This is a genomic window from Pseudomonas sp. G5001, assembly GCF_013385475.1.
Taxonomy (GTDB): domain Bacteria; phylum Pseudomonadota; class Gammaproteobacteria; order Pseudomonadales; family Pseudomonadaceae; genus Aquipseudomonas.
In genome coordinates this window covers 56,830-103,917 of the sequence record NZ_JACAPZ010000001.1, presented here as the reverse complement: position 1 = coordinate 103,917, position 47,088 = coordinate 56,830, and the positions used below count along the sequence as shown (strand labels likewise).

Sequence of the window (47,088 nt, the reverse complement as noted above, 5' to 3'; positions counted from 1 at the left end):
TGTGGGAGCGGGTTGTCAGTTAGAAGAAGCCCAGCGGGTTGATGTCGTAGCTCACCAGCAGGTTTTTGGTCTGCTGATAGTGATCAAGCATCATCTTGTGAGTCTCACGGCCCACACCGGATTTCTTGTAACCACCGAACGCGGCATGCGCCGGGTACAGGTGGTAGCAGTTGGTCCATACACGCCCGGCCTTGATCGCCCGGCCCATGCGGTACGCGCGGTTGATGTCGCGGGTCCACAGGCCGGCACCCAGGCCGAACTCGGTGTCGTTGGCAATCGCCAGGGCTTCGGCTTCATCCTTGAAGGTAGTGATGCTCACCACCGGGCCAAAGATTTCTTCCTGGAACACCCGCATCTTGTTGGTGCCTTTGAGCAGGGTTGGCTGGATGTAATAGCCGGTGGCCAGATCGCCGGTCAGCTTCTCGACCTTGCCGCCGGTCAGCAGCTCGGCGCCTTCGCCCTTGGCGATTTCGAGGTAGGACAAAATCTTGTCGAACTGCTGCTCGGACGCCTGGGCGCCGACCATGGTGTCGGTGTCCAGCGGGTCGCCACGTTTGATCGACTCGACCTTCTTCATCACCACTTTCATGAAGTCGTCGTAGATCGACTCTTCCACCAGCGCGCGGGAAGGGCAGGTGCACACTTCGCCCTGGTTGAAGAACGCCAGCACCAAACCTTCGGCGGCCTTCTCGATGAATTGCGGTTCGGCTTTCATGATGTCGGCGAAGAAGATGTTCGGCGACTTGCCGCCCAGCTCAACGGTGGACGGAATGATGTTCTCGGCGGCCGCGTGCATGATGTGCGAGCCCACTGGCGTGGAGCCGGTGAAGGCGATCTTGGCGATGCGCTTGCTGGTGGCCAGGGCTTCGCCGGCTTCTTTGCCGTAGCCGTGCACCACGTTCAGCACGCCCGGCGGCAGCAGGTCGCCGATCAGTTCCATCAGCACGTTGATGCCCAGCGGGGTTTGCTCGGCAGGCTTGAGCACCACGCAGTTACCGGCGGCCAGGGCTGGCGCGAGTTTCCAGGCGGCCATCAGCAGCGGGAAGTTCCACGGGATGATCTGGCCGACCACGCCCAGCGGTTCGTGGAAGTGGTAAGCGGCGGTGTGTTCGTTGATCTCGGCGCTGCTGCCTTCCTGGGCGCGGATGCAGCCGGCGAAGTAGCGGAAGTGATCCGCGGCCAGCGGGATGTCGGCGTTCAGGGTTTCGCGCACGGCCTTGCCGTTGTCCCAGGTTTCGGTGATGGCTAGCAGTTCGAGGTTCTGTTCGATGCGGTCGGCGATTTTCAGCAGTACCAGCGAGCGGTCCTGGGCCGAGGTCTTGCCCCAGGCGTCAGCGGCGGCGTGGGCGGCGTCCAGGGCCTTGTCGATATCCTTGGCAGTGGAGCGCGGGAATTCGGCGATGGGCTTGCCGTTGACCGGCGAGGTGTTGGTGAAATAGTTGCCATCGACCGGCGCGACAAACTCACCGCCGATGTAGTTGCCGTACTTGGCCTTGAACGAAACGATCGCGCCTTCAGTACCGGGGTGTGCGTAACGCATGGTGGGTATCTCCTGGCTTTTTGTGTTTATTGGAGGACGCACGGTTGTGCTTGTTAAAGCGTAGAGCAAAGGTCGGGCCAGTGCCTCGTAGAGCCTGTAAATCAAGGGTTTAGAGGTTGTTGCAAACCGTTGCTGTGGCAAGCTTGGTACAGCCTGGGTGACAGTTTGTGCCATAAGCGGTACAGCCTGTGACCGGTGGGTCTGCCCGGGATTGCAATGGTCGGGAGGCTGGAGGATGCTGGGCACTCGCGCGCGGTGTACTTCACGCAGGGAGAATAATAAGAACATGCAAAACGATCATTTCATTCGCCATGCCCAACAAGTCCTGACGGTCACCCGTGGGCAGGACCCGCTGCATGGCCCCGGCAGCGATCCGTCCATCGCCCGCTCCTGGCTGCGTTGTCTTGAGGACTATCACCTCGACCCCGCACTGACCATCGCGCCCACGGTGCTCGAACATGGCCGCCTGCTGGAAAGCCGCGAACGCCTGCAACAAGTGCTGAGCATCGCCGGCAATGAAATGAACAGCCTGCATCAACAGCTCTCCGGCGCCGGCCATGCGGTGCTGCTGACCGACGCCCGTGGGGTGATCCTCAACTGCGTCACCGCCCCCAGCGAGCGCAAGATCTTCGAGGGTGCCGGGCTGTGGCTGGGTGCCGATTGGAGCGAGGCCTGCGAAGGCACCAACGGCATCGGCACCTGCCTGGTGGAGCGCCAGTCCCTGACGATTCATCGCGATGAACACTTTCGTGGCCGACATACCGGCCTGACCTGCTCGGCCAGCCCGGTGTTCGACCCTCATGGCGAACTGCTGGCGGTGCTGGATGTGTCTTCGGCCCGGGAGGCGGTGTCGCGCCAGAGCCAGTTCCACACCATGGCGCTGGTCAATCTTTCGGCGAAGATGATCGAGAGCTGTTACTTCCTGCGCCATTTTGAGCACCACTGGTTGCTGCGCTTTCATTTGCAGGCAGAGTCTGTGGGCCTGTTCAGCGAAGGACTGCTGGCGTTCGATGGTGAAGGGCGCATTTGCGCGGTTAACCAGAGTGCGTTGAACCTGCTCGGGCAAATCCGTGGCGGGTTGTTGGGGCAGCCGGTCGAGGCGTTTTTCGATTGTTCGCTCGATGAGTTGCTCGGGCGTGCCAGCGCGAACGCCAGCGCCAGTTGGCCCCTGCGTACCCGCGATGGCCGTGGCTTGTTCGCGGTGTTGCGCGGCCAGCCACGCAGCGTCCCGGTGCCGGTGGCCCACGCCTTGCCGGAGCGGCCGCGATTGCCGGGCATTTGCCTTGGAGACGCGGCGCTGCAAAACGATTTCCGCAGAGCCTTGCGGGTGTTCGAGCGTGATGTGCCTTTGCTGATCCAGGGGGAAACCGGGTCTGGCAAAGAGGCGTTTGCCAAGGCCGTGCACCATGCAAGCCTGCGCGCAGATAAAGCCTTTGTGGCCCTCAACTGCGCAGCCATCCCGGAAAGCCTCATCGAAAGCGAGCTGTTCGGTTATCGCGGCGGCAGTTTTACCGGCGCCCGCAAGGAAGGCATGCGCGGCAAGCTGCAGCAGGCGGATGGTGGCACGTTGTTTCTGGATGAAATCGGCGATATGCCGCTGGCTTTGCAAACCCGGCTATTAAGGGTGCTTGAAGACCGCTTGGTAGTGCCCATCGGCGGTGAACCGCAAGCGGTGGACGTCAGAATTATCAGCGCTACCCACCGTAATCTGCTTGATCGGGTGCAGGACGGTAGTTTTCGTGAAGACCTGTATTACCGGCTCAATGGCCTGGAAGTGGCCTTGCCGCCGTTGCGCGAGCGCAGTGACAAGTTGCAACTGCTGGACTTCCTGTTGGCCGAAGAAGCGGGAGATCAGGCGGTGCAGCTTGACGGCGAGGCCCGCCAGGCCCTGTTGGCGTTCGCGTGGCCGGGCAACGTGCGGCAGTTGCGCACGGTGTTGCGCACCCTCGCCGCACTGTGTGAGGACGGGCGGGTGAGGCTTGATGACCTGCCTGCACAGATTCGTGCCGTGCAAACCGTGCCGGTGGCGGTGAGTGAACCGGCAAACTCATTGCTGGATGCTGCCGAGCGCCAGGCATTGCTGGCAACATTGGTGCAGCAACGCTGGCATATGACGCACGTGGCGACGGTGCTTGGAGTCAGTAGAAATACGCTTTATAGAAAGTTACGTAAGTATGGTATAGCGCGTCAGGTGTAATGATGACGTTACCTGTTCTGGCTGTGAGTGATCAATCTGTGTTGTGGGCGACTGTGCGTTAAATAATGGCGTCGCACCGTATTAATGTTTTGTCATGTATTTTCGTGTGTGGGTGACTGTCTTCTGGAACGTTCATTATCTGTTTAGTTACTAAGTTGGCGGTTGTCGATTGTCTCGATAACTCGCTAATAGCGCTTATGGGTAAATAGTAACAACAAGTGAGATAATAATCATGAATAGTATTAGAGTTCGGCCCAACACGGTCAATCTACCTCCAGTGAATAAACCACCGGCCCCGCGCAATGGCGGTGTAACGCCTCCGATAGTACGTCCCGGTGGCCAGGGCAGCTCCCCTCCAATAGCTCCCCAACCTAAACCCCGGTTAGGGAAAAATCCGGCCACAGACACCTCCACAACGTTACCCAAGCCCGAGAAACCCAATAATTTTCAAACGCTGACACAACAAAAATTGATGAACCAAGGGCCTGCCAACCGGCCGTTCAAGCCTCAGGCCAGCGCAGATCCTAAAGATTTGGCACAGGTGACTCAAAACCTGATGGTTGCTGATCGGCTGGTCAAGGCCGGGGTGTTCAACACCTCGCCCCAGGCGGCAACGGTAGCCCGCGACGCCTTTGTCAGTGCGGGTATAAGCGGATTGGTCAGCGCTCCCCTGAGTATTGGTACCTACGCAGGCTCGGTTTGGTCTGGCGAGACAATCAAGGCGCAGTTTACAAACAATACGCCACTGCTCCCTCCGGCTCACCAGCCGGCTCCAAGCACGCAGGTGCCTGCCGCGAAAACCGACGGGACAACATCGGTCGTCGCCACGCAGGACACCGACACGGGTGCCACGACCGCGCGCTTGGGCCTGGCCGAGTTGCGCATGGAAGTCATTGCCAACAATATTATGGCAATGCGTCAAGGAACGAATGCTCCGGCACTTAAAATGAGCGACTCCTCGTCGCGTACGCCAAGCGAGCGCCTCGAAACGCTTGAGGCCTTGTATAAAACTGCGGAGGAACAGCTTAAAAAACTGGGGGACGAAAACGACATGGTATTCCGGCCTTACATTGCCACTCCCGCAGACGGCACCGATGACAAAGGCCGTCTGGATGTTATTGATAAAAAATTCGACGCATTAAACAAGTTCATAGGGAAGTTGTTGCACATGGGCACGATGTCATTACCGGCAGAGTCTGCCGAAACAAAAGTCGTGTGACATAACCCCGCGTAAACTTTCGAGTCATGGATGATGCTCAGTCAAACTGGCGATGGGTCCGATGCCATGCATGCATCCTGTGGCACCGGACTTATCGAATATTCCCCTACGCTCTGACAAACAATGGCGGCTACCCCCCAAGGCCTGCGTGCTACAGCTAAAGAGTGCGATTTTCCCTTCCCTGCGCTAACCTGCCTCGATGTTTTACGAGGTCGACTATGCACATTCATATTCTCGGTATTTGCGGCACGTTCATGGGCTCGATGGCGGTGCTCGCCAAAGAACTGGGCCATCATGTTACTGGCTCCGATGCCAACGTTTACCCACCCATGAGCACGCAACTGCAGGCCCAGGGCATTGAGCTGACCCAAGGTTATGACCCGGCGCAATTCGACCCGGTCCCGGACCTTGTCGTGATCGGCAATGCCATGGTGCGCGGTAACCCGGCAGTCGAATATGTACTGAATAAAGGTTTGCCGTACGTGTCTGGCCCGCAATGGCTGGCCGACCATGTGTTGCAAGGCCGTTGGGTACTCGCCGTTGCCGGTACCCATGGCAAGACCACCACCAGCAGCATGCTGGCCTGGGTGCTGGAGCATGCGGGCATGAGCCCGGGCTTCCTGATTGGTGGCGTGCCGCAGAATTTCTCGGTGTCGGCGCGCCTCGGCGACACCCCGTTTTTTGTCATCGAAGCCGATGAGTACGACAGCGCGTTCTTCGACAAACGCTCCAAGTTCGTTCACTACCGCCCGCGTACGGCGATCCTGAACAACCTGGAGTTCGATCACGCGGACATCTTCCCTGATCTGGCGGCCATCGAGCGGCAGTTCCACCACTTGGTGCGCACCATTCCCAGCGAAGGCCTGGTGATTCACCCCACCACCGAACCTGCCCTGCAGCGAGTTATCGAGATGGGCTGCTGGACCCCGGTACAAACCACCGGTGCTGGCGGCCAATGGCAGGTCAAACTGCTGAGCGAAGATGGCTCCAAATTTGAAGTACTGTTCGAAGGCGTCGCCCAAGGCATCGTCGATTGGGACATGACCGGCCAGCACAACGTCGCCAATGCCTTGGTCACCCTGGCGGCTGCGCGGCATGTCGGCGTGGTGCCGTCCATGGGCATTGCGGCCTTGAGCGCGTTCAAAAGCGTCAAGCGCCGGATGGAAAAGGTCGCCGAAGTGAATGGGATTACCATCTATGACGACTTTGCCCACCACCCGACGGCCATCGCCACTACCCTGGATGGCTTGCGCAAGCGTGTGGGTGATGCCCAGGTGATCGCGATTATCGAGCCGCGCTCCAACTCCATGAAGCTGGGCGCCCACCGTGATGGTTTGCCGGAAAGCGTCAACGATGCCGACCAGGTTGTGTGGTACGCGCCGGCCAACCTCGGTTGGGACCTGCCTGCCATCGCCGCGTTGTGCACGGTGCCGTCGATTTGCCGCGACTCACTGGAAGGCATCATCGAGCACGTGAAACACCAGGCCAGGCCCGGCACTCACGTGGTGATCATGAGCAACGGCGGCTTTGGCGGCCTGCATGGCAAACTCGCCGAGGCCCTGAAGTGAGCGGCCCGGAACGCGTCACCCTGGCGATGACCGGTGCGTCCGGCGCGCCCTATGGCTTGCGCCTGCTGGACTGCCTGGTGCGCGAAGACCGCGAGGTGCACTTCCTGATCTCCAAGGCCGCGCAACTGGTGCTGGCCACCGAGACCGATGTGGCGTTGCCGCCCAAAGTGCAGATGATGCAGGCCTTCCTCACCGAGTACACCGGTGCGGCGGCGGGGCAGATCAAGGTCTATGGCAAGGAAGACTGGATGTCACCGGTGGCGTCGGGCTCCGGTGCGCCGGCCGCGATGGTGGTGGTGCCGTGTTCCACCGGGACCCTGTCGGCGATTGCCACGGGCGCCTGCAACAACCTGATCGAGCGCGCGGCGGACGTGACCTTGAAGGAGCGTCGCCAGTTGATTCTGGTGCCGCGCGAAGCGCCGTATTCGAGCATCCATCTGGAGCACATGCTCAAGCTGTCGAACATGGGCGTGACTATCTTGCCGGCGTCGCCGGGCTTCTATCACCAGCCGCAGACCATCGATGACCTGGTGGACTTTGTGGTGGCGCGGATTCTCAACCTGCTGAACATTCCCCAGGACATGCTGCCGCGCTGGGGCGAGCACCATTTGAGCAGTGATGAATAAACTATTGATGGTGCTGCTGGCGCTGCAACTGACCGGGTGTGCGACTGCGCGAACCCTGGACGCCGCCCAGCCCGGCGCGCCGGTGGTGTATGCCGGCACGCGGCTGGACATGTATGCGATTCAGGGCGGGTGCTGCGCGATGGACCGTTTTGGGGCCGAGGCGCCGAGCTATCCCCATGTCGACCTGCCGGCCAGTGCCTTGCTCGACACGCTGCTGTTGCCGCTGTCGGTGCTGACGGTGCTGGGGGTTGGGTTCAATGCGACGGGCGGGCTGTAGTACTTAATCCCATTATTAACAGAAATCCAATGTGGGAGCGGGCTTGCTCGCTCCCACATTTGGATGGTGTCCTGCCTGGAATTACGTGTTATTTGCCGAGCTTGCGCAGCTCGTCCGACTCTATAACCCGCACCCCATCCTGCTCTTCCAGCGCCAGTCGCCACATCGCCCGCGCCAGTTCGCACACTTCAATGCCGTGGTACTTGCCCGGAATCAGCCGCGACAATGGCCCGGCCAGTTGCTCGGCCAGCCGCGGTTCCAATCGCTCACCCAACAACAGCGAAGGTCGGACGATGGTCAACTGCGGCCAATCCTGGGCTTTTAACGCCTGTTCCATCTCGCCCTTGACGCGGTTGTAGAAGATCGAGGATTTCGGGTCAGCACCGATTGCGCTGATCACGATCAGGTGCCGCGCCCCCATTTCCCGGGCGCGCTTGGCAAAGGCCACGACCATGTCCAGGTCGACGGCGCGGAACGCTTCTTCGGAGCCGGCCTGCTTGATGGTGGTGCCCAGGCAGCAGAAGGCGATGTCCACCTGGCCGCTCAGTTGCGGCAGGAATACTGCCGGGTCGCCCACCGGGTTTTCCAGGTGTGGATGCTCGGCCAGAGGCTTGCGGCTGGGTGCCAGCACGCGGGTCACGGTCGGCTCGTTGAGCAGGCGGTCCAGCAGGTGCTCCCCGGTCAGGCCGGAGGCTCCGGCGAGCAAGATATGCTGAGGCGTCAGGTACATGATGTTTCCCCCTTGATACAGATTCAGCTTAGTTGCTCTTGGCTTCCTTGCTATTCATTGAGACGCTTTCGAGCGCCTTTCGTGCCTGCTGTTTGCGTAATAATTGCCAATGGGCGATTACGCCTTTGGGGGCCCAGATCTGCGGTTCGGAGGCTTCGAAGTTGTCCGCCTGTTCGCGTTCGGCCACGTGGGTCTGTGCCAGCTTGAAGGCTTGCTGCAAGTCGTCGGTCTGGTTGAAGGCCTGGGCAAAGAGGGCGTCGCCGAAGTAGGTGAAGTCTGCCTCTTCGGAGCAGCCGAACGACACGCGATCGGCGCGCGAGGCGGTCATGATCAGGGTGTGTTCGTCCTTCAGGGCCGGGATGAACCCGCCGGAGTAGCAGGCCGAAATCACGATGATCTTGTCGCGGTTCTTCAGCGGTGCCAGCACGGCGGCCAGCTCATCGGCCGGCAGGTCGGCCAGCTCCATGCGCGGCTGGTCGAGCACCAGTTCGTGCTCGTGAGTGCCGTGGCTGGTCAGGTAGATAAACACCAGGTCTTGCGGGCCACTGCGTTCGGCCAGGGTCTGGACTGCGCGGCGCAGGCTTTCGCGAGTGGCCATCGGGCGGTCGGCAATATGGTCGCGATGGTTCACCAGGCGGATCTGGCCGTAGGCGCCGAAGCGTGTGGCGAGCATGTTGCTGACGTAGTCGGCTTCGCGCAGGAACACGCTTTGTTTGCCGTCGCCGGCCACCACCAGGGTGTACAGCTCCACCCCCGATTTGGACGCGGGCACGGCGGCGAGGGCGGCATCCAGCAAGTGGCCCTGGGCAAACAGGCCGATTTCCAGCGGGTCAGGCAACAATTTGCCCTCGGCGTCGCGCACGCGCATGCCGTTGACCCAGGTGCCGGCCTGCACGGTGCCGTCGGTGAGCACCAAAGTGCCACGACCTTGATAGCTGTCGCTGTCGAAGCCGCCAATATAGAAGCTGCCGTCGGTGAGGTTCAGGCGGCCTGTGCCTGTGAAGCGCCAGTCGACGAACTGGCCGACGTAGTGGCTGCCATCGACGCCGATCAGTTCGCCCTTGCCGCTGAGGGCGCCTTCCTTGAATTCGCCGATCCATACGTCGCCGTCGGCGTTTTCGTAGCGGCCCTTGCCGTTGAGCTGGTTTTGTTTGAAATGACCGATGTACATGTCGCCGTCGGCGCTGTTGAAGGTGCCGTTGCCCTCCAGTTGGCCATCGACGAAGCGGCCGCTGAACTGGTTGCCGCTGTCGTCGTTGCGCTGGCCTTCGCCGTTGGGCTTGCCGTGGGCGAACTGGCCCTGGTACTGGCTGCCGTCGGCCAGCTCGAGGCGGCCGAGGCCGGAATACTGGTCGTCCTTGAATTCGCCGCGATAGGTCATCTGCCCCTCTTTGAGGGTGCCTTCGCCGTTGCGCTTACCTTGTTTGAAACCGCCGACGTAGCTGTTGGCCGCCGTGGTCAGGCTGCCCTGGCCGTCGAACAGGCCCTGCTGGAACTGGCCTTTATAGACCTCGCCGTTGCTGCCATGCCATTCGCCCTGGCCGTGCCACTGGCCTTTATCGAACTGGCCCGCGTACCAACTGCCATTGGGGTAATCCACCCGGCCCTGGCCTTGCAGCAAGCCATTGACCACATCGCCACGGTAACGACCGCCATCGGGCAGCCGCGCATCGGGCGGCAACAGCGATTCGCCGTCGCCGCACGCGGTGAGCAACAGGACAAGAGCAAGGGGAGCGAGTGGGCGCATAGCGGGATCCGGATAATTGAGCGCCGAGTATGCCGCAGCTGCGAGATCTATACATAAATTTACATGAATTGTGGTGAGCGGACGGGCTCACCACAGCCAGCCTTCAGACGAAGCAGAGTGACAACGATTCTGCAATGTAGGCCGGTTTTTCCTGGCCATCGATTTCCAGGGTGCAGGTGGCTTTAAGCAACCATTGCCCAGGTTTTTTCTCGGTGGCGTCGGTCAGGGTCACGGCCAGGCGCACCCTGGAGTCGACCTTCACGGGCTGGATGAAGCGCACGCTGTCCAGGCCATAGTTGACCGCCATCTTCAGGCCTTCGGGCATGATCAGGATGTCTTCGATCAGCTTGGGTATCAGCGACAGCGACAGGAAACCGTGGGCGATGGTGCCGCCAAACGGGGTCTGGGCGGCTTTCACCGGGTCGACGTGGATGAACTGAAAATCGCCGGTGGCTTCCGCGAACAGGTTGATACGTTCCTGGTCGATGGTGAGCCATGCAGAACGTCCCAGTTCCTTGCCGACATATTCTTTGAGTTGCGCTACGGGTACTGAGGGCATTGCGACTCTCCTTCTTTGCTCGGTTGGCTTCATCGTTTTTGTAGTTTTGGACAGGTCCAGAGAACCAATGTAGATCATCACGGGCACTTGGCCCGGTCAACCCACCATGCTTTTGGCGAATGCCGCTCCATAGAGGCAGCGTGCTTATAATGCCGACACGCTTTTGGGGGGAAGAACGGATGCTGTTACGCGGTCTGACATGGCTGGTGCTGTTTCAATTACTCGGCACGGCGATCAATCATTTGTTTGTCCCGGTGCTGCCGGGGCCGATTATCGGGCTGCTGCTGATGCTGGCCTTCCTGGTATGGCGCGGCGAAGTCGGTGAGCCCCTGAACCTGGCGGCCAGCAGCCTGCTGCGTTATTTGCCATTGCTGCTGGTGCCGCCTGCGGTCGGCGTGATGGTGTATGCCAAGGACATCGCCGCCGACTTCTGGGCCATCGTCGGCGCGCTGGTGTTGTCGCTGGTGATCGCCATGGGCTTTGTCGGCGTGCTGATGCAGAAACTGGTCAAGCGCCAGGCGCAGCGGGAGGACGGCCAATGACACTGGACTGGCAGGGCGCCTGGGCCGCCGTGATTCATCACCCGTTGTTCGGCATCGGCATCACCCTCGGCGCCTATCAGCTGGTGCTGGCCGGTTTCGAGAAAACCCGCTGGATTTTCCTGCAACCGGTGCTGGTGTCGATGCTGTTGGTGATCGGCGTGTTGCTCGGCTGTGGCCTGACGTACGTCGAGTACCGCAAGAGCACCGAGATCATGAGCATCCTGCTGGGCCCTGCGACGGTAGCCCTGGCGGTGCCGCTTTACCTGAATCTGCGACGAATTCGCCAATTGTTCTGGCCGATTTTTACTACGCTGGTGGTGGGAGGCGTATTGGCCACCGGCCTGTGCGTGCTGTTGGGCTGGTGGTTTGGCGCCGAACACATGATGCTGATGACCATGGCACCCAAGTCCGTGACCTCACCGATTGCGATGCTGGTGGCCGAGCAGATCGGCGGCGTGGCGGCACTGGCGGCGGTGTTCGTGCTGATCACCGGGGTGATCGGCGCGATGATCGGTCCGGCGTATCTGTCACGGTTGGGCGTGCACAGCCCCGAAGCGCGCGGTATGGCGCTGGGCATGACCGCCCACGCCGTAGGTACGTCGGTGGCCTTGCAGGAAAGCGAAGAGACCGGCGCCTTTGCGGCGCTGGCCATGAGTCTGATGGGCGTGGCCACGGCGGTGTTCCTGCCGTTGGCCGTGTCGCTGGTTATTTAAGTCGGGTTTAAGGAAACCTTTATGAGTCTGGCGCTTTTCCCGCTCAATACCGTGCTGTTTCCCGGGTGCACCCTCGACCTGCAGCTGTTCGAGGCGCGTTACCTGGACATGATCAGCCGCTGCATGAAAAAGGGCGAAAGCTTTGGCGTGGTGTGCATCCTCGACGGCAAGGAAGTGGGGCTGGCGCCGGATGGCTATGCGTTGATTGGCTGCGAGGCGCTGATCCGCGACTTCAAGCAGCAGGACAATGGCCTGCTGGGGATTCGGGTCGAGGGTGGCCGGCGTTTCCGCGTGCGTGATGCCGGTGTGCAGAAGGACCAGTTGCTGGTGGCAGAGGTGCAATGGCTGCACGAGCATCCCGAGCAACCGCTGGAAGAGGAAGACGCTGACTTGCTGGCGTTGCTTCATGCCCTGGCCGAGCATCCGATGGTGGCGTCTTTGGATATGGGCACCCACGCCGATGGCCAGCAAGCCCTGGGCAATCAGTTGGCCTATCTGCTGCCCTTTACCGAGGCCGACAAGATCGACCTGTTGCAACTCGATGACCCGCAACAGCGCCTGGACGCGATCCAGTTGCTGCTGGATGAGTTGCAGGGCGAGCTGTTCACCTGACCCGCGAGTGTCACTCGGACTTGTCCTTCCCGGTCTTCAGATTTTCCGTGGTTGTCCTGATCCCGTTGCCTGAAATAGTTGGCAGTCACGTAACGATGATCAGGGGGAAAGGATGATTCGGCTTTCGCAATCGGAGCAAGTCGTGTGGGATGCGTTTTTTATGGCCGTCACCACGCAAATTCTTCATATGAACGACGGTCGCGGCGCGGAGTACATCGCCGAACGCGCCGCGGAGATGGCTGACGAAATGCTTCTGGAGCGGCGCGAGCGCAGCGTCGAACGCCGCGCTGCACCCCTGGATTGGCTGGGGCCTGCCTAGTAGGCATACCTCAGCAGCGCGTGGGAAGTGCCGGTAAACGCAATGAACCCGAGCACCGCGCCACACACCGGCAGGATCAGCCACCAGACTCTCGGCGGCATCGGTGGCAACAGGCTGCGGTGCTGGCTTAACGTCAGGCTGAAGGCGCACACCGTCATTGCCAGCAGGGTGCCGGCCAGGATGTCCGTCGGCCAGTGTGCACCCAGGTACACCCGGGAAATCGCGATGGTGGCGGCGGGAATGCAGCCAAGCACCAGCCAGGTCAGGCGCAGTCGTGTCGGTTGACCGCGACCGGCAAGCACTGCCAAGGCCAGGAAGAATGCAAACGAGCCGGACGCATGGCCGCTGGGCATGCTGAAGCTGGTGAGTGGGTCGGTCAGCACTTCGGGGCGCATCCGCGCAAAAAACAGCTTGGTCCCGGTATTGATCAGCGCCGCGCCCAGCAGGGTGGCGCCGACAAAGATTGCCTGGCGCCATTGCCGCGCCACCACCAGCAGGCCGGTCAGCACCGCGCTGGCGACAAACATCTTCTTGAACTCGCCGAGCTGGGTCACCATCACCATTGCCCGGTCGATCGCCGGGCCGCGGTGTTCCTGCACCAGTGCCATCAAGCCCTGGTCAAAGTCGTTGAGGTAGGGATAGCCGATAAACAACGCGATCAACAGTGTGCCGCCGATGCAGCCAATCCATAGGGTGGCGCGCCGATGGCCGCGCAGGCTGCTGTTGAGGCTTACGCCGATCAACACTGCGAGACAGGCGGCGACAATCCCGGCCTCTGGCCAGAAGCCTTCGGGCAATGGCAGGCGGAAGGCCGCGCCGGTGGCCCAGCCCGGCAACAGATACGCCACCGACCAGCCTGCACCGGCCAGCAGGCTCACGGCGGCAAAACGCGGGAAGGGCATGTCGCACATGCCCGCAACCATCGGCAACATCGGCCGCAGCGGGCCAATGAAGCGGCCTACCAACAGGCTGGCGATGCCGTACTTCTGGAAGTAAGCCTCGGCGCCGCTCATCCATTCCGGGTGATGCCGCAGGCCGGGAAGGCGCCGGATGTTCTGGTGGAAATGGCGACCGAGGAAGTAGGAAACAACATCGCCCAACACGCCGCCGAGGAAGCCCAGCAACAGGGTTTCTCCCAGTGACAGTGCGCCGCTGCCGGCCAGGGCGGCGATGGCAAACAGCAATACCGTGCCAGGTACGATCAGGCCGGCAATGGCCAGGCACTCCACGCACGCCACGATAAACACCGCCACGGCCAGCCATTGCGGGTTCAGGGTCAGCCAGCCGGTAATGCTATCGAGCCATGGGCCCATACAATCAACTCCCTTTTGTAGATCGTCCTTGTGGGAGCCTGGCTTGCCGGCGATGGCGTCCTTGAGTCCGCTATCGCCGGGCAAGCCGGGCTCCTACAGGTTTATGTATGTTTTCAAATCAAAAAATAGTCGCGGCCTTCGACCTGGCCCCGGCGCAGCGGGTTCCGTGTGCAATACGGCGCATAACCGGCATCGACGAAGCGGTACATCAGGTGTTCATCGCGCCCACCGGGAATGCCCAGGCGGGTGGTCTGGATGATCTGCGCTGGCGCCAGCCCTACGTCTTCCACGTAGAGCAGTTCCTGGTCAAAGCGCTTGGCGTCCCACATCGGCACCTTCAAACCCAGCGCCTTGCACAGCAAGGTCTGGCCGGCGCACAGCTTTTGCGAGGGCCGTGGCCTGCCGCTGGCGTCCGGGTTATTCAGCAGCATCTGCGCCAGGCTGGCCGGGCCGGAGACTTCGTCGACCCACGGATAGGCTGATTTGATCAGCACCGCATTGCCCGGACCGTGGGCGCTGAAGTTCAGCGAATCACCGCCACGGGCGTAGTACATATAGATGTGCCCGCCATCCAGAAACAAAGCCTTACGCTTTTCTGTGTAGCCCAAGGACGCGTGGCTGCCTTTTTCGGCGAGGTAATACGCTTCGGTTTCGATAATTCGTGCCGACAGCCACAAATCACCAACACGATGGCGAATGACTTTTCCGAGCAATTCGCGCGCGAGCAGTTGCGCGTCACGGTCGAAAAAGCCGTCGGGCAGGGCGTTGGCGGGGATCAGCGGCGAGAAACTGGACATGGCGATCAAAGGTAATACGGCTAAATGTGACAGGATGATAACAACTCCAGCCTTAATTCCCGCTGAACGTCGGGTTTTTACAGTTCATTTCGACCATCCGCCCCTCACCGCTGTCCGTAGGACGGCGTCACAGCTATAATCTGCCGCTTTCCTCTTTGCCAAGACCCCACCAGACCATGACTGAGTCCGTTCTTGACTACATGACCCGCCTGGGTCGCGCTGCCCGTCAGGCCTCGCGGTTGATCGCCCGTGCGAGCACTGCGCAGAAGAACCGCGCCTTGCTGGCGGCCGCCGACGCTCTGGATGCTTCGCGCTCCGAGCTGAGCGCCGCCAATGAACAGGATTTGGCCAACGGTCGCGCCAATGGCCTGGAGCCTGCATTGCTGGATCGCCTGGCGCTGACGCCGGCGCGGATCGACGACATGATCGAAGGCTTGCGTCAGGTGGCCAAGCTGCCTGACCCCATCGGTGAAATCCGCGACATGCGCTACCTGCCCTCCGGCATTCAAGTCGGCAAGATGCGCGTGCCCCTGGGCGTGATCGGCATCATCTATGAGTCACGCCCGAACGTGACCATCGACGCCGCGAGCCTGTGCCTCAAGTCGGGCAACGCCACCATCCTGCGGGGCGGTTCCGAGGCCATCAATTCCAACCGTGCCATCGCTGCGTGCATTCAGCAGGGCCTGGCCGTGGCCGAGCTGCCCGCCGAAGTGGTGCAGGTGGTCGAGACCACTGACCGCGCCGCCGTTGGCGCACTGATCACCATGCCTGAATTCGTCGACGTGATCGTGCCACGGGGTGGCAAGAGCCTGATCGAACGCGTGAGCCGTGATGCCAAGGTGCCAGTTATCAAGCACCTGGACGGCGTCTGCCACGTGTTCATCGACATCGCCGCCGACCTCGACAAGGCGATCCGCATTGCCGACAACGCCAAGACTCACCGCTACGCCCCGTGCAACACCATGGAAACCCTGCTGGTGCACGTCGGCATTGCCGATCGCGTGCTGCCGCCGCTGGCTGCCATCTACCGCGACAAGGGCGTTGAACTGCGTGGTTGCGAGCGTACCCGGGCGATCCTCGGCAGCGACGTGATCGAGGCCACCGAGCAGGACTGGTACACCGAATACACGGCGCCGATCCTGTCGATCCGCATCGTCGACGACCTGGACCAGGCCATCGAACACATCAATCAATACGGCTCCAAGCACACCGACGCCATTGTCACCGAGCATTTCAGTGATGCCCGGCGTTTCCTCAACGAAGTGGATTCCGCTTCGGTGATGGTCAACGCCTCGACGCGCTTTGCCGACGGCTTCGAGTACGGCCTGGGGGCGGAGATCGGTATCTCCACCGACAAGCTCCACGCACGCGGCCCGGTTGGCCTGGAAGGGCTGACCAGCGAGAAGTACGTGGTGTTCGGTGACGGTCATGTGCGCACTTGATGGGTAAACGCATCGGGCTGCTCGGCGGCACCTTCGACCCCGTGCACATCGGCCATTTGCGCAGTGCACTGGAAGTCGCGGACGCCCTCGGGCTGGATGAACTGCGCCTGGCACCGAATGCCCGGCCGCCGCATCGCGATACGCCGCAGGTGTCTGCGCAGCAGCGCCTGGAGATGGTCCGCCTTGCTGTGGCCGGCATTGCACCGCTGGTGGTGGACGACCGCGAACTCAAGCGCGACAAACCGTCCTACACTGTCGACACCCTGGAACTGATGCGGGCCGAGTTGGCCGCGGATGACCAGTTATTTCTACTTTTGGGCTGGGACGCGTTTTGCGGCCTGCCCACTTGGCATCGCTGGGAAGAGTTGCTCCAGCATTGCCACATCCTGGTGCTGCAACGCCCGGATGCCGACGCAGAATCGCCGGATGCCTTGCGCAACCTGCTGGCGGCGCGGTCGGTAAGTGACCCTTTGGCCCTGACCGGGCCGAGCGGGAATATTGCATTCGTCTGGCAAACCCCGCTTGCGGTGTCTGCCACCCAGATCCGTCAACTGCTGGCCAGCGGGAAGTCGGTACGTTTCCTGGTGCCTGACGCGGTCCTGGCCTACATCGATGCGCACGGGCTTTACCGTGCGTCGAACTGAAAAGGCGCGCTTGAACGCACGAACAGTCGTGCAGCGAGCGCCCGAACATACGAGCAAAACGAGTTTTATATGACGAACAAAGACGTAAGCAAAGTTAAGCGCAAAGGCACGTTCAAGAGCGCTCCTCTGCCAGTAGAAGCCCACACCGGCCCTGAGCTGGCCGGCGAAGAGCTGGTGAAGGTTGCCGTGGCTGCCCTGGAAGACGTGAAGGCCCAGGACATCCAGGTCCTGGACGTGCGCGACAAGCAGAGCATCACCGACTTCATGATCATCGCCACCGGTACCTCCAACCGCCAGATCGGCGCGATGCTGGACAAGGTTCGCGAAGCGGTCAAAGCCCAGGGCGTCAAGCCATTGGGTGAAGAAGGCAAGGGCGACAGCGACTGGGTACTGCTGGACATGGACGACGTGATCGTTCACATGATGACCAGCAACGCCCGTCAGTTCTACGACCTGGAGCGTCTGTGGAAAGGCGCCGAGCAGAGCCGTGCCGCCGATGGCAAGCACCACAGCCCTGAAGTCGGCCACGCGCACTTCGACAAGCTCAACAAAGACCAGGAATAAGGAACGGCTGTGCGCCTGCGTCTGATCGCTGTCGGTTCACGCATGCCCAAGTGGGTGGAAGAAGGCTGGCATGAATATGCCAAGCGCCTGCCATCCGAATTGGCGCTGGAACTGGTGGAAATACCGCTCAATACCCGGGGCAAGAATGCCGACGTGGCCCGCTTTATCCGTCAGGAAGGCGAAGCCATGCTGGCCAAGGTCGGGCCCAACGAGCGGATCGTGACCCTCGAAGTGCACGGCAAGCCCTGGAGCACCGAGCAGTTGGCGGTGGAACTGGATCGCTGGCGCCTGGATTCGCGCACGGTCAACTTCATGGTCGGCGGCCCCGAGGGGCTGGCGCCGGAAGTGTGCGCGCGGGCGGACCAGCGCTGGTCGCTGTCGCCCCTGACACTGCCGCACCCGCTGGTAAGAATTCTGATCGGTGAACAGCTGTATCGCGCCTGGACAGTTCTGTCCGGGCACCCTTACCACAAATAATCTGCGCCCTGCCTGATGACCCAGCCGATCCGCATCAAGGACCACGAGAAAGACGCACGTCTTGTACGCGCGCGGGTGGTCTTTGGCGCGATTTTGGTGGTGGCATTGCTGGGGGTGCTGATTGCGCGCCTGTATTTCCTGCAGGTGATCCAGTACGACTATCACTCCACATTGTCGGAAAACAACCGGGTGCACGTGCAGCCGATTCCGCCGACCCGTGGGCTGATTTTCGACCGCAATGGCGTGGTGGTAGCGGATAACCGGCCCAGCTTCAGCCTGAGCATGACCCGCGAACGCTCCGGTGACTGGCAGCAGATCCTCGATGTGATCGTCGAGGTGCTGCAACTGACGCCGGAAGACCGGGTGATTTTCGAAAAGCGCATGAAACAGGGGCGCCGGCCGTTTGAGCCGGTGCCGATCCTGTTCGAGCTGACCGAAGAGCAGATCGCCCGGATCGCGGTGAACCAGTTCCGTCTGCCGGGTGTGGAAGTGGTGGCGCAGTTGGTTCGCCACTACCCGCAAGGGGCGCACTTTGCGCATTCGGTCGGCTACATGGGCCGGATCAACGAGAAAGAGCTCAAGACCCTCGACCCGGTCAACTACAGCGGCACCCACCATATCGGCAAGACCGGCATCGAGCGTTTCTACGAGCCGGAACTGCACGGCCAGGTGGGGTACGAGGAAGTCGAGACCAACGCCCGTGGCCGCGTGCTGCGGGTGCTCAAACGTACCGACCCGGTGCCCGGCAAGGACATCGTGCTGAGCCTGGACATCAAGTTGCAGGAAGCGGCGGAGATGGCCCTGGGCGGGCGTCGGGGTGCCGTGGTGGCACTGGATCCGAGCACTGGCGAAGTGCTGGCGATGGTTAGCCAGCCAAGTTTTGACCCCAACCTGTTTGTCACCGGGATCAGCTTCAAGGCCTACGCCGAGCTGCGTGATTCCATCGACCGGCCGCTGTTCAACCGCGTATTGCGCGGCCTGTATCCGCCGGGCTCGACCATCAAGCCGGCGGTAGCGATTGCCGGCCTGGACTCGGGCGTGGTCACGGCATCGAGCCGGGTGTTCGACCCCGGCTACTACATGCTGCCCAACTACGATCACAAATACCGTAACTGGAACCGCACCGGCGACGGCTATGTGGACCTGGATACGGCGATCATGCGTTCCAACGACACCTACTTCTATGACCTGGCCCACAAGCTGGGGATTGATCGGCTGTCGGCCTACATGGGCAAGTTCGGCCTCGGCCAGAAAGTCTCCCTGGACATGTTCGAAGAATCCCCTGGCCTGATGCCGTCCCGCGAGTGGAAGCGTGCGACCCGGCGCCAGGCGTGGTTCCCGGGCGAAACCCTGATCCTGGGGATCGGCCAGGGCTACATGCAGGCCACGCCGCTGCAGCTGGCCCAGGCCACCGCGCTGGTGGCCAACAAGGGGGTGTGGAACCGTCCGCACCTGGCCAAGACCATCGAGGGTGAACGCCCGGTGGACGAAAACCCGATTCCCGACATTGTGCTGCGCGACCCGTCCGACTGGACCAAGGTCAACCACGGCATGCAGCAAGTGATGCACGGCGCCCGGGGTACCGCTCGTAAAGCGGCAGCCGGTGCGCAATACCGGATTGCCGGCAAGAGCGGTACGGCCCAGGTGGTCGCGATCAAGCAGGGCGAGAAATACGACCGCTCCAAGGTTCAGGAACGCCACCGTGACCACGCCTTGTTCGTCGGCTTTGCTCCGGCCGACAACCCGAAGATCGTCGTGGCGGTGATGGTCGAGAACGGTGAATCCGGTTCCGGCGTAGCAGCGCCCGTGGTGCGTCAGATCATGGATGCCTGGCTGTTGACCGAAGACGGCAAGCTCAAGCCCGAATATGGCGGCACCCCATCCAGTGTGGAGGCTACGGCCCTTGAAGAGTAATTTTGACCGCATCCTCTCCAGCGAGGATGTGATGCGCCGCCGCGCCACTTTGCTGCAGCGCATGCACATTGATGGCCCGTTGCTGATCCTGCTGCTGACCCTGGCCGCCGGCAGCCTGTTCGTGTTGTATTCGGCCAGTGGCAAGAACTGGGACTTGCTGATCAAACAGGCGTCGTCGTTTGGCCTGGGCCTGTTGTCGATGGTGGTGATCGCCCAGCTGGAGCCGCGCTTCATGGCGCGCTGGGTGCCGCTGGGGTATGTCGCCGGCGTGTTGCTGCTGGTGGTGGTGGATGTCATGGGGCACAACGCCATGGGCGCGACGCGCTGGATCAACATCCCGGGGGTGATTCGCTTCCAGCCGTCGGAATTCATGAAGATTTTGATGCCTGCGACCATCGCCTGGTACCTGTCAAAACGCACACTGCCGCCCCAGCTCAAGCACGTGGGCATCAGCCTGATATTGATCGGCGTGCCGTTTATCCTGATCGTGCGCCAGCCCGACCTCGGCACCTCGCTGCTGATCCTGGCGGGCGGCGCGTTCGTGCTGTTCATGGGTGGGCTGCGCTGGCGCTGGATCCTCAGCGTGCTGGCCGCCGCCGTGCCGGTGGCCGTGGCCATGTGGTTCTTTTTCATGCACGACTATCAGAAGCAGCGAATCCTCACGTTCCTCGACCCGGAGAGCGATCCGCTGGGCACCGGCTGGAACATCATCCAGTCCAAGGCGGCCATCGGTTCCGGCGGCGTATTCGGCAAGGGCTGGCTGCTGGGCACCCAGTCGCACCTGGACTTTTTGCCGGAAAGCCACACCGACTTCATTATCGCGGTGATGGGCGAGGAGTTCGGCCTGGTGGGCATCTGCGCACTGTTGCTGATTTACTTGCTGCTGATCGGGCGCGGCCTGGTGATTACTGCCCAGGCGCAAACCCTGTTTGGCAAATTGCTCGCCGGCAGCCTCACCATGACGTTTTTTGTTTACGTTTTCGTCAACATCGGTATGGTCAGTGGCCTGTTGCCGGTGGTTGGGGTGCCGTTGCCGTTCATTAGCTACGGCGGAACTTCGCTGGTGACATTGCTGTCAGCGTTTGGGGTTTTGATGTCGATCCATACCCATCGTAAGTGGATCGCACAGGTTTGAATAAGGTGAAGATGTCAATGCAAGTAATGCGCGGCTGGGCTGCCCGGCACGTGTCCTGGATGGGCCTGTTGGGCCTGCTGGGAGCCGCTGTGCAGGAAGCGCAGGCCGGCGACTACGACGGTTCGCCCCAGGTCGCCGAGTTTGTCGGTGAGATGACCCGTGACTATGGTTTCGCCGGTGAACAGCTGATGGGCGTGTTCCGCGAGGCCCAGCGCAAGCAGGCGATCCTCGACGCCATCTCCCGGCCCGCCGAGCGCGTGAAGCAGTGGAAGGAATATCGCCCGATGTTCCTGACCGACGCCCGCGTGGCGCGGGGCGTGGACTTCTGGCGCCAGCACGAAGCGGTGCTGGCCCGCGCCGAGCAGGAATACGGCGTACCGGCCCAGGTGATCGTGGCAATCATCGGCATCGAAACCTTCTACGGCCGCAACACCGGCAGCTACCGGGTGATCGACGCCTTGTCGACCCTGGGCTTTGACTACCCGCCACGCGCCGAATTCTTCCGCAAAGAGCTGCGCGAGTTCCTGTTGTTGGCCCGTGAAGAGCAGGTCGACCCGTTGACCCTCAAGGGCTCCTACGCCGGGGCCATGGGCTTGCCGCAGTTCATGCCGAGCAGCTTTCGCGCCTACGCCGTGGATTTCGACGGCGACGGCCATATCAATATCTGGAGCAACCCCGATGACGCCATCGGCAGCGTCGCCAGCTACTTCAAGCGCCACGGCTGGGTAGCCGGCGAGCCGGTGGTGATTCGCGCCGATGTGACCGGTGAGCGCGCCGATGAAGGCCTGACCCAGGGTATCGAGCCGGTCAAGACGGTCGGGGAGTTGCGGGCGCTGGGCTGGTCGAGTCAGAATGCGCCACGCGATGATATGCCGGTGACGGCGTTCCGCCTCGAAGGCGAAAATGGCCCCGAATACTGGATGGGCCTGAAGAATTTCTACGCAATCACGCGTTATAACCGCAGCGTGATGTACGCCATGGCCGTGCATCAACTGTCAGACATGCTGGTCCAAGCACGGGGCGTCAAGTAATGCCGGTATCACCGATGTACAAACCCCTGAAGCTGTTGGCGTACGCCGCATTGTCGTTATTGGTGGTCAGTTGCTCCACCAGTCGTGCACCGGTGCAAAAAACCGCTGGCACGGCGATCCGCTCCCAGCCGGGGCTGGATATCAACCGCGCCCACAAAGACGGCGCGCCGTGGTGGGATGTGGATGTTTCGAAGATCCCGGATGCCACGCCGACCCTGCACACCGGCCCTTACAAGGCCAACCCCTATACCGTGCTGGGCAAAAACTACTTCCCGCTGCAAGACTCCAAGACCTACGTGCAATCAGGTACGGCGTCCTGGTACGGGACCAAGTTCCACGGCCAGAACACCGCCAACGGCGAAGTCTATGACCTGTACGGCATGAGCGCGGCGCACAAGACCCTGCCGCTGCCCAGCTATGTACGCGTGACCAACCTGGACAACAACCGCTCGGTAATCCTGCGGGTCAATGACCGTGGGCCGTTCTATTCGGACCGGATCATCGACTTGTCCTACGCCGCCGCCAAGAAACTCGGGTATGCCGAAATCGGCACCGCCCGGGTGAAGGTCGAAGGTATCGACCCGGCCCAGTACTGGGCCCAGCGCGGCAAGCCGGCACCGTTGATGCTCAACGAACCGCAAACCCCGCAACCGCAAGTCACGGCCTCGGCCGGCAAGATCGAACAGTGGACCCCGCCGCCGGCGCAGCACGCCCCGGACACGGTGGTCATTCCGCATGCAGCACCGGGAGCCTCTACCGTGGGCGGCCAGTACCTGCAAGTCGGCGCTTTCGCCAACCCGGACGCGGCAGAGCTGCTAAGGTCCAAGCTCAGCGGGATGGTCAGCGCGCCAGTCTTTATCAGCTCTATTGTGCGTAACCAGCAGACCCTGCACCGTGTGCGCATGGGGCCGATCGGCTCGCCGAGTGAAGTTGCGCAAGTGCAGAACAGCGTGCGCCTGGCCAACCTGGGGCAACCCAGCGTGGTCACCGCCGAGTAAGCAGTACAAAGGATTGATGGCTCAGGCTCGCATGCGGGTTTGAGCCCTGGTTGTTGGCTCGTTGAACAATAAAAACCCAGGGGCAAGGGGTGGGCATGCAACCGAACACGCGACAGTCTGGCGACGGGCTGTCTGAATAGTTTTGCCCGCGAGGGCAAGTTTCCATAAGCAATTTCGAGAGACGGATGAACATCACCACCTTAGCCAAACGCACGTGCCTGCTTCTTTCGCTGATCATCACCCCGGCCGCCTGGGCGGTTGAAATGGTGCCAGCTTCCCCGCAACTGGCTGCCAAGGCCTGGGTCCTGATGGACGCCGCCAGCGGCAACGTGCTGGTGGAGAACAACGGTGACCAGCGCCTGCCCCCAGCCAGCCTGACCAAGCTGATGACCGCCTACATCGCGACCCTGGAAATCCGTCGCGGCCAGATCGGCGAAAACGATCCGGTGACCGTCAGCGAAAACGCCTGGCGCACCGGCGGTTCGCGGATGTTCATCAAGGTCGGCTCGCAAGTGACCGTCAGCGACCTGCTGCACGGCATCATCATCCAGTCGGGTAACGACGCCAGCGTAGCCCTGTCCGAGCACATCGCCGGCAGCGAAGATGCGTTCGCCGACATGATGAACAAAACCGTGGCCGACCTGGGCATGACCAACAGCCACTTCATGAACCCGACCGGCCTGCCGAACCCTGAGCACTACTCGTCGGCTCACGACATGGCGATCCTGGCTCGCGCGATCATTCGTGTCGACCCGGTGCACTACGCGATCTACTCCCAGAAAGAGTTCTTCTGGAACAACATCAAGCAGCCTAACCGCAACCTGTTGCTGTGGCGTGACAAGACTGTCGATGGCCTGAAAACCGGCCACACCGAAGAAGCCGGCTACTGCATGGTGTCGTCCGCTGTCCGTGACGGCCAGCGCCTGATTGCCGTGGTATTCGGTACCAACAGCGAGCAGGCCCGTGCGGCCGAGACGCAAAAGCTGCTGACCTATGGCTTCCGTTTCTTCGAAACCCAGACCTTCTACCAGAAAGGCACCGAGCTGGCTCAGGCCCCTGTGTGGAAAGGCGCGACCCATCAAGTCAAGGCCGGCCTGGCTGAAGACCTGACCCTGACCATGCCTAAAGGCCAGCTCAAGAAGCTGGTTGCCAGCATGACCATGAACCCGCAACTGGTCGCACCGATCGCCAAGGGCGATGTGATTGGTAAAGTCGAAGTGAAGCTGGACGACAAGGTGGTGCACAGCGCCGATCTGATCGCTCTGGACGCCGTCGACGAAGGTGGTATCTTCCGACGCGTGTGGGATAGCATCCGTCTATTCTTCTACAGCTTGTTCAACTGATAGTGTGCACCTGCATGACCCCGCGCTGATCCGGCGCGGGGTTATGCCCGTCGCCACGGCTTACGCTTACGAGGCCGTTACGCCATGACCGATACCGAAGTAAAGGCGCCAAAGATCGAATTCCCAAACGTGGACTATCCCGTCAAGGTGATCAGCGATACGGGCGTGGGCAACAAGGACAAGATCATCGAGATCGTCAAGAAACACGCAACGATCAACCATGACCGTGTGGATGAGCGTCAAAGCACCAACGGCAAGTACACCACTATTCAGTTGCACATCGTGGCGACTGACCAGGACCAGCTCTACAACATCAACAGCGAACTGCGGGCTACCGGCTTCGTGCACATGGTGTTGTGATGTCACAGACCCTGGGCTTTCGCGAGCTCGGCCAAATGGCTTACGAACCGGTGTGGCACGCCATGCAGCGGTTCACCAACGAGCGCGGCACCGAAGCCCCGGATGAAATCTGGCTGGTGGAGCACCCGCCGGTTTTCACCCAGGGCCAGGCCGGCAAGGCCGAGCATTTGCTGCTGCCGGGAGAAATCCCGGTGGTGCAGGTCGACCGCGGCGGGCAGGTGACTTACCATGGCCCAGGTCAATTGGTGGCTTATCTGTTGCTGGACGTGCGCAGGCTGGGTTTTGGCGTACGTGAGCTGGTCAGTCGCATGGAGTCATGCCTGATCGAGCTGCTGGCCAGCTACGGTGTGACCGCCGCGGCCAAGCCGGATGCACCGGGGGTTTATGTTGATGGCGCGAAAATCGCCTCCCTGGGCTTGCGGATTCGCCACGGTTGTTCCTTTCATGGCCTGGCCTTGAATGTGGACATGGACCTGGCGCCGTTTCGACGGATCAATCCCTGCGGCTACGCCGGTTTGGCGATGACCCAGTTGAGCGATCACGCAACACCACTAGAATTTGCCGAGGTAAGTGCCCGGCTGCGCGCGCAGCTCGTCAAACACCTCGACTATGCTGAGCAGACGACCCTAACGGGCGGAATCGACTGATTATGACTACTGATGCAGTGCAAACCATGATCCCGACGCTGGATGTTACCGAGCGTCCGGCCCCGCGTGCCAAGGTAGAAGCCGGCGTCAAGCTGCGCGGCGCCGAGAAGGTTGCACGCATCCCGGTGAAGATCATTCCGACCACCGAACTGCCGAAAAAGCCTGACTGGATTCGCGTGCGTATCCCGGTTTCGCCGGAAGTCGACCGCATCAAGGCCCTGCTGCGCAAACACAAGCTGCACAGCGTGTGCGAAGAGGCGTCCTGCCCGAACCTGGGCGAGTGCTTCTCCGGTGGCACCGCGACCTTCATGATCATGGGTGACATCTGCACCCGTCGTTGCCCGTTCTGCGACGTTGGCCACGGCCGGCCGAAGCCACTGGACGTCAACGAGCCGGAAAGCCTGGCCATCGCCATCGCCGACCTGAAACTCAAGTATGTCGTGATTACCTCGGTAGACCGCGACGACCTGCGTGACGGCGGTGCCCAGCACTTTGCCGACTGTATCCGCGAGATCCGCAAGCTGTCGCCGAACGTGATGCTCGAGACCCTGGTGCCGGACTACCGTGGCCGTATGGACGTGGCGCTGGAAATCACTGCCGCCGAGCCGCCGGATGTGTTCAACCACAACCTGGAAACCGTACCGCGCCTGTACAAGGCTGCGCGTCCGGGTTCGGACTACCAGTGGTCGCTGACCCTGCTGCAGAAATTCAAGCAGATGATGCCGCACATTCCGACCAAATCCGGCCTGATGCTGGGCCTGGGCGAAACCGACGAAGAAGTCATCGAAGTCATGAAGCGCATGCGCGAACACGACATCGACATGCTGACCCTCGGCCAGTACCTGCAGCCGTCCCGCAGCCACTTGCCGGTACAGCGTTTCGTGCACCCGGATGTGTTCGCCTGGTTTGCCGAAGAAGGCTACAAGATGGGCTTCAAGAACGTCGCTTCCGGCCCGCTGGTACGTTCCTCGTACCACGCCGACGAGCAGGCGAAACTGGTCAAGGCCAGCCTGGTGTCCTGATACGCGGAACGCCGGACACTGCAGGACCCATGTGGGAGCCGGCTTGAGTGGGAGCGGGCTTGTTCGCGAATGCGTTGGATCAGTTGACCTGTCCGGTGACTGACTGACCGTCTTCGCGAGCAAGCCCGCTCCCCCCCAGGCCCGCTCCCACATTTGCTACTGACTCTTCCTCTTCTGTTTGCAACCATTGCTGTTTAGAGTGCCTTGGGCAATCCACACGAGGAGAACCATGGATGACGACTCAATTGACCACTTGTGCGGTACCTGCGCTGCGCGCCGAAGGCGTGATCGGGCTGATTGCCCCTGCCGGGCCGGCCGAGCTGGATATCGACACGGCCACGCAATGGATGCGCGCCCGGGGCTACACACTGCGGATCTTTCCGGGCGTGAGCCAGCGTGATGGCTATCTGGCCGGCAGTGATGAGGTACGCCTTGATGACCTGCACGCGGCGTTCGCCGATTCGACCATCGACGCGATTTTCTGCCTGCGCGGCGGCTACGGCACGCCACGCCTGCTGGACCGCCTGGACTTTGACCTGCTGCGGGCCAACCCCAAGCCATTCGTAGGCTACAGCGATATCACCGCCCTGCACCTGGCGATCAACCGGTATGCCGGTTTCGTCACCTTCCATGGTCCGATGTTCAACGCTGACCTGTTAGGTGAAAAGCAACAGCCTACCGAGTCGTCGCTGTTCAGCATGCTGCGTGGGCAAGTGAAAGCCGGTAGCCAGCTGGCTCACCCTGTGGCCTACCCGCTGACCACCGTCGAGCCAGGCATCGCCTGTGGGCGGCTGCTGGGCGGCAATCTATCGATGATCGCAGCAGTGATGGGCACGGCTTACGAGATTGATGCCGAGGGCATCATTCTGTTTATCGAAGATGTGAACGAGCCGTTGTACCGCATTGACCGGTTGCTCACCCATTTGCGCCTGGCGGGCAAGCTGGCCCAGGTGGCGGGCGTGGTGGTGGGGGATGTGGCTGGGGTTGATAGCCTTGCGCTTGAGCGCTTGCTGAAGCAGACCTTCGAGCCGTTGTGCATTCCTGTGCTGTCCGGCTGGCGCAGCGGGCACTGCAACCCGAACCTGACCTTGCCGTTGGGCGCCAGGGTGCGGCTGGATGCGGGGGAGAAGCGGTTGGTGTTGGAACAGGATGTGGTGTTTAAGGCCTGAACTTTGTAGCGCCGATAAAGGCCTCTTCGCGAGCAAGCCCGCTCCCACATTTCGATCGCGTTCCTTCAGGAAGTGCACGGTCAAAATGTGGGAGCGGGCTTGCTCGCGAATGCGGTAGCAGCCATACGCCGATCTATCGGCTTTGCAGCGACTCCAGCAACTTCACCGTCGGATACCCATCCGCCGGCCAGCCCAGGGACTGCTGCGCGGCACGAATCGCCTTGCGGGTATTCGCACCGATGATCCCGTCCGGGTTGCCCGCGTCGTAACCATTGGCACTGAGCACCGTCTGCAAGTCAATTCGCTGCGAGCGAGTCAACGGCAGCTCATCTTTCGGCCAGCTCCCACGAATCAAGCCACCGCCCCCGAAGCGTTCCGACAACAAGCCAACTGCCAACGCGTAGGACGACGAGTTGTTGTACTTGAGGATCGCGCGGAAGTTATCCAGCACCAGGAACGCCGGGCCACGATAGCCGGCCGGAAGCAACAGGGCGGCGGAAAGCTGGTCGACGTTGGCCGGCACGCTGGCGCCCGGCGGCACCTGGATTCCCAGTTTCAGCCACTCGCCAACGGTCTTGCGTACGCTGCCATCGGCCAGGGCGTAATCAAAATTCAACGGCAGTTGCTGCACCTCGAAGCCCCAGGGCTGGCCTTTCTGCCAGCCGGAGCTTTGCAGGTAGTGCGCGGTGGAGGCGAGGGCGTCGGCCGGGCTGTTCCAGATATCGCGGCGGCCGTCACCGTCGAAGTCTACGGCGTGGGTGTTATAGGTGGTCGGGATGAACTGGGTCTGGCCCATGGCCCCGGCCCAGGAGCCTTTCATCTGGTCGGCGGCGATATCGCCATGCTGGATGATTTGCAGCGCCGCCAGCAGCTGCGCCTGGGCGAAGGCCGGGCGACGGCCTTCATAGGCCAGGGTCGCCAGTGAGCGGATCACCGAGTTGTTGCCTTGGAACTGGCCGAAGTTACTCTCCATGCCCCACACCGAGACCAGCGCCTGGCGGTCGACGCCGTAACGGTCCTCAATGCGTTGCAGAATGTCGGCGTACTTCACCAGCAGCGACTGGCCATTGCGCACCCGCAGCGGCGACAGCGCGCCATCGAGGTATTCCCATACCGGGCGGGAGAACTCCGGCTGGCTGCGGTCGGCGCGGATCACCGCCATGTCGGGTACGACATTGGCAAAGGCCGTGTCGAAAACCTGTGGCGTGATACCGGCCTTCAAGGCTTCCACGCGAAACCCCGCCTGCCATTCGGCAAAGGTCTGGGTCGGCTGGATATCAAGATTGTCTGCCACCAGTGGCGCAACGACGGCAGGCGCAGCTACCGGTGCAGTCTGGAGCGGGGGCAGGGGTTGGGCATCGGCAGCGGTGGGTTTTTCCGCGCAGGCGACTAACAGAATGAGGCTGGAGGCAGCGATCAGTTGGCGAAGGTGCCAACGACGGGAAAGACTAGAGGGCATGCACAGGTCCAGGGAATACGAATCAGGTACAGACCTTATCATGCCGGAGGGGCGCTTGCCTTCAGGCAGCCAGAAAGTAAGAAGCCTCCCAGCTATTAGACTGGAAGGCTTCGCGGCGGTAGCTGCCTTTGCCTTTGCCGGCTCGTTCCTTGCGACTGCGGAACAACGGCTGGGCGATGATGGATTTGGCCTTGTTGGGGCCATGCTTGGATGGCTTTTTGCTCATGATGGGTACTCTCTGGCAGGTTGATGATGCGGTGCGAATCATCTGCCGAAGTTTGGATTCTGTCCAGCCCAGCGATACGTAGGACTACTCAGCAGGCAACGCCAAGCGCTGTCCTGACATCAAAAGTGACAAACGACTCAGGCTCATCCACGGCGATCCAGCCGCCTGGCCCTTGATCTGCGCGTCAATGCGCTGGGCCTCCAGCAGCAATTGCGCCCAGCGTTGCGCCGAGTGCCGTTGCAGGGCTTTGCTGATCAGTGGTTTGCGCTTGTCCCATACCGGTGGCCGCGCCTGGCTGAAGGCCTTGTCCAGTGGGATGCCCTGGCTGTACTGCAGGGCAATATTGGCCAGCAGCCGTAATTCTCGCGCCAGGGCCCAGAGAATCACCGGCGGCTCGACGCCTTCGCCGCGCAGCCCTTCAAGCATGCGCAGGGCGTGGGCGGGTTCGCCGTTGAGGATCGCATCCACCAGGCCAAATACGTCAAAGCGCGCGCTGTCCGCCACGGCACCTTGTACGGTTTCGACGGTGATCTGTCCACCCTCGGCCATCAGCTTGAGCTTTTCGATTTCCTGGGCGGCGGCCAACAGGTTGCCTTCCACCCGCGCCGCGATCAGCTCCACCGCATCCTGGCTGGCACTCAGCCCGGATTGCGACAGGCGCTGACGAATCCACTGCGGCAGTTGGCTGCTGTCCACCGGCCAGATCTGTATGAACTGAGTCTGGCCACCTTCCACCAGCGCCTTGCCCCACTTGGTTTTCTGCGCACTGCCATCAAGCTTGGGCAGGCTGATCAGCAGCAGCGTGTCTTCGGCAGGGCGTGCGCAGTATTCCATCAAAGCCGCCGCGCCTTTGTCGCCGGGCTTGCCCGAAGGCAGGCGCAGTTCCAGCAGGCGTTTTTCGGCGAACAGCGACATGCTCGCCCCGGCTTGCAGCAGCGTACCCCAGTCGAAACTGGCGTCGGCGCTGAATACCTGGCGTTCATCGAAGCCCTGTTGGCGGGCGGCGGTGCGAATTGCGTCCGCAGCCTCCTGGCACAGCAGCGGGTCATCACCGCTGACGATGTAGACGGGCGCAAGGCTGCCTTGCAGGTGCTTGGCGAGTTGGGCGGGGGCGAGTTTCATAGGCAGGGCGAACGGGGCGCCTGGGGCGCCCCGTCTGGCTTACTCGACAGGAACTTCGACAGGCGACTGTTTAGGTTGGCTGTCTTCATACTCTTGCGCCGCTTTCAGCGCATCGGCATCTGCCTTGGCCTTGGCATCCGCGGTTTGCTGCAGCTTATCCAGTTGCTCCGGCGTGATCAGTTGCAGGCGCAGGACCATGCGCTGCACCAGTTCGCGACGCATTTCCTTGCGCACCTGGATGGTTTCGGAGTCCGAACCCACCAGGTTGTTGCCGTCGTGGCTCACGACTTTCTGTATCTGGATCTTGTCGCCCATCAGCGGCAGGTGGTCATGGCCCTGGATTTCGAAGAAGAGCGTGGTGCTCAGCTCAATGTCCGAAGCACGCCCGGCGCTGGCGTAGCTGAGGCTGCGCTGCTCTTCTTTTTCATCCACCAGGTTCAGTTTGTAAGCCGCGCCTGAATAGACTTTGACGCCACTGTTTTCCAGGACCTGGCGCAGCTGTTGCACGGTCTCGCCGTAGGAGTTGCGGGCGGTGACGTCCAGTTCCTTGATCGCCAGTTCGGTGGTGCCGGTGCCGCGCAGCTGGAAGCCGCAAGCGCTCAGCAGCACGGCAAGGCCCATAACCAGCAGATTGCGTTTGATCATTTTGATGCTCCCCTTGAAACCATGTGGGCCTTATCGAGGCCCTGGAGGTTTTGTTCGGCGCCAGGGTTATTCCCTCGGCGCCCGATCCGATTAGCTAGCGACGATATTGACCAGTTTGCCGGGCACCACGATCACTTTGCGGATCGTCAGGCCTTCGGTGAAGCGCAGCACGTTCTCATTGATACGGGCGGCGGCTTCGACGTCTTCACGGCTGGCGCTGGCCGGCATGTCGATCTGGCCACGCAGCTTGCCGTTGACCTGAATCACCAGTTGCAGCGTGTCCTGTACCAGGGCGCTGTCATCCTGTACCGGCCAGCCGGCATCGATGACGGCACCGCTGTGGCCCAACTGGTTCCACAGTTCGTGGCTGATGTGTGGCGTGATCGGCGCCAGCAGCAGGGTGACCGTTTCCAGGCCTTCCTGTACCAGTGCGCGGTCCTGTTCGGTGGCCTGCGGCGCTTTCTCCAGCACGTTCATCAGCGTCATCACCTGGGCGATGGCGGTGTTGAATTTGTGGTGCTGGCCCACGTCCTGGCTGGCGTGCTTGATGGCCAGGTGAGTGCTGCGGCGAATGACTTTTTGCTCATCGCTCAGGGCCGCCACGTCCAGCTTGCCCGGCAAGCCTTGGCTGACATGGGCGTGCGCCAGGCGCCAGACGCGCTTGAGGAAGCGATGCGAACCTTCGACGCCGGAGTCCGACCATTCCGCGCTCATGTCAGGCGGCGAGGCGAACATCATGAACAGGCGGCAGGTGTCCGCGCCGAACTGGTCGATCATCGACTGTGGGTCGACGCCGTTGTTCTTCGACTTGGCCATCTTCTCGGTGCCGCCGATTTCCACCGGCAGGCCGTCGGATTTCAGCTTGGCGCTGATCACCTTGGCCTTGCTGTCACGCTCCAGCTCGACATCTGCCGGGTTGAACCAGGTGTAGGCGCCATTGGCTTCGCGGCGGTAATAAGTCTCGGCAATCACCATGCCCTGGGTCAGCAGGTTCTTGAACGGCTCGTCGGAACTCACCAGGCCTTCATCACGCATCAGCTTGTGGAAGAAGCGCGCGTACAGCAGGTGAAGGATGGCGTGTTCGATACCGCCGATGTACTGGTCTACCGGCAGCCAGTGGTCGGCCGCGGATTTTTCCACCAGGCCGCCTTCATAGTGCGGCGAGGCGTAGCGGGCGTAGTACCACGAAGACTCCACGAAGGTGTCCATGGTGTCGGTTTCGCGTTTGGCCGGGGCACCGCAGTTCGGGCAGGTGCACTCGTAGAATTCGGGCATGCGCGCCAATGGCGAGCCAGCACCGTCTGGCACCACGTCTTCGGGCAATACGACCGGCAGTTGGTCTTCCGGTACCGGCACGTCACCGCAGGTTTCGCAGTGGATGATCGGGATCGGGCAGCCCCAGTAGCGCTGGCGGCTGATGCCCCAGTCACGCAGGCGGAACTGGGTGCGCGAGGCACCGAGGTTTTTCTTGATCAGCGCGACTTCGATGGCGTCGAAGGCGCCTTCGAAATCCAGGCCGTCGAACTCGCCGGAATTGATCAGTGTGCCGTGTTCGTTGTACGCGTCCTGCCACGGAGCCGGGTTGGTGTCGCCCGAACTGGTGCGCACCACGGACTTGATCGGCAGGTTGTACTTGACGGCGAATTCGAAATCGCGCTCGTCGTGGGCCGGCACAGCCATTACTGCGCCATCACCGTAGTGCATCAGCACGTAGTTGGCGACCCACACCGGCAGCTTCTCGCCGGTCAATGGGTGCTCGACGAACAACGAGGTCGGCAGGCCTTTTTTCTCCTGGGTGGCGACGTCGGCTTCGGCGACGCTGCCGCCCTTGCATTCGGCGATGAACGCCTGCAGCTCAGGGTTGTTCTGTGCAGCCTGGGTGGCCAGCGGGTGTTCGGCGGCCACGGCGACGTAGGTCGCGCCCATCAGGGTGTCCGGACGGGTGGTGAAGACTTTCAATACACCTTCTGCGCCGATGGAGTCGACGTTGTAGGGGAACTGCACTTCCATGCCACGGGACTTGCCGATCCAGTTGCGTTGCATGGTCTTGACCTGCTCGGGCCAGCCCGGCAAATCATCGAGGCTCGACAAGAGTTCATCCGCGTAGGCGGTGATCTTGAAGTAGTACATCGGGATTTCGCGCTTTTCGATCAGCGCGCCGGAACGCCAGCCGCGGCCGTCGATCACTTGTTCGTTGGCCAGTACGGTCTGGTCCACCGGGTCCCAGTTCACGGTGCCGCTCTTCTTGTAGATCACGCCTTTTTCGAACAGGCGAGTGAACAGCCATTGTTCCCAGCGGTAGTAATCAGGCTTGCAGGTGGTCACCTCGCGGGACCAGTCCACCGCCAGGCCCAGGCTGCGCAGCTGGGTCTTCATGTAGGCGATGTTTTCGTAGGTCCACTTGGCGGGCGCTACGTTGTTCTTCATCGCGGCGTTTTCCGCCGGCATGCCGAAGGCGTCCCAACCCATGGGTTGCAGGACGTTCTTGCCCAGCATGCGCTGGTAGCGGGAGATGACGTCGCCGATGGTGTAGTTGCGCACATGCCCCATGTGTAGCTTGCCGCTGGGGTAAGGGAACATCGATAGGCAATAGAAAGTCTCCTTGCCTGGCTGTTCACTGACTTCAAAGGACTTTTGCTCATCCCAGAACGACTGGGCGGCATTTTCTATTTCACGGGGCTGATATTGTTCGTGCATGGCTACTTTTGAACTGAATAGGGGTGGCCTAATCCTCTTCGGTGCAACGTTCAGGTTGATCGACACCAAAAAGCGGCGCGTCCGTGCCCAAACCCTGCGGGAAGTGGAGTTACAGGAAGCGCCGTAGCATACATGACCCCACTCTATCGAGGGAAACCCTGATTGCGCCGCCGAGGCCGTTGGTCGCGGCGCCAGGCAGGCAGGGCAAGCAGGACTACGCTGTTTAGTGGGGAGTGAGTCTTATCTTCAATGAGGTGAGGGATGGTTGATTCGCAGCGAACTTTAACGAAACCGCAGGTGTACGAAGGACTGATCGACCGTTTGGGTCGAGCACTGGATGCAGCAAAAACCGCAGGCCGATTGTGTGATGAACGGCCTCTGGAGTTGGAACTGCGTGGCTTGAGCCAGGCAGAGCTGGACGTGATCAGGGTGTATCTGGAATTGAATGAGCATCGCGCGTCCCATGGCATGGCCTCCCCGCCAGCCCAGGAGTTTTCGCGATCGGCCAAGGTGGTATGGCTCAAGGATTTTTCGGCCGGTCGCAGCCCGGAAAAACTCCGGTCCGTGCGTTTCAAGTGAAGTACCGCGTTAGTGATCTGTAGCCTTCTCAGCGTCTGTTCCTGTAAAGATTGTCGCTTAACCCCGTTACACCTTAGGCTTCGGGCATCTTTGGAGATGCCCGATGCCTATTCGCTATTTCATTAAACAATTGTTGTTGCCGCCCGGCATCCTGTTGCTGTTGCTGGCCCTTGCCTGGTGGTTTCGTCGCAGCCGACCGCGGCTGGCGGCCGTGTGCTTTGCCCTGGGGTTTGGCGGGATGTTGCTGATGAGCCTGCCGGTGGCGGTTCAATGGGGCGCAAAGGCCCTGGAGACCGAGCCGCCTCTGGCCCGTGATGAATGGGCGACCCTGGCGCAGCGGGCTGATGCCATCGTGGTGTTGGGCTCGGGGCGTGAGCGCGGGGATCCGGCGTGGGGCTCCGATCAGCCGACGGGTATCGGCCTTGAGCGCCAGCGCTATGCAGCCCGCCTGGCCAAGGCTTCGGGCTTGCCGGTGCTGACCACCGGCGGCTTGCACTACGGCACACCGCCCAGCGAGGCGGAGTTGATGGCGGTATCGATGCAGGATGACTTTGGCGTGAGCGTGCGCTGGAAGGAAGAGCGCAGCCGTACCACGTGGGAAAACGCGCAGATGAGTGCCGAGATTCTGCTGCCGCAGGGGATCAAGCGTGTGGTGGTCGTGACTCAGGCCTGGCATATGCCGCGCTCGCGCTGGAGCTTCGAAAAGGCCGGGTTCACGGTTGTTCCGGCGCCAGTGGGGTTTCTTGGTTTGGACAATGCCCGGCCATTGGGGGGCTGGATGCCGGAGTTCAAGTCGGTATGGCAGAGCGGGCAGTTGCTGAATGAAGCGGTGGGGCAGGTGGGTTACCGGATGTTTTACAGGTAATACCGCAGGTCAAATGTGGGAGCGGGCTTGCTCGCGAATACAGTGTGTCAGTCACTGGTGCTTTAACTGACAGATCGCATTCGCGAGCAAGCCCGCTCCCACATTGTCGTCCGAGTATTTCTTTTAAACCGTTTTCGACATCCGGCCCGCCAACAGCGCCCAGCCAAACAGGCCAAGGCACAGGATGATCAACGGCCACGAACGCCATTCCAGGTACGGGGTGAGGTTGTGCATCGGCACGACCTCGCCGTAGAGAATCCCGCGTTCAAACTGCGGGATCTGCACGGTGATCTGCCCGTACGGGTTGATCAGGCCAGTGACGCCGTTGTTGGTGGCGCGGATCATCCAGCGCCCGGCTTCCAGGGCGCGCATCTGGGCCATCTGCAAATGTTGCAGCGGGCCGATGGAGCGGCCGAACCAGGTGTCGTTGCTGATGGTCAGCAACAAATCGCTGCGGGCCGACAGGCCGGCGGCGAACTCCGGGTACACCACTTCATAGCAAATGAACGGCGCAATCTGATAGCCCTTGGCTTGCAGCAAAGCCTGGTCGGACGGCCCGCGGGCGAAGTCCGACATCGGCAGGTCAAAGAACGCGATCAAGCCGCGCAACATGTCCTGCAGCGGCACGTACTCGCCAAACGGCACCAGCTTCTGCTTCAGGTAGGTGCCGTCGCCTTCGCCCACCACCGTGATGCCGTTGAAGAAGCGCTTGTGGTGATGCACTTCCTGGCGGATCGGTACACCGGTGATCAGCGCAGTGTGCCGGTCAGCGGCGAACTTGCCCATCATGCCCAGGTAACCCTCCACGGATTCCTTGAGCACCGGCACGGCGGTTTCCGGCCATACCAGCAGGTCGACAGGCTTGGAGCTGAAGCTCATGTCGCGGTACAGCGCGAGCTGCGCATTGAGCTGCTCCGGGTCCCACTTCATGCTTTGTTCGACGTTGCCCTGGACGGCTGCCACGGTCAGCGGTGCGCCGGCGGGGGTGGTCCATGCATGATGCTTGAGTGCCAGGCCGATGGCCCATGGCGCCACCAACAACAGCAAGCCGGCACCGATGAACAGGTTGCGCTTAGCCGCCAGCAGACGCGGCAGGTTGCAGATCAGTGCGGCGGTCAGCGCCAGGGCAAAGGATATCAGCCACATCCCGCCCAGCGGCGCGAGGCCGGTGAGAGGGCCGTCGAGCTGGCTGTAACCGGAATAGAGCCAGGGAAAACCGGTGAGGAACCAGCCGCGAAACGCTTCCTGGCCAACCCACAAGGCCGCGAAGGCCAGGGCATCGGCCAGTGGCGCTTCGTTGCGGCGCAGCCAGCGCGCCCACAGCCAGGCGGGCAGGGCAAAGAACCAGGCAATGGCCGCCGTAAACGCCAGCATCAGCATGCCCGCCAGCAACACCGAAGCGCCGCCGAAGTGGTGAATGCTGTAGTAGATCCAGCTGGTACCGGCGCCAAACAGGCCGAAACCGAAACACCAGCCGCGCCACAAGGCCTGGCGCGGTGTCAGTTCACGCAATCCCGCATAAAAGAACCCGGCCGCCACCAGCGCAAACGGCCAGAGGTCGAACGGCGCCAGCGCCAGGGTGGTGATGGCGCCGGCCACCACGGCCAGCAAGTTACCGGGCCAGCCGGGTGCAATCATACGGCGCATGTCAGTCCTTAGCGGGCAATAGGTGTCAAACGGATCAAGTGAATACGGCGGCTGTCGGCATTCAGGATGCGGAAGCGATAGGCACCGATCTCGGTGGTCTCGTTACGCTTGGGCAGATGCCCGAACGCACTCATCACCAGGCCGCCAACCGTGTCGAATTCATCGTCGGAGAATTCGCTGTCGAAGAACTCGTTGAAGTTCTCGATCGGCGTCAGGGCCTTGACCAGGAAGTCACCGCTGGGCAGCGGCTTGATGTAGCTGTCTTCTTCGACGTCGTGCTCGTCTTCGATGTCGCCGACGATCTGTTCCAGCACGTCTTCGATGGTCACCAAACCCGCTACACCGCCGTACTCGTCAATCACGATGGCCATGTGATTGTGGTTCGCACGAAATTCGCGCAGCAGCACATTCAGGCGCTTGGATTCGGGGACGAAAGTGGCAGGACGCAGCAGGTCCTTGATGTTGAAGCTGTCGCCGTTCTCCTTGAGGATCAGCGGCAGCAGGTCCTTGGCCAGCAGGACGCCCATGACGTCGTCATGGCTTTCGCCGATCACCGGGTAGCGCGAGTGCGCCGAATCGATGACGGCCGGGAGGAATTCCCGAGGGGTCTGGGTCGCCTTGATGCTGACCATCTGCGAGCGCGGAACCATGATGTCCCGTACTTGCAGGTCAGCTACCTGGATGGCGCCTTCGACGATAGCCAGCGCTTCGCTGTCCAGCAACTTGTTCTGATGCGCCTCGCGCAGCAGCTCCAGCAGCTCCTGGCGGTTTTTCGGCTCGTGGGCAAAGGCCTGGGTGAGTTTCCCCAGCCATGACTTTTGCCCGTTGCTCGATCGGTCTTCGCTCATAGCGATTACTCTAAATCCTTTATTGTTTCAGTTAGGTGTAGTTGCAATTTCGTCGTCTGCATACGGGTCACGATGACCCAGTTCTGCAAGCAACGTTCGTTCCAGTGCTTCCATTTCTTCGGCTTCGTCATCGTCTATATGGTCGTAACCCAAGAGATGCAAGCAGCCGTGGATGACTAGATGGGCCCAATGGGCCTCAAGTTCCTTGCCCTGTTCCTTTGCTTCACGCTCGACCACTTCGACGCAGATCACCAGGTCGCCCAGCAACGGGATATCCAGCAGCTCATCGGGTACGTCGGCGGGAAACGACAGCACGTTGGTCGCGTAGTCTTTTTGTCGCCAGGTGTGATTCAGTTCACGGCCTTCGGGCTCGTCCACCAGGCGAATGGTCAGCTCCGAGTCGGCGGTGCGCTGGCGCAGGGCCAGGGTGCACCACTGGCGGAACTGTTCTTCGCTGGGGGCGGGCGCTTCGGTGGCCAGCTGCAGGTCAAGCTCAAGCATCGCGGCGAGTGTCCTTGGCCGGTTGGTCGTCGCGGTGTTCGAAGCGCTCGTAGGCTTCGACAATGCGCTGCACCAACGGGTGACGTACCACGTCTTTGGGCATGAAGTGCGTGAAGCTGATCCCCGGCACGTCCTTGAGTACGTCGATCACCTGGGCCAGGCCCGACTTGGTGCCTTTGGGCAGGTCGACCTGGGTGACGTCGCCGGTGATCACGGCGGTGGAGCCGAAACCGATCCGGGTCAGGAACATCTTCATCTGCTCAACGGTGGTGTTCTGGCTTTCGTCGAGAATGATGAAGCTGTTGTTCAGCGTACGGCCACGCATGTAGGCCAGCGGGGCGATCTCGATCACCTGGCGCTCGATCAGCTTGGCCACGTATTCGAAGCCGAGCATCTCGTAGAGCGCATCGTAGAGCGGGCGCAGGTACGGGTCGATCTTCTGGGCCAGGTCGCCGGGCAAAAAGCCCAGCTTCTCGCCGGCTTCCACCGCCGGACGCACCAGCAGGATGCGTCGCACCTGCTCGCGCTCCAGGGCGTCGACCGCGCAGGCCACGGCCAGGTAGGTCTTGCCGGTACCGGCAGGGCCGATGCCGAAGTTGATGTCGTTGCCCAGGATCTCTTTGACGTAGCGCTGCTGGTTCAAGCCGCGAGGGCGAATCATTCCTTTCTTGGTGCGCAACGCGACGCTGGCTTCGGCTACCGGGTTATTGGCCAGGTCCTCCACGGCGGATTCCTGCAGGTACAGGTGCACCGTTTCCGGCGACAGCTCGCTACCTTTGGTTTCCCGGTAGAGGCGGCGCAGAAGGTTTTCTGCCGAGGTGGTGTGCTGGGGTTCACCAATCAGCTCGAATTGATTGCCGCGGTTGCGGATCTCGATGCTCAGGCGTTGTTCGATCAGGCGCAGGTGCTCGTCGAACTGTCCGCACAGATTGGCGAAACGGCGAGCCTCAAAGGGCTCGAGGAGAAAACGATGTGGTTCTATGGGTGCGTTCAAGGTCGTTTTTAGCCGCCCTGGGGCAATTAAGATGAAATCAAGGATAACGCCAGCAGGCTGCGTGCGAAAGCACTTATATATCCCGAAGCTGGCACCGTTCTAATGTGGGAGCGGGCTTGCTCGCGAATGCGATGGGGCAGTCAGCCTGTTCGTTGCCTGATACACCGCCTTCGCGAGCAAGCCCGCTCCCACATTGGTTCCCGGTGGCCGAATTATTGTTACACCAGCGAACCGCGCAGCGAGTGCGGTTGTGCCGCGTCGATGTGCACGTCGGCGAACTGCCCGATCAGCGTCGGATTATCACAGCGGAAGTTGACGATCCGGTTGTTCTCGGTCCGGCCCTGCAATTCGCCAGGGTCTTTTTTCGAGTAGTCGGTCACCAGGATGCGCTGGGTCGAGCCCACCATCTGTCGGCTGATCTCGAAACCCTGCTGGTTGAGGCGGTGTTGCAGGGCGTTCAAACGCTCCTTCTTCAACGCTTCCGGGGTTTCGTCGAGCAAGTCAGCCGCCGGGGTGCCCGGGCGCTGGCTGTAGACGAAGGAGTAGGAGAAGTCGAAGCCTACGTCTTCGATCAACTTCATGGTCTGCTGGAAATCTTTCTCGGTTTCCCCTGGGAAGCCGACGATAAAGTCCGAGCTGATGCAGATCCCCGGCACCGCCGCACGCAATTTGCGCAATTTGGATTTGTATTCCAGGGCGGTGTGGTTGCGCTTCATCGCCGAGAGAATGCGGTCCGAGCCCGATTGCACCGGCAAGTGCAGGTGCTTGACCAGCTCCGGCACTTCGGCGTGGGCCTGGATCAGGCTGTCGGAGAACTCCAGCGGGTGCGAAGTGGTATAGCGAATTCGCTCGATCCCGTCGACGGCGGCCACTACCCGGATCAACTCCGCGAGGTCCGCCAGGCGCCCGTCGTGGGTCTGGCCACGGTAGCCGTTGACGTTTTGTCCCAGCAGGGTCACTTCACGCACGCCGTTCTCGGCCAGGTGAATGATCTCTGCCAGCACGTCGTCGAACGGGCGGCTGACTTCTTCGCCGCGGGTGTATGGCACCACGCAGAAGGTGCAGTACTTGCTGCAGCCTTCCATTACCGACACATAAGCGCTTGGGCCGTCGATGCGCGGCTCGGGCAAATGGTCGAATTTTTCGATTTCCGGGAACGAGACGTCGACTTGCGGCAGCTTGGTGATGCGCGCGGCGTCGATCATTTCCGGCAGGCGGTGCAGGGTCTGCGGGCCGAATACCACGTCGACGTACGGTGCTCGGTCGCGAATGGCGGCGCCTTCCTGGCTGGCCACGCAACCGCCGACGGCGATCACCATGTCCGGGTTGGCCAGTTTCAGTTCACGCCAGCGGCCCAGCTGCGAGTAGACCCGGTCCTGGGCCCGCTCGCGGATCGAGCAGGTATTGAGCAGGATCACATCGGCGTCTTCAGCGCGAGCGGTGACTTCCAGGGCCTGATGTTCACCCAGCAGATCGACCATGCGCGAGCTGTCGTACTCGTTCATCTGGCAACCGTGGGTTTCGATGTAAAGCTTCTTGGCCATGGGGATCGTCAACTGGTGGTAAAGAACCGCGCATTATAGGGGGCATGCCGATAGGTTCCTAGCACTGTGCATCGGACGCCATGCTATAGTTCGCGCCCTCTTTTAAATCCCCCGATGTGTTACCCGCCCACCATGACCAAACGTGAAGCTCCAATCTACAAGGTGATTTTCCTTAACCAGGGCCAGGTGTTCGAAATGTACGCCAAGCAGATCTATCAAAGTGATCTGTGGGGCTTCCTGGAAGTGGAAGAGTTCGTCTTTGGCGAGCGCACGCAGCTGGTCGTCGACCCGGGCGAGGAAAAACTCAAGGCTCAGTTCGAAGGCGTGGTGCGCAGTTTTGTGCCGATGCATTCGATCGTGCGCATCGACGAAGTCGAGCGCCTGGGCACGCCGAAAATCAGCGAGGCCCGGGGCATGAGCAATGTCATGCCGTTTCCGATGCCGATGCCTGAGAAGTGACGTTCAACTATTTTGTAGGGTATTTCTGATTCTTGCCTCTCGTGCATGGACATTCTGTTTAAAAAACAGCAGATTTTGTTTATGCAGAGAGGGCGCCATGAATACATCAATAATAAAAAGCCTGTTTCAATGGGACGTGAGTTCCACTTTTTTAATTAACTCTCCATCAAAAAGGCTCTGCCCTGGAATACAAGGGTATTAGCGTTTTATCGCCTGGCATTAGTTAACACCGAATTTCTTATGACGCAGTCATCAACGGACTTATCTGTTCGGGAGTAGCCCTGTGCGCGATCCTCGTTATGACATTTTGTTTGAGCCGGTACAAATAGGCCCGGTTCGCACCCGTAACCGCTTTTATCAAGTTCCCCACTGCAATGGCATGGGCCATGTGCATCCTTCCGCCATGGCACGCATGCGCGGGATAAAAGCCGAAGGTGGGTGGGGCGTAGTCTGCACTGAAGAATGTGAGATCAGCCCGCTGAGCGAGTTCTCTCCCTACATAGAGGCGCGCTTGTGGGATGAACGCGACATCCCGGCGCTCGCGCGAATGTGTGAGGCCGTCCACCAGCACGGGTCACTGGCCGGCGTAGAGTTGGCATTCAATGGTTACTCGGCCCCCAACCGCTACAGTCGTGAGATTCCCTGGGCGCCCTCCAATACGCCGGTGCGTGGTTATGACCCGGTACAGGCCCGGGCCATGAGTCGTGCCGATATCCAGCAACTGCGCGCCATGCACCGTGCCGCCGCACTGCGGGCGCGGGACGCGGGGTTTGACATCATCTATGTCTATGCCGGGCATGACCTCGGCGTGCCGTTCCATTTCCTCACGCCACGCAACAACCGCCGTACTGATGAGTATGGCGGTGTGCTGGAAAACCGCGTGCGGCTGTTGCGCGAGTTGATTGAAGACACCCGCGATGCGGTGGGTGATCGGTGTGCCGTGGCGGTACGCCTGGCGGTAGACGAGCAGAGGGTCGACGGCCTGTCTCGCGATGGAGAGGGCGCTGAAATATTCTCGATGCTGGCGGACTTGCCGGATTTGTGGGACGTCAACGTCGCCGATTGGTCCAACGACAGTGTAACGGCGCGCTTTGCCTCGGAGGGTTATCAAGAGACCTTCCTGTCGGGTCTGAAGGCTCTGACCCGCAAGCCGGTGGTGGGCGTCGGGCGGTTCACCTCGCCAGACACCATGGTCTCGCTGGTCCGCCGTGGCGTCCTGGACTTGATTGGCGCGGCCCGCCCCTCGATTGCTGACCCGTTCTTGCCGAAGAAGATTGAAGAGGGTCGAGCGGACGAGATTCGTGAGTGCATTGGCTGCAATGTCTGTGTCAGTGGCGACCACACGAGCACGCCGTTGCGCTGCACGCAAAATCCGACCATGGGCGAGGAGTGGCGGCGCGGCTGGCACCCCGAGTCGGTCAATCGTGCGTATCACCCTGGGCGGGCGCTGGTGGTCGGCGCAGGGCCCGCAGGGCTGGAGTGCGCGCGGATACTGGGCGTTCGGGGCATGGAGGTGGCGCTGGTGGACAGCTTGCGCACCCTTGGCGGACGGGTGGCGCTGGAGTCCCGGCTTCCAGGATTGGCGAGCTGGGGGCGGGTAATCGACTATCGGTTGGACGCCTTGAGTCGCCTGGCGTCGGTTGAGATTTATCGGGAGAGTCGATTGCAGGCCCAGGACATCCTGGACTTCGCCGCAGATCATGTATTTATCGCCACCGGCTCCCGCTGGCGGCGGGATGGGTTGGGACGGGCCCTGCGTCGCCCGTTACCGGGCCTGGAAAGCCTGCCCGTCATCACGCCGGATGATCTGATGGCCGGTGTCCTGCCGGCTTCACCGGTGCTGCTGTTCGATGACGATCACTATTACATGGGCAGCGTATTGGCTGAGCACCTGGTGGCGCGGGGCGTGCAAGTGATATTCGTCACCCCGGCGGCGGATGTGGCGGCCTGGACCCACAACACCCTTGAGCAACACCGCATCCAGCGCCGCCTGCTGGAGCTGAACGTTACGATCGTCCCGTCCCATACGTTGGTCAGGTGTATGCCTGAAGGCCTTGTCGCAGGGTGCGTCTACACCGAGCGGACACGCTTCATTCCCGCCGCTTCCTTGCTGTTGGTCACTTCCCGCGAACCCGAGCAGGCGTTGTATCAGGCGTTGAACAGCGCACCCGAACAGGTGCGCGCGGCCGGGATCGGCACGCTGACGTTGATCGGCGATTGCGTGGCGCCCGGCACGATTGCTGCTGCGGTGTATTCGGGGCATCGAATGGCACGGGAGTTTGATGCACCCGTTGATTCTTTATTGGTCCGGCGAGAGATTCCGCTTATCGAGGTGTAGTCAGTCTCGCTGTTTATTTAATAACGAGGAATACAATAATGAAAAAACAATCCTGATGTTATTCGCTGTTCTTTTATTAAACACCCCACTGTTTGCCAATGACTATGCCGTCATCCGTTTTGGTGTTGATCCCAATTACGCGCCTTTTGCCTATAAAGATAACAAAGGCACGTTGACGGGGTTCGAAGTTGATATCGGTAACGCCCTCTGCACTCAGTTGCGTGTTCGCTGCCAATGGGTTGAAAGTGATTTTGACGGGCTGATTCCCAGTCTGAATGCCGGCAAGATCGACGCCATCCTCGCCTCAGTGACGGTCACCGCCGCACGAGAAAAAGTGATTGATTTCTCCTCGGAGGTATTTTCCAGCCCCACCGCCATGGTGCTCCGCCCCGGCGCTGAGCTGGCCAAGGGTACGGCTGTTGGCTATCTGCAAGGCAGTACCCAGGAAGTCTATGCCCGCCAAGTGCTCGCCGGGCAGGGCATAAAGATCGTGGCTTATGCCGATCAGGAACAGGTGTATGCCGATCTCGTGGCAGGGCGGCTGCAAGCCTCATTGCAGGATGCACAGCAAGCGCAAAGCGGATTTATGCGCACAGCCCAGGGTGCGGGGTTCGTCCTCGGGCCGCCGATCGAAAGTGCATTGATGCCCTCCAAAAGCGCCATCGGCATCGCCAAGGGCAATCATGCCCTGAAAGCCCTGCTTGATAAGGGCCTCGCGGCACTGCACGCCGAGGGTACCTACGCTCGGCTGCAAGACCAGTATTTTCCGGGTGTGAACATGTTCAGCGGTCAATGACCGTCCTTCAATGGCGAGCGAGAGCGCAAACATGTTGCCCACCTTCACTCAATTCACCTCGACCCTGGACAGTTTTGCGCCACTCTTGTTGGGCGGTGTCTGGGTCACGCTGCAACTGGCGCTACTGTCACTGCTGCTGGGGCTGGCGTTCGGCCTGCTCGGTGCTGGCGCCAAGTTGTCCAGGGTCAGGGCCTGGCGCCTCTGCGCACAGCTCTACACCACTCTGATTCGCGGGGTGCCCGACCTGCTGTTGATGCTGTTGATTTTCTATGGGGTGCAAACCGGTTTGAGTCGTCTGACGCAGGAACTGGGCATGGCCTACATCGAAATCGACCCATTCAGCGCAGGCGTACTCACCTTGGGGTTTATCTACGGCGCCTATTTCACCGAAACCTTTCGTGGTGCCCTGCTGGCTGTACCTCGCGGCCAGTTCCAGGCCGCCAAGGCCTTGGGCATGACCTTCAGTCAGGGCTTCGTACACGTGATATTCCCGCAAATGATGCGGTTCGCCCTTCCGGGGCTGGGCAATAACTGGATGGTTTTACTCAAGGCGACTGCGCTGGTGTCGATCATTGGCTTGGCGGATTTGGTCAAGGTCGCCCAGGTAGCGGGCAAAAGTAGCCAGCAGTTATTGGCCTTTTTGCTGATGGCCGCATTGATCTACCTGTTGCTCAGCAGCGTTTCAAACCTTGCCTTGCGCTGGCTGGCGCGTCGTTACGGCGTCGGTGCGCAGGAGTCGTCACCATGATCGAGTTGATCCAGGAATACTGGCGGCCGTTCATCTATTCCGACGGTCAACAACTTACCGGCCTGGCCATGACCCTATGGCTGACCAGTGCCTCGCTGTGTCTTGGCCTACTGCTGGCACTGCCCTTGTCCATCGCCAGGGTGTCATCCAGATGCTGGCTGCGTTGGCCGGTGCAATGCTTCACCTACCTGTTTCGCGGCACGCCGCTGTATATCCAGTTGCTGATCTTTTATACCGGGATCTACAGCATTGCCGCCGTGCGTGAACAGCCCGTGCTGGATGCGTTTTTCCGTGAGGCGCTGAACTGTACGCTGTTGGCATTTGCCCTGAATACCGGCGCCTACACCACGGAAATTCTCGCGGGCGCCATTCGGGCGATGCCTCGTGGTGAAGTCGAAGCCGCCCGATCCCTGGGGTTCGGCGGCTGGAAGCTGTATGTCCACCTGATCATGCCGTCCGCATTGCGCCGCTCATTGCCCTACTACAGCAATGAGGTGATTTTCATGTTGCATTCCACCACGTTGGCGTTCACCGCCACGGTGCCGGATATCCTGAAAGTGGCACGGGATGCCAACGCCGCAACCTTCCTGACCTTTGAATCATTCGGCTTCGCAGCGGCCCTTTACCTGTGCATTACCTTTGCCTTGGTAGGTTTGTTTCGCCTGGCTGAACGGCGCTGGCTGCGTTTTCTGGATGCGGCCCGATAGGAGATCGAAATGCAGACCCACGTGCATGAGTTGTTGGAGGTCGTACCGGGGACGACGCGACAGATTCGCAGTTTTCATTACGGCCCGGCCAGTGCAGCCGGCAAGGTTTATATCCAGGCGTCCCTGCACGCCGATGAACTGCCGGGCATGCTGGTCTTATGGCATCTGAAGCAGCGGCTGGCGCACCTGGAGGCAGCAGGGTTGATGCGTTGGTCGGTTGTGGTGGTGCCGGTGGCCAATCCGCTGGGGTTGGAGCAAGTGTTGATGGATGTGCCCCAGGGGCGCTTCGATAACGACAGTCGGGAAAACTTCAATCGTTTCTTCCTCGACGTCAGCCAGCAGGTCGGTGATCGCGTCGAAGCCCTGTTGGCGGATGAACCGGGCGCCAATCTGCAACTGATCCGTGGCGCCTTGCTGCAAACACTGACCAGCCAGGAGCCGGCGACACAGTTGCAATCCATGCGCTTGACCCTGCAAACGCTGGCCTGCGATGCCGATATTGTGCTGGACCTTCATTGCGATTTCGAGGCCGTGCAGCATTTGTATTTGTCGCCGGATTTCTGGTTGCACGTGGAGCCTTTGGCCCGTTACCTGGGAGCCAGGGCGTGTTTTTTGGCCAAAGAGGCCGGCGGGCAATCGTTCGATGAGTGTTTTACGTTGTTCTGGGCGCACATGCAGGCGCGTTTTCCCGGGCGCTTTTCGGCACCGGGGTTTGCTGTGACTGTAGAGCTGCGGGGTGTTGCCGATGTGGATCACGGACTGGCGCGTCAGGATTGCCAGGCGTTGATCGACTACTTGATTCAACGGGGAGCCATTGACGGCCAGGCACCACCGCTACCGCCATTACTGAATGCGCCAACGCCGTTGGCGGGAGTAGAGCCGGTGGTGAGCCCAGTGGGAGGCTTGATTGTGTTTTGCGCGAAGGTGGGGGATTACCTGGCGGCCGGGCAAATCCTCGCCGAAGTCATCGATCCGATCACTGATCGGGTGACACCGGTTGCTTGCACCCGAGAAGGGCTTTTGTATGTTCGATCAGTGCGGCGAATGGCGAGTGCCGGTATGACGATTGCCCATGTGGCTGGCCCGAAGGCGCATCGACAGGGTTATCTGTTATCACCTTGAAGGATCCGGCAGCGGCGAAAACGGCGAGCTGCCATCTGCGCTCTGCAGTTCCTGCAGGTAGTTGCGGAAAATCTGTCCCAGCACTTGGGTAGCCACTTCCAGTTCGTCGCGCTGCATGTGTTCGGCCACTTCGTCGGCCGTGTCCAGTGCATCTTCGGCGCCGTTCACCGCTGCCATTTTCAGCACGATGTACGCCTGGACGTTATTGGCCGGTACGCCTTCGCCGTGGAAAAACATGGTGCCCAGCTGGAATTGCGCCTGGGCGTGGCCCTGCAACGAGGCTTTC

At 61.0% G+C, this 47,088-nt stretch carries 47 protein-coding genes (1 of these 47 only partly in view); 30 read left to right on the top strand and 17 right to left on the bottom strand.

The features are described 5' to 3' along the window. Positions 1-19: 19 nt before the first annotated feature. The gene (locus HX805_RS00485; RefSeq protein WP_003219398.1) at positions 20-1,540 is read right to left on the bottom strand and encodes an aldehyde dehydrogenase family protein; all 1,521 of its coding nucleotides are present in this window, start codon (positions 1,538-1,540) and stop codon (positions 20-22) included. A 286-nt stretch (positions 1,541-1,826) separates the two neighbouring features. Here HX805_RS00485 and HX805_RS00480 point away from each other — a divergent pair, with 286 nt between their 5' ends. From HX805_RS00480 to HX805_RS00460, 5 genes are all read left to right on the top strand, one after another. Then, positions 1,827-3,737: a sigma-54-dependent Fis family transcriptional regulator gene (locus tag HX805_RS00480; RefSeq protein WP_177116500.1), complete on the top strand. Its 1,911-nt coding sequence runs from the start codon at positions 1,827-1,829 to the stop codon at positions 3,735-3,737. 232 nt (positions 3,738-3,969) lie between these two features. Further along, on the top strand, positions 3,970-4,956 hold the full coding sequence (locus HX805_RS00475) for a hypothetical protein (protein WP_256348063.1): 987 nt from the start codon (positions 3,970-3,972) through the stop codon (positions 4,954-4,956). A 218-nt stretch (positions 4,957-5,174) separates the two neighbouring features. Beyond that, the gene (mpl, locus tag HX805_RS00470; protein WP_003219401.1) at positions 5,175-6,524 is read left to right on the top strand and encodes a UDP-N-acetylmuramate:L-alanyl-gamma-D-glutamyl-meso-diaminopimelate ligase; all 1,350 of its coding nucleotides are present in this window, start codon (positions 5,175-5,177) and stop codon (positions 6,522-6,524) included. Next, on the top strand, positions 6,521-7,150 hold the full coding sequence (gene ubiX, locus HX805_RS00465; RefSeq protein WP_003219402.1) for a flavin prenyltransferase UbiX: 630 nt from the start codon (positions 6,521-6,523) through the stop codon (positions 7,148-7,150). The genes mpl and ubiX overlap by 4 nt, the downstream gene beginning before the upstream one ends. Beyond that, positions 7,143-7,427, top strand: coding sequence for a YceK/YidQ family lipoprotein (locus tag HX805_RS00460; RefSeq protein WP_023659172.1), 285 nt, complete (start codon positions 7,143-7,145; stop codon positions 7,425-7,427). Before ubiX ends, HX805_RS00460 begins: the two co-directional genes overlap by 8 nt. A gap of 88 nt (positions 7,428-7,515) precedes the next feature. On the opposite strand, the gene HX805_RS00455 is transcribed toward HX805_RS00460, so the two are convergent. The 3 genes from HX805_RS00455 to HX805_RS00445 form a co-directional block, all read right to left on the bottom strand. Continuing rightward, entirely contained in the window at positions 7,516-8,157 is a 642-nt protein-coding gene (locus HX805_RS00455; protein ID WP_003215421.1) for an oxidoreductase, read from the bottom strand. Positions 8,158-8,185: 28 nt separating this feature from the next. After that, positions 8,186-9,904: a C13 family peptidase gene (locus tag HX805_RS00450; RefSeq protein WP_177045742.1), complete on the bottom strand. Its 1,719-nt coding sequence runs from the start codon at positions 9,902-9,904 to the stop codon at positions 8,186-8,188. Between the two features lie 103 nt (positions 9,905-10,007). Then, on the bottom strand, positions 10,008-10,463 hold the full coding sequence (locus tag HX805_RS00445) for a MaoC family dehydratase (RefSeq protein ID WP_003215423.1): 456 nt from the start codon (positions 10,461-10,463) through the stop codon (positions 10,008-10,010). Between the two features lie 179 nt (positions 10,464-10,642). Here HX805_RS00445 and HX805_RS00440 point away from each other — a divergent pair, with 179 nt between their 5' ends. From HX805_RS00440 to HX805_RS00425, 4 genes are all read left to right on the top strand, one after another. Next, a complete protein-coding gene (locus HX805_RS00440; protein ID WP_008436537.1) occupies positions 10,643-11,005 on the top strand; it encodes a CidA/LrgA family protein in 363 nt (120 codons plus the stop codon). Further along, entirely contained in the window at positions 11,002-11,718 is a 717-nt protein-coding gene (locus HX805_RS00435) for an LrgB family protein (protein ID WP_003215425.1), read from the top strand. Before HX805_RS00440 ends, HX805_RS00435 begins: the two co-directional genes overlap by 4 nt. Before the next feature lie 21 nt (positions 11,719-11,739). Next, positions 11,740-12,330: an LON peptidase substrate-binding domain-containing protein gene (locus HX805_RS00430; protein WP_003215426.1), complete on the top strand. Its 591-nt coding sequence runs from the start codon at positions 11,740-11,742 to the stop codon at positions 12,328-12,330. 112 nt (positions 12,331-12,442) lie between these two features. Beyond that, positions 12,443-12,649: a hypothetical protein gene (locus HX805_RS00425; protein WP_003215427.1), complete on the top strand. Its 207-nt coding sequence runs from the start codon at positions 12,443-12,445 to the stop codon at positions 12,647-12,649. Here the strand turns inward: HX805_RS00425 and HX805_RS00420 are convergent. Both HX805_RS00420 and HX805_RS00415 read right to left on the bottom strand, forming a co-directional pair. Continuing rightward, entirely contained in the window at positions 12,646-13,962 is a 1,317-nt protein-coding gene (locus HX805_RS00420) for a bifunctional DedA family/phosphatase PAP2 family protein (protein ID WP_003215428.1), read from the bottom strand. The two genes, HX805_RS00425 and HX805_RS00420, sit on opposite strands and share 4 nt — an antisense overlap. Positions 13,963-14,075: 113 nt before the next feature. Further along, the gene (locus HX805_RS00415; protein WP_102369965.1) at positions 14,076-14,759 is read right to left on the bottom strand and encodes a DNA-3-methyladenine glycosylase; all 684 of its coding nucleotides are present in this window, start codon (positions 14,757-14,759) and stop codon (positions 14,076-14,078) included. 176 nt (positions 14,760-14,935) lie between these two features. On the opposite strand from HX805_RS00415, the gene HX805_RS00410 reads away from it, so the two are divergent. The 13 genes from HX805_RS00410 (at position 14,936) to HX805_RS00350 (ending at position 27,505) form a co-directional block, all read left to right on the top strand. Further along, complete coding sequence (locus HX805_RS00410) at positions 14,936-16,201, top strand: glutamate-5-semialdehyde dehydrogenase (RefSeq protein ID WP_003215430.1); 1,266 nt, start codon at positions 14,936-14,938, stop codon at positions 16,199-16,201. Continuing rightward, on the top strand, positions 16,201-16,845 hold the full coding sequence (nadD, locus tag HX805_RS00405) for a nicotinate-nucleotide adenylyltransferase (RefSeq protein WP_003215431.1): 645 nt from the start codon (positions 16,201-16,203) through the stop codon (positions 16,843-16,845). The genes HX805_RS00410 and nadD overlap by 1 nt, the downstream gene beginning before the upstream one ends. A gap of 69 nt (positions 16,846-16,914) precedes the next feature. Further along, a complete protein-coding gene (gene rsfS / locus HX805_RS00400; RefSeq protein ID WP_003215432.1) occupies positions 16,915-17,409 on the top strand; it encodes a ribosome silencing factor in 495 nt (164 codons plus the stop codon). 9 nt (positions 17,410-17,418) lie between these two features. Continuing rightward, entirely contained in the window at positions 17,419-17,886 is a 468-nt protein-coding gene (gene rlmH, locus HX805_RS00395; RefSeq protein ID WP_003185785.1) for a 23S rRNA (pseudouridine(1915)-N(3))-methyltransferase RlmH, read from the top strand. Between the two features lie 15 nt (positions 17,887-17,901). Beyond that, positions 17,902-19,800 carry a penicillin-binding protein 2 gene (gene mrdA, locus HX805_RS00390; protein WP_003215433.1) on the top strand — a complete coding sequence of 633 codons (1,899 nt, stop codon included), beginning with the start codon at positions 17,902-17,904 and terminating at the stop codon, positions 19,798-19,800. A 31-nt stretch (positions 19,801-19,831) separates the two neighbouring features. Beyond that, a complete protein-coding gene (rodA, locus tag HX805_RS00385; protein ID WP_050442794.1) occupies positions 19,832-20,935 on the top strand; it encodes a rod shape-determining protein RodA in 1,104 nt (367 codons plus the stop codon). 17 nt (positions 20,936-20,952) lie between these two features. After that, the gene (gene mltB, locus HX805_RS00380) at positions 20,953-21,966 is read left to right on the top strand and encodes a lytic murein transglycosylase B (RefSeq protein WP_003215435.1); all 1,014 of its coding nucleotides are present in this window, start codon (positions 20,953-20,955) and stop codon (positions 21,964-21,966) included. Then, entirely contained in the window at positions 21,966-22,964 is a 999-nt protein-coding gene (locus tag HX805_RS00375; RefSeq protein ID WP_003215436.1) for a septal ring lytic transglycosylase RlpA family protein, read from the top strand. The genes mltB and HX805_RS00375 overlap by 1 nt, the downstream gene beginning before the upstream one ends. Positions 22,965-23,149: 185 nt before the next feature. Then, positions 23,150-24,307 (top strand): D-alanyl-D-alanine carboxypeptidase family protein, encoded by a 1,158-nt coding sequence (locus tag HX805_RS00370; protein WP_003215437.1) that lies wholly within the window; start codon positions 23,150-23,152, stop codon positions 24,305-24,307. 84 nt (positions 24,308-24,391) lie between these two features. Continuing rightward, complete coding sequence (locus HX805_RS00365) at positions 24,392-24,667, top strand: DUF493 domain-containing protein (RefSeq protein ID WP_003215438.1); 276 nt, start codon at positions 24,392-24,394, stop codon at positions 24,665-24,667. Beyond that, positions 24,667-25,314 (top strand): lipoyl(octanoyl) transferase LipB, encoded by a 648-nt coding sequence (gene lipB, locus HX805_RS00360; RefSeq protein WP_003215439.1) that lies wholly within the window; start codon positions 24,667-24,669, stop codon positions 25,312-25,314. The genes HX805_RS00365 and lipB overlap by 1 nt, the downstream gene beginning before the upstream one ends. Before the next feature lie 2 nt (positions 25,315-25,316). After that, positions 25,317-26,336 (top strand): lipoyl synthase, encoded by a 1,020-nt coding sequence (gene lipA, locus HX805_RS00355; protein ID WP_003215441.1) that lies wholly within the window; start codon positions 25,317-25,319, stop codon positions 26,334-26,336. 233 nt (positions 26,337-26,569) lie between these two features. After that, positions 26,570-27,505 carry an LD-carboxypeptidase gene (locus HX805_RS00350; RefSeq protein WP_008436546.1) on the top strand — a complete coding sequence of 312 codons (936 nt, stop codon included), beginning with the start codon at positions 26,570-26,572 and terminating at the stop codon, positions 27,503-27,505. 133 nt (positions 27,506-27,638) lie between these two features. Here the strand turns inward: HX805_RS00350 and HX805_RS00345 are convergent, their stop codons facing one another. The 5 genes from HX805_RS00345 to leuS form a co-directional block, all read right to left on the bottom strand. Next, on the bottom strand, positions 27,639-28,964 hold the full coding sequence (locus tag HX805_RS00345) for a lytic murein transglycosylase (RefSeq protein WP_003215443.1): 1,326 nt from the start codon (positions 28,962-28,964) through the stop codon (positions 27,639-27,641). A 61-nt stretch (positions 28,965-29,025) separates the two neighbouring features. Next, on the bottom strand, positions 29,026-29,190 hold the full coding sequence (arfA, locus tag HX805_RS00340; RefSeq protein WP_102369962.1) for an alternative ribosome rescue factor ArfA: 165 nt from the start codon (positions 29,188-29,190) through the stop codon (positions 29,026-29,028). A gap of 84 nt (positions 29,191-29,274) precedes the next feature. After that, positions 29,275-30,312, bottom strand: coding sequence for a DNA polymerase III subunit delta (gene holA / locus HX805_RS00335; RefSeq protein ID WP_008436560.1), 1,038 nt, complete (start codon positions 30,310-30,312; stop codon positions 29,275-29,277). Positions 30,313-30,351: 39 nt separating this feature from the next. After that, a complete protein-coding gene (gene lptE, locus HX805_RS00330) occupies positions 30,352-30,957 on the bottom strand; it encodes an LPS assembly lipoprotein LptE (RefSeq protein WP_008436571.1) in 606 nt (201 codons plus the stop codon). 90 nt (positions 30,958-31,047) lie between these two features. Next, on the bottom strand, positions 31,048-33,654 hold the full coding sequence (gene leuS / locus HX805_RS00325) for a leucine--tRNA ligase (protein WP_087694446.1): 2,607 nt from the start codon (positions 33,652-33,654) through the stop codon (positions 31,048-31,050). A 261-nt stretch (positions 33,655-33,915) separates the two neighbouring features. Between leuS and HX805_RS00320 the strand changes: the two genes are divergently transcribed. Both HX805_RS00320 and HX805_RS00315 read left to right on the top strand, forming a co-directional pair. Then, positions 33,916-34,233 carry a hypothetical protein gene (locus tag HX805_RS00320; protein WP_008436575.1) on the top strand — a complete coding sequence of 106 codons (318 nt, stop codon included), beginning with the start codon at positions 33,916-33,918 and terminating at the stop codon, positions 34,231-34,233. Positions 34,234-34,336: 103 nt separating this feature from the next. Next, complete coding sequence (locus HX805_RS00315; RefSeq protein WP_102369961.1) at positions 34,337-35,098, top strand: YdcF family protein; 762 nt, start codon at positions 34,337-34,339, stop codon at positions 35,096-35,098. 123 nt (positions 35,099-35,221) lie between these two features. Here the strand turns inward: HX805_RS00315 and lnt are convergent, their stop codons facing one another. The 5 genes from lnt to miaB all read right to left on the bottom strand — a co-directional run bounded on the left by lnt (position 35,222) and on the right by miaB (position 40,632). After that, on the bottom strand, positions 35,222-36,745 hold the full coding sequence (lnt, locus tag HX805_RS00310; protein WP_003215450.1) for an apolipoprotein N-acyltransferase: 1,524 nt from the start codon (positions 36,743-36,745) through the stop codon (positions 35,222-35,224). A gap of 8 nt (positions 36,746-36,753) precedes the next feature. Next, on the bottom strand, positions 36,754-37,593 hold the full coding sequence (locus HX805_RS00305) for an HlyC/CorC family transporter (protein WP_003215451.1): 840 nt from the start codon (positions 37,591-37,593) through the stop codon (positions 36,754-36,756). Positions 37,594-37,620: 27 nt separating this feature from the next. Beyond that, positions 37,621-38,094 carry an rRNA maturation RNase YbeY gene (gene ybeY / locus HX805_RS00300; RefSeq protein ID WP_003215452.1) on the bottom strand — a complete coding sequence of 158 codons (474 nt, stop codon included), beginning with the start codon at positions 38,092-38,094 and terminating at the stop codon, positions 37,621-37,623. Next, a complete protein-coding gene (locus tag HX805_RS00295) occupies positions 38,087-39,088 on the bottom strand; it encodes a PhoH family protein (protein ID WP_003215453.1) in 1,002 nt (333 codons plus the stop codon). Before HX805_RS00295 ends, ybeY begins: the two co-directional genes overlap by 8 nt. Before the next feature lie 218 nt (positions 39,089-39,306). After that, positions 39,307-40,632: a tRNA (N6-isopentenyl adenosine(37)-C2)-methylthiotransferase MiaB gene (gene miaB / locus HX805_RS00290; protein WP_102369960.1), complete on the bottom strand. Its 1,326-nt coding sequence runs from the start codon at positions 40,630-40,632 to the stop codon at positions 39,307-39,309. A 132-nt stretch (positions 40,633-40,764) separates the two neighbouring features. Between miaB and HX805_RS00285 the strand changes: the two genes are divergently transcribed. The 6 genes from HX805_RS00285 (at position 40,765) to HX805_RS00260 (ending at position 46,802) form a co-directional block, all read left to right on the top strand. Then, a complete protein-coding gene (locus tag HX805_RS00285; protein ID WP_003215457.1) occupies positions 40,765-41,091 on the top strand; it encodes a DUF1820 family protein in 327 nt (108 codons plus the stop codon). A 283-nt stretch (positions 41,092-41,374) separates the two neighbouring features. Continuing rightward, positions 41,375-43,429 (top strand): FAD-dependent oxidoreductase, encoded by a 2,055-nt coding sequence (locus tag HX805_RS00280; protein ID WP_177116499.1) that lies wholly within the window; start codon positions 41,375-41,377, stop codon positions 43,427-43,429. Between the two features lie 55 nt (positions 43,430-43,484). Then, positions 43,485-44,225 (top strand): transporter substrate-binding domain-containing protein, encoded by a 741-nt coding sequence (locus HX805_RS00275; protein WP_177116515.1) that lies wholly within the window; start codon positions 43,485-43,487, stop codon positions 44,223-44,225. Between the two features lie 31 nt (positions 44,226-44,256). Next, complete coding sequence (locus HX805_RS00270) at positions 44,257-44,973, top strand: ABC transporter permease (RefSeq protein ID WP_003215463.1); 717 nt, start codon at positions 44,257-44,259, stop codon at positions 44,971-44,973. Continuing rightward, complete coding sequence (locus tag HX805_RS00265) at positions 44,970-45,680, top strand: ABC transporter permease (protein ID WP_177116498.1); 711 nt, start codon at positions 44,970-44,972, stop codon at positions 45,678-45,680. Before HX805_RS00270 ends, HX805_RS00265 begins: the two co-directional genes overlap by 4 nt. Before the next feature lie 9 nt (positions 45,681-45,689). Then, entirely contained in the window at positions 45,690-46,802 is a 1,113-nt protein-coding gene (locus HX805_RS00260; RefSeq protein ID WP_177021495.1) for a succinylglutamate desuccinylase/aspartoacylase family protein, read from the top strand. On the opposite strand, the gene HX805_RS00255 is transcribed toward HX805_RS00260, so the two are convergent. Continuing rightward, positions 46,794-47,088, bottom strand: the 3' portion of a protein-coding gene (locus tag HX805_RS00255) for a tetratricopeptide repeat protein (protein ID WP_177008851.1). 272 nt of this gene lie beyond the right edge of the window; only the last 295 of its 567 coding nucleotides appear in the window; its start codon lies beyond the right edge, outside the window — the gene reads right to left on this strand; it ends in the stop codon at positions 46,794-46,796. The genes HX805_RS00260 and HX805_RS00255 overlap by 9 nt on opposite strands.

What these genes read in the sequence shown, in the direction of transcription:
- HX805_RS00440 (WP_008436537.1), top strand. Translation starts at nt 10,643, where the DNA reads ATGCTGTTACGCGGTCTGACATGGCTGGTGCTGTTTCAATTACTCGGC.
- HX805_RS00365 (WP_003215438.1), top strand. Translation starts at nt 24,392, where the DNA reads ATGACCGATACCGAAGTAAAGGCGCCAAAGATCGAATTCCCAAACGTG.
- HX805_RS00320 (WP_008436575.1), top strand. Translation starts at nt 33,916, where the DNA reads ATGGTTGATTCGCAGCGAACTTTAACGAAACCGCAGGTGTACGAAGGA.
- HX805_RS00430 (WP_003215426.1), top strand. Translation starts at nt 11,740, where the DNA reads ATGAGTCTGGCGCTTTTCCCGCTCAATACCGTGCTGTTTCCCGGGTGC.
- holA (WP_008436560.1), bottom strand. Translation starts at nt 30,312, where the DNA reads ATGAAACTCGCCCCCGCCCAACTCGCCAAGCACCTGCAAGGCAGCCTT.
- HX805_RS00315 (WP_102369961.1), top strand. Translation starts at nt 34,337, where the DNA reads ATGCCTATTCGCTATTTCATTAAACAATTGTTGTTGCCGCCCGGCATC.
- HX805_RS00285 (WP_003215457.1), top strand. Translation starts at nt 40,765, where the DNA reads ATGACCAAACGTGAAGCTCCAATCTACAAGGTGATTTTCCTTAACCAG.
- HX805_RS00425 (WP_003215427.1), top strand. Translation starts at nt 12,443, where the DNA reads ATGATTCGGCTTTCGCAATCGGAGCAAGTCGTGTGGGATGCGTTTTTT.
- HX805_RS00485 (WP_003219398.1), bottom strand. Translation starts at nt 1,540, where the DNA reads ATGCGTTACGCACACCCCGGTACTGAAGGCGCGATCGTTTCGTTCAAG.
- HX805_RS00275 (WP_177116515.1), top strand. Translation starts at nt 43,485, where the DNA reads ATGTTATTCGCTGTTCTTTTATTAAACACCCCACTGTTTGCCAATGAC.
- HX805_RS00450 (WP_177045742.1), bottom strand. Translation starts at nt 9,904, where the DNA reads ATGCGCCCACTCGCTCCCCTTGCTCTTGTCCTGTTGCTCACCGCGTGC.
- HX805_RS00410 (WP_003215430.1), top strand. Translation starts at nt 14,936, where the DNA reads ATGACTGAGTCCGTTCTTGACTACATGACCCGCCTGGGTCGCGCTGCC.
- mrdA (WP_003215433.1), top strand. Translation starts at nt 17,902, where the DNA reads ATGACCCAGCCGATCCGCATCAAGGACCACGAGAAAGACGCACGTCTT.
- lipB (WP_003215439.1), top strand. Translation starts at nt 24,667, where the DNA reads ATGTCACAGACCCTGGGCTTTCGCGAGCTCGGCCAAATGGCTTACGAA.
- lnt (WP_003215450.1), bottom strand. Translation starts at nt 36,745, where the DNA reads ATGCGCCGTATGATTGCACCCGGCTGGCCCGGTAACTTGCTGGCCGTG.
- HX805_RS00480 (WP_177116500.1), top strand. Translation starts at nt 1,827, where the DNA reads ATGCAAAACGATCATTTCATTCGCCATGCCCAACAAGTCCTGACGGTC.
- miaB (WP_102369960.1), bottom strand. Translation starts at nt 40,632, where the DNA reads ATGGCCAAGAAGCTTTACATCGAAACCCACGGTTGCCAGATGAACGAG.
- HX805_RS00420 (WP_003215428.1), bottom strand. Translation starts at nt 13,962, where the DNA reads ATGGGCCCATGGCTCGATAGCATTACCGGCTGGCTGACCCTGAACCCG.
- leuS (WP_087694446.1), bottom strand. Translation starts at nt 33,654, where the DNA reads ATGCACGAACAATATCAGCCCCGTGAAATAGAAAATGCCGCCCAGTCG.
- HX805_RS00375 (WP_003215436.1), top strand. Translation starts at nt 21,966, where the DNA reads ATGCCGGTATCACCGATGTACAAACCCCTGAAGCTGTTGGCGTACGCC.
- HX805_RS00415 (WP_102369965.1), bottom strand. Translation starts at nt 14,759, where the DNA reads ATGTCCAGTTTCTCGCCGCTGATCCCCGCCAACGCCCTGCCCGACGGC.
- nadD (WP_003215431.1), top strand. Translation starts at nt 16,201, where the DNA reads ATGGGTAAACGCATCGGGCTGCTCGGCGGCACCTTCGACCCCGTGCAC.
- HX805_RS00345 (WP_003215443.1), bottom strand. Translation starts at nt 28,964, where the DNA reads ATGCCCTCTAGTCTTTCCCGTCGTTGGCACCTTCGCCAACTGATCGCT.
- HX805_RS00270 (WP_003215463.1), top strand. Translation starts at nt 44,257, where the DNA reads ATGTTGCCCACCTTCACTCAATTCACCTCGACCCTGGACAGTTTTGCG.
- rsfS (WP_003215432.1), top strand. Translation starts at nt 16,915, where the DNA reads ATGACGAACAAAGACGTAAGCAAAGTTAAGCGCAAAGGCACGTTCAAG.
- lipA (WP_003215441.1), top strand. Translation starts at nt 25,317, where the DNA reads ATGACTACTGATGCAGTGCAAACCATGATCCCGACGCTGGATGTTACC.
- HX805_RS00460 (WP_023659172.1), top strand. Translation starts at nt 7,143, where the DNA reads ATGAATAAACTATTGATGGTGCTGCTGGCGCTGCAACTGACCGGGTGT.
- HX805_RS00350 (WP_008436546.1), top strand. Translation starts at nt 26,570, where the DNA reads ATGACGACTCAATTGACCACTTGTGCGGTACCTGCGCTGCGCGCCGAA.
- mltB (WP_003215435.1), top strand. Translation starts at nt 20,953, where the DNA reads ATGCAAGTAATGCGCGGCTGGGCTGCCCGGCACGTGTCCTGGATGGGC.
- HX805_RS00305 (WP_003215451.1), bottom strand. Translation starts at nt 37,593, where the DNA reads ATGAGCGAAGACCGATCGAGCAACGGGCAAAAGTCATGGCTGGGGAAA.
- ybeY (WP_003215452.1), bottom strand. Translation starts at nt 38,094, where the DNA reads ATGCTTGAGCTTGACCTGCAGCTGGCCACCGAAGCGCCCGCCCCCAGC.
- mpl (WP_003219401.1), top strand. Translation starts at nt 5,175, where the DNA reads ATGCACATTCATATTCTCGGTATTTGCGGCACGTTCATGGGCTCGATG.
- HX805_RS00475 (WP_256348063.1), top strand. Translation starts at nt 3,970, where the DNA reads ATGAATAGTATTAGAGTTCGGCCCAACACGGTCAATCTACCTCCAGTG.
- HX805_RS00435 (WP_003215425.1), top strand. Translation starts at nt 11,002, where the DNA reads ATGACACTGGACTGGCAGGGCGCCTGGGCCGCCGTGATTCATCACCCG.
- HX805_RS00260 (WP_177021495.1), top strand. Translation starts at nt 45,690, where the DNA reads ATGCAGACCCACGTGCATGAGTTGTTGGAGGTCGTACCGGGGACGACG.
- rodA (WP_050442794.1), top strand. Translation starts at nt 19,832, where the DNA reads ATGCGCCGCCGCGCCACTTTGCTGCAGCGCATGCACATTGATGGCCCG.
- HX805_RS00445 (WP_003215423.1), bottom strand. Translation starts at nt 10,463, where the DNA reads ATGCCCTCAGTACCCGTAGCGCAACTCAAAGAATATGTCGGCAAGGAA.
- HX805_RS00370 (WP_003215437.1), top strand. Translation starts at nt 23,150, where the DNA reads ATGAACATCACCACCTTAGCCAAACGCACGTGCCTGCTTCTTTCGCTG.
- HX805_RS00265 (WP_177116498.1), top strand. Translation starts at nt 44,970, where the DNA reads ATGATCGAGTTGATCCAGGAATACTGGCGGCCGTTCATCTATTCCGAC.
- arfA (WP_102369962.1), bottom strand. Translation starts at nt 29,190, where the DNA reads ATGAGCAAAAAGCCATCCAAGCATGGCCCCAACAAGGCCAAATCCATC.
- lptE (WP_008436571.1), bottom strand. Translation starts at nt 30,957, where the DNA reads ATGATCAAACGCAATCTGCTGGTTATGGGCCTTGCCGTGCTGCTGAGC.
- HX805_RS00455 (WP_003215421.1), bottom strand. Translation starts at nt 8,157, where the DNA reads ATGTACCTGACGCCTCAGCATATCTTGCTCGCCGGAGCCTCCGGCCTG.